This window comes from Kordiimonas pumila (genome assembly GCF_015240255.1).
Classification (GTDB): domain Bacteria; phylum Pseudomonadota; class Alphaproteobacteria; order Sphingomonadales; family Kordiimonadaceae; genus Kordiimonas; species Kordiimonas pumila.
The window spans coordinates 3,998,207-4,041,658 of the sequence record NZ_CP061205.1 but is presented as its reverse complement, the minus strand read 5'-3'; the positions used below and the strand labels follow the sequence as shown (position 1 = coordinate 4,041,658).

The window sequence follows — 43,452 nt, the reverse complement described above, 5'->3', positions numbered from 1 at the left end:
GCTCCCTCTTTCCCCCATTGTATTCAATTCCTACTCACGTTTCCATCACCGGTTTAGGTGTCAGCATTTTATATCAATCAAAGTATCAGCAAAAAGGCTGCACTTATTTTGTTGCCACGCAATATAGGGCGATTTGCCAGTATCATGCGCTCCCTACAGCACAAAAGACCAGCGGCACGCTGTAATAGCGCCTGCGGCATTGTTTTTTTCAAAGGCAATGGTGTAGTTCAGAATTAGTTTTCTGAATTACGGCCGAACAGCTCCCACAGAGGGGATGGCTGGTTGTCCGGAACACCCCGTTACCACTGTCTGAAAGATACATCCGGGGCTGATGGGCGGCAACTGAATCTATTGCTTGACAGTAAATTAGATGATTCGCCTATGGGTTAAAACTTGGTCGTCTACAATATCTTGATTCAGGGAAAAATTGATGAATTTACTGTCCCTGCTTTGTTCTTTTGTTAGGCATCAAAAATAAAAAAAGCCGCACGAATCTGTGCAGCTTTAGATAGTCACTCTTCTTTAAAAGCGAATCGGTAGTTAGATCAGCTCTTAAGCGAGGGCTTTAACCCGACCAGCTAGACGCGAAACTTTGCGTGAAGCAGTTTTTTTGTGGAGAACACCTTTGCTAACGCCGCGCATGATTTCTGGCTGTGCGTTTTGCAGGGCAGTCGCTGCAGCAGACTGGTCGCCAGTTGCTAGAGCTTCTTCAACTTTACGAATGAATGTACGAATCCGGCTAACGCGTGATTTGTTAATAGCTGCACGACGATCATTGCGGCGGATACGTTTTGTGGCCTGTGGTGAGTTTGCCATATTCTTACTTTACCTTCATCGGGAAGCACTGCAATCGGTTGGACCTTGGTCCTTACTCGGCGCGCTTGCCTGTTTCTGTTTCCTATATTCGCGGCAGCCAAAATGCCTATGCCGCAAAAGTTTCATAATTCGAGGTGCGGTCTATACCGCTCAATGGCGCGAACGTCAAGGGGCAAAAAGGCCGGATTTCCGGCCTTTCATTCAGGCTTAGCTGTTTTTGAACTGCGGTTGCCGTTTTTCTATAAAGGCGTTCATGCCTTCTTTCTGGTCATTCGTGGCAAAAAGTGAGTGGAAAACCCGGCGCTCAAAGATCAAACCTTCAGTTAACGTGGTCTCTAGCGCGCGGTTTGTGGCTTCTTTCGCAAGTATAACAGAAGGGAGTGACAGATGAGCGATGCCCCGTGCAATTTCTGTAACATGCTCAATCAGGTCTTCTGTTGGTACGATTCGGCTTACAAGGCCAGCTCGTTCAGCCTCTGCTGCATCCATCATTCGGCCTGTTAAAATCATGTCCATCGCTTTGGATTTTCCGATGATTCGTGTCAAGCGCTGGCTGCCGCCCATGCCGGGAATAACACCAAGTTTAATCTCGGGCTGACCAAACTTGGCACTTTCAGCAGCAATAATAAAATCACATGCCATTGCAAGCTCACAGCCACCACCAAGTGCATAGCCAGAAACCGCAGCAATAACGGGCTTATGGATTGCAGCAAACACAGCATTTATGGCAGCGAATTTGTCTTCTTTAAGAACCTCAGCAAAGCTTTGCTCTGCCATTTCCTTAATATCTGCCCCAGCGGCGAAAGCTTTTTCACTACCAGTTATGACAATTGCGCCAACGTCATCATCTTTATCGAGAGATAAAAGCGCTTCCCCAACTTCGCTCAAAAGCGCAGCGTTGAGCGCATTCAGAGCCTCTGGCCGGTTCAGGGTGATAAAAGCAACCCCTTCTTGCTTGTCGAGCAGGATTGTTTCAAAAGTCATATGTTAGCCTTCTTTTTGGTCCAGTCGTTCGATGGACTCCTACTGGGCATTTTGGTTTTTGCAAAGACTTTTTATAATGGTGCTGGGTGCAGGCCCTATATCTGGTTATTCTACTGGCTCTAGTCGCAAGATCATGATGCCCTCGGAGGCATCTGGGTCATCGTCTAGAAAAACCAGCCGGTCATTTTCCCGTTCACATGTCAGGCTTAGGGGGCCGCGTGCACAGTCCCAGCCAAAAGTAACCAGTTCTTTTGAATAGGTATTTAGCACTTGTTTTGCTGGTATTTTCGCCCGAATCACTGTTTCTGCTACAGTGCCACTTGGGGTGTCGAATATTACCCTATCATCTGCTTGCTCGCTTAGGCCGTCAAGAAGGGGCACATCTGGGAATCCCTCTAAAAAGACCTGATCTGCCGACCAAGCAGAGGTGGTGATAAAGAAAAGTGCCAATAATAGGTTCCGCATAGTATTCCTTATGTCAGGGCGTCCGTTATTCAGGTTTAGTGCTGACAGGTTGGGCAATAAAAGGTTGACCTGTTAGACTGTATAATACGCATGATAGTACCGCCACATCCTTCTTTATAGCACTTTGTGCCTTCGCGGTCATAGGCCTGAAATGAATGCTGGAAATATCCTAGCTCACCGTTTGCCTGTGTATAATCCTTGAGGGATGATCCACCTGCTTCGATTGCTTTGGTTAAAACATCTCTGATAATAGGCACTAAGGCCTCTATTTCAGCGCTGGTTAGGTGCCCGGCTTGTTTTTCTGGGTGAATGCCAGCTCGCCACAGCGCTTCACAGACATAAATATTTCCAAGCCCGGCTACACTGCGTTGATCAAGCAAGGCGGCCTTTATTGGCGATTTTTTGCCCGAGAAGGCAGTTTTTAGTACATTAGAATTGAAGCTGTTCCCAAGCGGTTCTGGGCCAATATTGATTAAAAGCGGATGTGTTTCGACTGCATCCGCTGTGGTAAAGGTCCATAATCCGAATCGGCGGGGGTCAGTATAGAGGATATGATCGCCGTTTTCAGTAATAAGGCTGATATGATCGTGTTTGCCGATGGTATCTGGCTCCGTACCTTTATATATGGTCACGCGACCAGACATGCCAAGGTGTACAATAACAACAAGCCTATCTTCGCAGTCGATCAAAATATACTTTGAACGCCGCCGCAAGCCAGTAATACGGTTGCCCTCAAGCCTTTTTGTGAAGTCATTTGGGATCGGGAACCGCAGGTTTGCACGTCGGGCGACAGCCGTACGGATCGTGGCACCTTCAAGGACAGGCAGTAGTCCTCGCCTAACGGTTTCAACTTCGGGAAGTTCGGGCATAGTGTCGCGATTACTTTCTTGTTATTAAACATACTGGCATGCTGATGGCTGGTCGGCTATGGTCCGGCCATGGTAGCAAGTGAGATGACAAGGTAACAGGCATTAATGTCAAGCATGAATGAAGAAAACCAAGCCGATACAGCAACAACCCATTTCGGGTTTAAGACTGTAAAGGAAAGTGACAAAGCCACCATGGTGCGGGGTGTGTTTAACTCTGTGGCTGACCGGTATGACCTCATGAACGATGTGATGAGCGCGGGGGTTCATAGGCTTTGGAAAGATTCGTTTATTGATGAACTGAATCCGCGTGCCCAGATGCATTTGCTAGATGTTGCAGGTGGTACAGGCGATATTGCTTTTCGGTTTCTGGATACAGCAAAACAAGGCACTGTCACGGTTTGCGATATTAACGCTGAAATGCTGCGTGTGGGTAAGGCGCGCGCTTTAACTCAGGGGTATGCAGATAGGGCAGAGTTTGTGTGCGGCGATGCCATGAAGCTGCCGGTAAGCGACCGGTCAGTTGATGCTTATACAATTGCATTTGGCATTAGGAATGTAACCCGTTTTGAAGAGGCTTTATCAGAAGCTTACCGCGTGCTGAAACCAGGTGGCCGTTTCCAGTGTCTTGAGTTCAGCCCTGAAGTGGTGCCTTTACTGCAAAAAGCCTATGATAGTTATAGCTTTACTATAATTCCCAAAATGGGCGGGTGGATTACAAAAGATTATGACAGCTATCAGTATTTGGTGGAGTCGATTCGTAAATTTCCGCCGCCAGCAAAATTTAAAGCCATGATTGACGCTGCCGGTTTTGAAAGAACGGGCTTTAGAACCATGAGTGCAGGTGTTGTTGCTGTGCATTATGGTACACGAATTTAGGATTGCAGTGTGCGGGTTCTTTATTATCTTTTAAAACTATATGCGCTTGCTGTGTGCCTTAGGCGGTACGGTGCTATTCGGGCATTGGCATCCATTGACGGTATGCCTGATTGGCCGCCGCGTGCGCTTCGTATTTTTACTTTTTATATCCCGCGCCGGCGCGGCTTGCCTGTTGCTGAAGGGGAACGCCTTGCTCTTGCCCTTGCAGCTATGGGGCCAGCCTATATAAAACTTGGCCAAACGCTCGCAACGCGGCCAGACCTTGTGGGCAGGCCAATTGCTGAAGGTTTGACGACGCTGCAAGATCGTTTGCCACCGTTTTCTTTTAAAAAAGTGAAGGCAACAATAGAGCAGGATCTGGGCGGCAAACTGCAAGACCATTTTAGTGCCTTTGACGAAACTGCGGTAGCGGCGGCTTCTATTGCACAGGTGCACAAGGCTGTTACCGTTTGTGGTCAAGATGTAGCTGTAAAGGTGCTGCGCCCTGATGTGAAAGCACGGTTTAAGCGCGATCTCGCGCTTTTTGAATGGCTGGCACAGATGGCTGTGCAACACAGTGTTGAGGCTCGTCGCCTTAGGCTGGTGCAGGTTGTCGCAAAAATACGCGAGACTGTTTTGCGGGAAATGGACCTGCGGCTTGAGGCGGCATCCGCCGCAGAACTGGCTGCCAACATGGCTGGCGAAAGCGGGTACAGGCTGCCTGCTATACACTGGGACCAAACATCAGAGCGGGTTTTAACCCTTGAATGGGTAACGGGTATCCGCCTTTCAGACAGGGAGGCCCTTGTCGCCGCCGGGCATAACCTGCCAGCGCTCGGTGAAAAGATAGTACAGGTTTTTTTGAAGCAAGCGCTTCATGATGGTTATTTCCATGCTGATCTGCATCAAGGAAACCTAATAATAGAGGCAAACGGCACTATTGCCGCCATAGATTACGGTATTATGGGCCGTCTGTCTAAGCGCGAGCGCCGCTTTTTGGCTGAAATTCTATACGGCTTTATCAAGCGGGATTACAGGCGCGTTGCAGAGGTGCACTTTGATGCGGGGTACGTGCCCGAGGGGGAAAGCCTTGAAGAATTTACGCAAGCCATGCGCTCGATTGCAGACCCAATCCTAGATTTGCCAATTGAGCAGATATCAGCAGGTAAACTTTTAGCCCAGCTCTTTGCGACAACAGAACGCTTTAACATGCAAACACAGCCGCAGTTGCTGGTTCTACAGCGGTCAATGGTGATGGCAGAGGGCATGGCCCTGCATCTTAATGCGCAGGCTAATATGTGGGCTATAAGCGAACCGGTGCTTGAGCTTTGGATTCGTGAAAACCTGTCACCAGAAGTGCGGCTGGCAGAATTTATTACTAATATTCCTCGTTATATGGAACGCTTGCCCTTGCTTGTTGAGCGCTTTTTGCAGGACAGAGAACCGAGAAACGCTGAACATAACCCTGTTGTACTTGTGCCGCGCGCAGCAAGGCTTTGGCCGTTTGCATTAGGTCTTATAACGGGGGTAGCCATCATCAAAATACTGATGCTGTAACGTCAAAAAAAATTGATCATGACAGTATGATTGCAGCAAGCCTCAAAGCACCCTATATGAAGGGGGTAAGGTGAAAGGCGTTTTATGCTGACAGGTAAACGTATATTACTGATTATAGGTGGTGGGATTGCGGCTTATAAGTCGCTTGATTTGGCACGGCGCCTAATGGAGCGCGGTGCAACTGTGCGCGGTGTGCTAACGGCTGGCGGGCAGGAATTTATAACGCCGCTTAGTGTGGCAAGCTTAACCGGCGATCAATGTTACACAGACCTTTTTTCCCTGAAAGATGAAGCCGAGATGGGCCATATTCGCCTGTCACGCGAGGCTGATCTTATTTTGATCGCGCCAGCAACAGCAGACCTTATGGCAAAAATGGTGGCCGGGCTTGCCAACGACTTGGCAACCACAATTTTACTGGCGTCAGACAAGCCGGTGATGGTGGCGCCTGCTATGAATGCGCAGATGTGGGCGCACCCCGCAACAAAACGCAACATGGCCACGCTCAAGAAAGACGGTGTTAGCTTTATTGAACCGGGTAGCGGCATGCTTGCATGCGGTGAGGTTGGCCCAGGCAGGCTTGCTGAGGTGCCAGATATGGTTGAGGCTGTGATAGATTTTTTCCATGCTGATATCCAGCCACTAACCGGCAAGCATATTGTGGTAACGGCAGGCCCAACCCATGAACCGATTGACCCGGTGCGCTATATTGCTAACAGATCAAGCGGCACGCAGGGTTTTGCAATTGCCGGGGCGCTTGCCTCGCTCGGTGCAAAGGTTACACTTGTAGCGGGGCCTGTTGCCCTTGAAACGCCTGTGGGTGTGAACCGCATTGATGTGGAAACTGCCCTAGAAATGCAGGGTGCTGTAGAGGCAGCACTACCCGCTGATGTCGCGGTGTGCGTTGCAGCTGTTGCAGATTGGCGCGCTGATTGTGATCACGGCCAAAAACTAAAGAAATCAAAAGGTGGCTTGCCTGACCTGAAATTAACAGAGAACCCAGATATTTTGGCCGGGCTTTCAAAGCATATTGAAAAGCGCCCAACTCTTGTTGTTGGATTTGCAGCAGAAACTGAAAATGTGATCGACTATGCTGCGGCCAAACGCGAGCGCAAAGGCTGCGATATTATTGTGGCAAATGATGTGTCTCACGCTACAGGTATTATGGGCGGCCATGAAAACGAAGTGCATATTATATCTGATAAGGGCGTGGAAAGCTGGCCCAAGTTGAGCAAAACAGAAGTGGCTGTAAAGCTTGCCCTTAAAATTGCTGAATATTTAGGAAAATAAATTTATGACAAATACCGTTACCATTGAAGTGAAACGCCTGCCGCACGGCGAAGGCTTGCCCCTGCCAAAGTACGAAACATCTGATAGCGCAGGGATGGACCTGTACGCAGCACTTGCAGACGGTGAAAGGGTAACACTTGGCCCGCTTCAGCGCGCGATGATCCCCACAGGCCTTGCAATGGCTTTGCCGCACCGGCATGAAGCGCAGATCAGGCCGCGTTCCGGCCTTGCTGCCAAAAACGGTATTACCTGCCTTAATACACCCGGTACGATTGATGCGGACTATAGGGGAGAAGTGAAAGTAATTCTGGTGAACCTTTCGAATGACCCCTTCACCATTGAGCGCGGCATGCGGATTGCCCAAATGGTAATTGCGCCAGTAACGCAGGGCACGTGGGCAGAAGTTTCCGAATTGGGTGCGACCGAGCGCGGTGAAGGCGGTTTTGGTTCAACGGGTACCCGTTGATGAATGCTGCTGCTATATGGTCATGTATAAAATGGCTCTTTATAGCGGCTGTAGCTAATATGTTGATCTTGCCGTGTGTTATGTTGTTGGGACAGTTAATAGGTTACTATGACATTGTAACTGTTGTTGGTATGTTAATTTCTGCCCCTATAGCAATGGTTTTGGTTTATACGCAAAACGCCATATCTGGATGGGCGTCATTGGTCATTAATCTACCATTTAATTTTTTCTATACACTGTATTTAGTATGCGCCATTTATCAGCGATGTTTATAGGATAACAAATTGGAATTTACTGACGAACAGCTAGAACGCTATGCCCGCCACATTATACTGAAGGAAGTAGGGGGCGAGGGGCAAAAGGCGCTGCTTGATGCCCGTGTGCTGGTTGTGGGCGCTGGGGGCCTTGGTTCACCGTTACTGCTTTATCTGGCGGCCGCTGGCGTTGGTAATCTTGGTATTATTGATAATGATACGGTGGAGCTTTCAAACCTGCAGCGGCAGGTGATTCACACTACACCAGATGTTGGTAAAGCAAAGGTCCGCAGCGCGGCAGAGAAAATCACAGCACTAAACCCAGATGTAAAACTAGACCTTTATGAAGAACGCTTAACGTCAGAGAATGCTGCCAAGATAATTGGCGCATATGACATTGTGGCGGATGGCACTGATAATTTCAAAACCCGGCATCTTGTTTCTGACACCTGTGTTGCCTTAAATAAAACCCTGGTTTCAGCAGCGCTTGGGCCTTACGAGGGCCAACTGGCTACTTTTAAGCCGCATGCAAGCATGGGCTTGCCGTGTTATCGCTGTTTCCTGCCTGTGGAGCCTGATCCAGACGAACAGCGCACTTGTTCTGATTTTGGCATCCTTGGCGCGGTGGCGGGGGTTATGGGTAGCTTGCAGGCACTTGAGATTTTAAAGGAAATTACCGGTGTGGGCGAAGGCCTTGCCGGCAAAATGTTGATGGTGGATGCTTTCACCATGACAATGCGGAAAATTGGTCTGCCAAAAGATCAGGGCTGCCCGTCATGTGGAGGTTCGCATGGCTAAAGCCGTACCGAAGCACCCGATGACATTGCTGGTGATCAGCCCGCTTGCAGACCGCATACATATGGCGCTGATGATGGGAGCAACGGCGGCAGCTGTTGGGCGACCGGTTACTTTCTTTTTCTCTAAAGGCGCGATCAGGTTTTTGGTGCAAGATGGCTGGGCAGGCCTTGTTACAACTGAAGGCACCCCAGCACCAGACGTGGATGCCGTGCAGGAAGCAAAGGGCATTGCTGATTCGTCTCTCTTGATGGAGGCACTGCCATCCCTGAATGTGCGCTTTGTTGCCTGTGAAACAGCGCTACGTGAGCACGATATAGATGTCGCTAGCCTAATTACCCGGCCTGCTGTTGAAATCAGCGGACTTGCAGATGTTCTGGAAAAGGGTTCAGGCGGCGACTGGCTTACATTTTAAAGCCAGTCGTAGGCATTTAGCCGCGTTGGCGCTCTTGCTCGTATGTACCTAGAATATTGACATGCTTGGTATGAAAGCGCAGTTCTTCCATCGCGCGGGCGACATTTTCCATGCTTTCATGACCAACAATGTCAGCATAAAACTCTGTCGCAGTGAAACTATCTGATTCGTAATAGCTTTCCAGCTTGGTCATGTTCACCATGTTGGTTGCGAAACCACCTAGGGCCTTATAAAGCGCTGCGGGTACGTTCTTCACTTCAAAAGTGAAGCTGGTCATGAGTGGGCCTTTTAAAGTAGCAACATCTACTGGCTCACGGGAAAGCACAACAAATCGGGTGGTGTTGTTGCCTTCATCCTGAAAATCTTCCTGAATAATTTTCAGGTCGTAAACCTCTGCCGCAAGTTTGCTGGCGAGCGCTGCAAGAGAGGTATCGCCTTTTTCTGCAACATAGTGAGCAGCACCGGCTGTGTCGGCAAATGTTTCACGTGCGAACCCAGCAGCGCGGATATTATGACGACACTGATCTAGCGCTTGTATGTGGCTGGTCACTGTTTTTATAGTGTCGAGGCTTGATTGCTCTGTGCCCATTAGGCAGTGTCGCACTGATTCGAAGTGCTCACCGATGATATAAAGGCCACTACCGGGTAATAAAATGTGGATATCAGCCACGCGGCCTGCTGTTGAGTTTTCAATCGGAATCATAGCTAGTCGGGCGTTACCATCTTGTACAGCAGCAAGGGCATCTTCAAAGCTTTGGCAGGGTAAAACCTCCATATTTGGGAACTTTGCAATGGCTGCCATATGGGAATAGGCGCCCGGTTCCCCCTGAAAAGCTATTATATTATCTGTATTTTTTGCAGTTGCTGTCATTATGGGTCCAATCGTTCATCGTTACCGCAAACTTGTGCCTATTTGGTGCATTCAAGTCAACGCGGGATAGGTCATAATATGGACTGCGCCAATGTGTCACGGTAAAAAAGTGTGCTTTTTTAGCTAAAGATGTGAAAAAGCTGTAAAACACAGCTTGAAAAATGGGCGCATCAGCGGCTATTGTCGCGCCGAACTGGCTTGCCTGTCTGGTCACGTCTGTCAGGATATCGGCAGATAGGTAGCTGAATGGTATATTGGCGCTCGCCTACCAAGGAGAAGAGCCTGTGGATTCCTTCGAGTGGAATAAAGTTTTCGCAGCGGTTATTGCTTCTGCGTTACTAATTATGGTGATTACAACAATTTCTGAAAATCTTTTTCATGAAGAAGAAGGTGTTAAGCCTGCTTTTACTATTGAAGTAGCAGAGGCAGGCGGAGAGGCGGAAGCCACCCCTGAAGAAGCTGGACCAAGCCTTGCTGAATTGTTGGCAACGGCTGATGTTGCCAAAGGTGAGAGGCAGTTTGCGAAATGCAAATCTTGTCACACCGTTGAAAAAGGCGGTGCAAATGGTACAGGGCCAAACCTTTACGGTGTTATTGGCCGTGCTGTTGCAAGCCATGAAGGCGCAAAATATTCATCTGCCTTGCAAGAGGTTGGTGGCTCATGGACATATGAACTTATCGATCACTGGCTAGCTAATCCTAAATCCGTTGCCAAAGGCACAACAATGGGCTTTGCGGGCATTAGGAAAGATGATCAGCGCGCAGACCTGATTGCGTACCTAGCGTCGATGGCTGATACACATGTACCTTTCCCTGCTGTTGAGGCATCTGCCGCACCAGAAGCGGAAGCACCAGCAGATGATGCAAGCTCTGGCCGCTAAGTCGTAAGAAATTTAATATTGATAAGACGGCGGGGTAATACCCGCCGTTTTTCATTCTGATAGGCGTTTGTAGCCTGAGAAGGGGGGCTTGTCGGTTTGGGCGGCAACCCACGATGTAACATCAGCTACTGTGTCGATGGTAACAGCCATGTGGGTTGCGTTGGCATGAAGCAGGTGGATACCGTCTATCATCCAGCCTACATGCCCGGGGAAAAAAGCGAGATCGCCGCGCGCAGGGGCTTCGTCCTTACTCAAAGGGCGGCCAAGGCTTCTAAATTGAGGGCCGCTATCTCGGTGGATACGCTTGCCGCTGGCTGCGAGTGCGATTTGCACAAGGCCGGAACAATCAATTCCCATATAGCTACGACCACCCCAAAGGTACGGTGTTGCAATAAAACTTTCTGCTGCGGCAAGCGGATCAATGGCTTCTGTACCGATAGGGTACAGGTGTTTTGCGAAAACCCAGCCGCCCCCCAGAAGGGGCATAAAACCATTCTCGGGTTGCCCGGCTACTGTTACAAAGGCTCCCATAGGTAAAATATTTAGGGGCTGTGATTTTAGGTGTGCCAAAGTATAAATATGTGAAAGCGGTACTATGATTCGGTGCGTCGGTGCTGTTGGTGCTGTATTTACAAAAGCTGTATCTATCCAGCCGCTATATCCATCTATTATGGAGACAACCTTCTGCCAAGAACCCTTTGTTTCCGTGCAGTATAAAGGCTCGCCTAACAATACATAGGTGAGGGCCTGCGAATCAGTGTCGGGCGTTTCATGCAAGGGGGCGGTGGGCACTGAAACCTGTGCGGTAATAACCTGAGCATCCATGAGGTTATTTTGCTGTGCAATTTCGCTCTGCGGGTCATAGAGCGGTGGCAGACCAAAGTCTTTTTCATTCATGGCCTATGTCCATTGTGGCTACACGCTTTGTGGTACATCGGTTTCGTCCGGTGGAATGCTTTTATCAGCTGTCACTATTCGGTCTGAAAGCTCGCTCAGATAAACAGCGCCTTTCACCGTTCGCTGGACTAAAACACTGCGTTTGTCGGCATCATCGCGTTTTCGCTTTGTCAGGCCCATGCCGCCCAAAGTATCAAGAGCGCGGGTTATAACGGGCTTTGCCACATTCAGGCTAGCGGCTAAGCCGCGCACGGTGTGCGGCGGGTCAGTCATGTAAACAGAAAGAAGCACAGACATTTGCCTGCTGGTAAGGTCAGGGTCATGGGATCGTACACACTGCAAATGTGCCTCGCGCCACACTTTTAGCATGCGGGGGTTGGTTTTTTCCGCCATGTATCTGCTCCTTCACCCAAAACCTACTCATCGTTTAGCGGTAAAAGTGGCTTATTGAATGGTCAGGCGTCAAGAGACAAGAATTTTATTATTGCTTCAAAGCTTGCACGAATAGCTTGGACGGCGGCACCTTGTGGTCTGCCGGGCTGGTTTTCCAGTGTCCAGGCATACAGGTCAAAGTGTGCCCAAGGGGTGTCTGCTTCAATGAAACGCTGTAAATAGAGCGCTGCTGTTATTGAACCAGCCATGCCACCTTCGGAAATGTTCGACAGGTCAGCAACCGGGCTATTCAGTTTTTTATCATAAGGTGCCCAAAGTGGCATGCGCCATAAAGGATCGCCCTTCTCTGCAGCGGCAGCTTCAAGTGCTGCCCAAAATGGGTCGGTATTGGTATAGGTTGCGGGCAAATCTGCACCTAGGGCAACACGTGCGGCGCCGGTAAGTGTCGCAAAATCAAGCAAGAGGTCTGGTTTTTCTTCACAGGCAAAGGCGAGTGCATCACAAAGGATGATCCGGCCTTCAGCATCTGTGTTGCCAACTTCAACAAATAGGCCTTTACGCGTCGAAATAATATCCCCAGGGCGATAACTATTTGATGAGACAGCATTTTCAACAGCAGGAATAATAACGCGTAGGTCAACTTTAAGCCCGGCTTGCATGATCATGCGGGCAAGGCCAATAGCGTGTGCCGCGCCGCCCATGTCTTTTTTCATGAGCCGCATTCCAGAACCGGGCTTGAGATCCAATCCGCCGGTATCATAACAAACACCTTTGCCGACAAGGGTTAGCTTTGGTCCACCCTCAGTGCCCCAGCGCAGGTCTATCAGGCGTGGTTCGCGGCCAGTAGCTGCCGCGCGGCCAACGGCATGAACAGCTGGGAAATTTTCGTCGATAAGGTCGTCACCAACAAATGTGCCGCATGTGCCACCAAACTCTTCAGCAAGAGCTTCAACTGCATCTTGCAGATCGGCAGGGCCCATATCTTCGGTTGGTGTGTTAACAAGGTCGCGCACCAAGGCATATGTGTGGGCTTCTGCTTGAATGGCAGATGTATCTACCGACAGGGGCAGGGTAAGCTGTCGCTGCTTTACAACAGAGGCACTCGTAAAATAGCGATCAAATTTATAATGCACCATGCACCAGCCAAAAGCACCAGCGGCCAGAATGTCGTCTGTATATGTGTTGGTAATTTTATAGCTGCCAGCAGGTAATTTTTCGCATACAGCCGCCGCCCACCAAGGGTTGTTGGCAGTTGGCACAAGTGTGCCAAGCCCGGCGAGCATACGCCCTGTTTTCTGGTCGCCTGTGGGAAGCGGGCATATGGTACCCGCTTCGGCGGTGAAACCTGCAATCTTCACCCATTCCTGTTCAGTTTGCGAAAGCGACTGTAAGTCTGCTTCAGTTACAAACTCTAACGGAACAGCTACTGATGAATCGGTCTCAGAAACCAGTAGCGTGGTGAAGTCTGTCAAAATGTTTCTCCGTTTCAGGGGCGCAGAGTATTAAGCTTCAGGCGCGATTGTCACTTTCATGCCGCCCATGCTGTCATCAACTTCGATCTGGCATGAAAGACGTGATGTGCCAGCATGATAGTTTTCACTATCTTCAAGCAGATATTGCTCGTCTTCATCCATCTCGGTTAGCTTTTCATAGCTTTCTTCGTCAACAAATACATGACAGGTGCAGCAGCTACAGCAGCCACCACAGATTGCTGCCAGATCGTCAAAATCGTTATTGCGAATGTTTTCCATAAGCGACAGACCAACTTCTGCTTCAATTTCGCTGGTTTGGCCCGCAAGGTTTGTCACTGAAATCTTTACCATGTCTTATTCCGTCTTGTTGGTGGCTTTAAATGTGTTTGATAAGTGATAGCTTCATTGACCAAACACAAGAGAATGGCAAGAAAAAAGCGGTGATAATGGTGGATACGCAATATAATTTCACAATATGTGGCCTGTTTTCGTGCAATAAAGCTGCGGGGCGGCGAGGAGAAAAAAAGGCCGGATCAAATGATCCGGCCCTTGAGTACATCTGCTTATTAGGCAGATGTGAGGGACAAACTTTTACGCAGCAGTTTTGAACGGTGAAGCCGCTGTAGGCTAGCTCATAACTGCGGGAGATAAATTTCGTCAACAGCAACAGCACCAAAGTAGCCTGTCTTTGATGCTGGCTTTGCTATTTTATAAATTCGTATGCAGGCGTTGTTAGAAACTCAGTGAGTTCTTCCGCGAAGGCTAGTTCAAGAAACAGCTTCCCTGCTTCTGCAAGCCTACTGTTATCAAAAGTACTCTGGCCTAAGGATTCCTTCAATTTCACCATTTCATCATTGTAGAGAGTGCGGATCATATCTTCTGTAACAGTGCGGCCATCAGCAAGCTTTGCACCGTGCTTAAGCTGTTGCCAAATCTGTGTGCGGCTAATCTCTGCGGTGGCTGCATCTTCCATCAGGTTATAAAGCGGTACAGCACCACGGCCTTCAAGCCATGCCGCAGTATACTGAATGCCAACACGAATGTTTTCGCGTACGCCGTCTTCTGTTGCTTGGCCAGCGTGTGGTTTTAAGAGGTCTTCCTGCGTGATTGTCAGGTCTTCGCGCTTGCGGTGAATCTGATTGGCACTACTCATGACATTGTTGAAGGCTTCTTTGGCAATTTCTACCATACCCGGGTGTGCAACCCATGTACCGTCATGGCCATTTGATGCTTCACGGTCTTTATCAGCACGCACTTTATCATATGCGGCTTTGTTGGCGGCATCATCATTTTTAACCGGAATTTGAGCAGCCATACCACCCATGGCGTGTGCGCCGCGCTTATGGCATGTTTGAATAAGGAGCAAGGAGTAAGCTTTCAGAAAAGCTTCGCCCATGCCAACTTGTGCCCTGTCAGGCAGCAGATATTCAGCATGTTTGCCAATGCGCTTGATATAGCTGAAAATATAGTCCCAGCGGCCACAGTTTAGGCCAACGATATGGTCCTTAAGGGCAAAAAGAATTTCATCCATTTCAAAGGCAGCAGGCAGTGTTTCGATCAATACTGTTGTTTTGATTGTGCCGTGTGTAAGGCCTAGTGTTTTTTCTGTGTAAGTGAAAACATCATCCCACAGCTTTGCTTCTTCCATGCTTTCCATTTTAGGTAAGTAAAAGTAAGGGCCAGTACCTTTAGCAATGAGGGCCTTGGCATTATGGAAAATATACAGGCCAAAATCAAACAAGCCAGCTGATATGGGCTTGCCGCCGAGAAGAGCATGAGCCTCTGTCATGTGCCAGCCACGGGGGCGCACTTTTAGAACAGCTATTTTTGCATTCAGGCTATATTCTTTACCGCTTTTAGGGTCGGTATAGTCTAGTGTGCCTGCGGCATAGTCCATGCAGTTAATTTGGCCGTTTACCATGTTTGACCATGTCGGCGATGAAGCGTCTTCAAAGTCTGCCATAAATACGTTGGCGCCAGAGTTGAAAGCGTTAATCATCATTTTGCGGTCAACGGGGCCAGTAATTTCAACGCGGCGGTCCTGAAGATCATCTGGCGTACCCAGAATTGTCCAGTCGCTTTCGCGGATGTCTTTGGTGTCAGCACGGAAGTCAGGCAGTTCATTACCGTCGAGGCGCGCCTGACGGTCACTGCGGGCTTTGATTAGCGCCCGGCGGCGGTCACCAAACCGTTCTTCGAGATCAGCAACAAAAGCGATCGCGGCAGGCGTTAGAACCCGGTCAAACCCGGTCTCTATTGTGCCTGTTAGTTTGAGTGCGGCATGCGCTTTTTCTGTAAGTGCTGATGCGGACATTATGATGATCCTTTTTAAACTATCTATGCGGTTGGCCTTAAAGGGTAGCTGGCGCCTAGAAACGTACAACAATCCGTAATGTTTATGCAGGGTGTATTTCACAGAACCGGCCATTATAAAATAACTATTGATACAAAAAGTGTCTGATTGTATGCTTTTGTAAATGTCATAATGTTAATATGTAAATTTTGTAAATATTAGGAAAATGACCGTGGCAGACATGGTGGCAAAGAAAATATTTGCTGGCCCTCGCATAAGAAGGTTGCGTCGGGAGTGGGGCCTTTCACAGTCTCAAATGGCAGCGGAACTCGGCTTTTCGACAAGCTATTTAAATTTGGTTGAACGCAATCAACGCCCTGTTTCTGCACAGTTTTTACTGCGTCTTGCTGAAGTGTATGATGTTGAGCTGACGGCGTTTGCAGGAACAGATGAAGCACGTGCCTTTGCGGACTTATCTGAGATACTTGCAGACCCCATGTTCAAAGGTATTGGCCTGTCTCGGGCTGAAATGCAAGATATGGCAGATGCAGCGCCGCGTGCTGTTGAAGCCTTTTCATTGGTTTACAAATCATTACAACAGGCACGGCAAAGCGCCACTGAACTATCAACGCAGGTGGCGCAGCGTGAGGGGGGTGAATCCGATTCGTCCTTCCCGGTTGATGAGGTTCGTGATTTTATTCACGATCGTAAAAACTATTTCCCTGAACTTGATGAGGCTGCGGAATCCTTACATGAAGAGTTGGGCCTGCAGCGGGATGATGCCTTTATGGTGCTTTCCGGCAGGCTGGATGAAGAGCATGGTATTCGAGTGCGTATTATGCCGCATGAGGTTATGCCTGAAACGCTCAGGCACTTTGATTTACACAGGCGACAGCTTCTTGTGAATGAAATGCTCGATAATGGCACCCGAATATTTCAGTTGGCTTTACAAATCGCCCTTCTTGAGTTCAAGCCGATGATCCAGCGGGTTGGGGATGCGCATACATGGCAAACCGAAGAAGCTAGCCGTTTGGTTAGAATGAGTCTTGCCAATTATTTTGCAGGCGCTTTGCTGATGCCTTACCGGCGGTTTCTGTCTGACGCTAAAGCCTTGAAGTACGATATTGAGCACTTGGGGCGCAGATATGGCACAAGTTTTGAGCAAGTGTGCCACAGGCTTACTACCTTGCAGCGCCCTGGTGAGCGAGGGGTGTCTTTTTTCTTTATACGCATTGATAAAGCGGGCAATGTGTCAAAGCGGTTTTCTGCTGGCCGGTTTCATTTTTCACGTTTTGGCGGCACATGCCCTTTATGGCGAGTGCACGATACATTCTCGACACCGGGTAGAATTGACACACAGATTATTCAAATGCCGGATGATACACGTTATTTTTCTGTGGCGCGCACAGTGCGGCGTGTGGGTGCCCGTTACGGCCAGCCCGACCAGCAGCTTGCCATTGGTCTTGGGTGCGACATTGCTTATGCGCGGGAGCTTGTTTATTCAAAAGGTCATGACCTTGAAAATATTGACGCCACACCTGTTGGGCCGAATTGTAGGCTATGCGAGCGGCCATCCTGCCCACAGCGTGCAAACCCGCCCATAAATCGCAGCTTGATCTTAGATGATCGGTCACGTGGTGTTTCTGCATACAGGTTTAGTCTGGAATAGGATTTGCGCGCGCTTTCCTATGTGAGGGCATCACTTTGTACAGGCAGAGTATTTTGTCGATGCGGTTTTCACGTACTCGGCGGTCTTTATTCCTGATTTCATCGTATATTGTGGTTGATCTTATTTCAGATCAGCCATAGCGTGCGGCTCCAGCTAAACTAAACATACATAGGGCCAAAACCATGAGTACCAGCGTTCTTGATCTTTTTAATATCGGCATAGGGCCATCCAGTTCCCATACTGTTGGGCCACTGAAGGCCGCCCGCGAGTTTTTGGAAAAACTAAACAGTGCGGGTAATCTTGAAAAGATTGATCGGGTTGTTGCTAAACTCTATGGATCTCTTGGTGCTACAGGCCGTGGTCACGGGTCTGATACCGCTATTCTTTTGGGCTTTATGGGGACATGTCCGCGTACTGTTGATGTAGAAAAAATACCGGACATGATTAAGGAAATTCGTGCGGCTAAAGAGGTTATGTTGCTAGGTCGTCGCAAAGTAGCCTTCAATGAAGACGAAGATTTACAATTGTTGCCAAGAGAAAGGCTAAAGTTTCACCCAAACGGGATGGAGTTTTGGGCGTATGACAAAGAGGGCGTTGAACTATCGCGGGCTATTTATTTTTCTATAGGCGGCGGGTTTATTGTAAGCGAATCTGAAGCAAAAGCAGATCACTTCAAAACCGAGAAGGTTAAATTTAAATATCCTTTTAAAAGTGCAGAAGAGTTATTGGTTCAGTGTCGGGAAACAGGGTTGCCAATAAGCTCGATTATGCTGGCAAACGAAGCCTCTTACAGAGATGAAGCAGAGACAAGGGCCGGCTTGCTGGAAATTTGGGATGTGATGCAGCAGTGTGTTAAGCGTGGTTGCTCAAAAGGCGGTGTGATGCCTGGCCTTAATGTAAAGCGCCGTGCAGCACAGCTTTATGAGCAATTGTCATCACGCCCTGAAAAAGCATTATCAGACCCGTTAACAATTATGGACTGGGTTAATCTATATGCCCTTGCAGTAAATGAAGAAAACGCAGCAGGCGGCCGTGTTGTAACGGCGCCGACAAACGGCGCCGCAGGCATAGTGCCTTCTGTGCTGCATTATTATAGCCGCTTTGCGCCGGGTGCTACAGACGAAGGTGTTGTACGGTTTTTGCTTACGGCAGGTGCCGTGGGGCGACTTTTTAAAGAAAACGCCTCCATATCGGGTGCTGAAGTAGGGTGCCAAGGGGAAGTGGGCAGTGCTTGTTCGATGGCAGCCGCAGGCCTTACGGAAGTTCTGGGGGGTACACCAGAGCAAGTAGAAAATGCGGCCGAGATTGCGATGGAGCATAATCTTGGTTTAACATGTGACCCGATCGGTGGCTTAGTGCAAGTGCCGTGTATCGAACGAAATGCAATGGCGGCAGTGAAGGCCATTAACGCTTCCCGCCTTGCCCTGCGGGGGGACGGTAAACATTTTGTTAGCCTAGATAAAGTGATCAGAACCATGCGGATAACAGGGCGCGATATGCAATCTAAATACAAAGAAACGGCAAGAGGTGGCCTTGCTGTTACTGTCCCAATCCCGGCAACTGTGGTGGATTGTTGATGCAGCATGGTTGTTTCAAATAAGATTTGAATATGACAGGGAAGAACTTTCAGGCCGTTTATGATCTTGTTCGCCAAATCCCTTCAGGGCAGGTTGCGAGTTACGGCATGATTGCCAGCCTGCTGTCTGGCGTAACGCCGCGCATTGTTGGTTTTGCCATGGCAGCGACCCCTGAAGGAAAAAATATTCCTTGGCACCGTGTCATTAATTCAGCAGGTAAGGTCAGCGATAGGCCCGGTAGTAATCGGCAACGTGAACTTTTAGAAGAAGAGGGTGTGCTTTTCTCGGCTTTTGGAAAAGTGACATGGTCTTTGGTCCGTTGGCAAGGGCCAACTGAAGATTGGCTTTTGCGTGCAGGTTTTGATTTTATTGAGTATATGGAATGCCAAGCCAAATGGCCATCCTGAACGATGAAGTTAAACAGGCCGCCTTAGCCTTGGTTTGCTTTTTCTATCGAAGCACCGTATAGTTTTTGAAAGGCGAAGATCGATCTTCGCCTTTTTCTTATAATAATAAGTCTTTCTAAGGATTATGTTTCTGTGTCTTTTTGGCGCAAAATAATAGGTAAAAAAGAAAAGCCATCTGTGCCGGTTCGCCGTGTACCAGAGGGTGTTTTGGTTTATGCAATCGGCGATGTGCATGGCCGCGTTGATTTATTGCAAACACTGCTCAAAAAAATCATGGCTGATATGGCTGAAAGAAAAGACTTTAATTCGGTTAAAATTATTTTTTTAGGTGATTATGTTGATCGTGGCTTTCATAGCCGCGAAGTTATTGATTTGCTGCTTAAGCTCGATGTGAGGGGTGTGGGGTTTAAATTTTTAGCCGGTAATCATGAAGATATGATGCTTGGCTTTATGGATGACCCTGCCGAAAACACGGCGTGGCTGAATGTGGGGGGTATAGCAACGCTTGCCAGTTATGGTGTGTTGCTCCCTGATAATCCAGATATTGAGGTGCTGGGAAAAGCATCGAGCGATCTGGTTAAGGCTATGCCTGACAGCCATCAGCGGTTTTTGAAGGGCTTGCTGGAGCATTATGAGCTTGGCGATTATGTTTTTGTGCATGCAGGCCTAAGGCCAGGCTTACCTTTTGGTGCGCAAAGGCGCAGCGATAAACTTGGTATTCGGCGCGAGTTTACGGAAACAGAGTTTGATTTTGGCAGAACAGTAGTGCATGGGCACACGGGTGTTTCATCCCCCAAAATATACAATAACCGCATTGCTGTAGATACGGGTGCTTTTGCAACCGGTCACTTAACTGCGGCTATTTTACAAAATGATACAGTGAATTTTATATCAACTTAAGTAAAAGTGTAATTGTGTCACTATGATGTAACAGTTTTGCAACACAATAAAAAACCTAGACTTTTTCAAAAGACTATCGTATCGAAAGGCCTAGATTTATGAGTTATATTTTGTGTATTTAGTAAATGCTTGTTAAATATTTGCCGTACGTATCCGGCTAAATTTAGATCAATTGGGGTATTTAAGATGAAACATTCGGTTATCAAAGGCGCTGTGGCTGCGCTGCTTGGCACAACAATTCTAGTACCTGCAGCGGTCGCACAAGACGATGACGGCGCTAAGGTGACATCTGTTTATGAGCGCGCGCGCCCTGATTTTGATGCGCCGGGCGTTCGTTCTGGCAGCTTTCTTTTCTACCCAAAGGTAGTGGTTGATGCCAAATATGATTCCAATATTTATGCAACAGACGGCTCTGAAGTTGATGATTACATCGCGATTGTAAAACCATCCTTCAGGTTTGCATCTGACTGGAATAACAACTTTTTCTCTTTCTTTGCAGACGCTAAGCTTGGTCGGTATGCAGACAACGGCGCTGAAGACTACGAAGATTTTAAAGTTGGCACCTCTGGTCGTGTTGATATTTCTCGCGGTTCTAGTGTGACGATGGACCTTTCGTATGCTGATGAGCACGAAGATCGTGGTTCACCAGATAACAACGGTGCTGCTGCTGAATATACTAAATATTCACTGCTAAAAGCGGCAGCTGGTTACAAGCGCGATGAAGGCCTGATTTCTTTCGCGGCTGATGGCAGATACGAAAAGCGTGATTTTGACGATGCTAGCCTTATTGGCGGTGGCATTTTAAATAATGATGACCGTGACCGCGAACAATATTGGGGTTCCGTTCGTGTTGGTTACCACATGAACGAAGATTATGAAGCCTTTGTTAAATTCACTACAACTGCAGTTGAATATGTTGATAGCCGTGAAGACGGTGGCCCACTCCGCGATTCAGACGGCTGGGATGTTGTTGGTGGTGCGGCCTTTAAAGTTGGCGGTAAAACAGAAGGCGAAGTATACGTTGGTTATGTGAAACGTGACTTTGACGCTGATATTCTGGAAGATGTTAGTGACTTTAAGTTTGGTGCCTCTCTCTTGTGGAATGCAACAGGCCTTACATCTGTACGTGTAGGTGTTGACAGGACAGTGACAGAAACGACGTTAAGTGCTGATAATGGATTAGGTGTTACTGTTCCTGCGGCAGGCATTTTATCCACGCTTTACTCAGTTAGTGTTGAGCACGAGCTTCAAAGAAACCTGCTTTTGAGAGCCTCTGCCTCATATAACAAAATGGATTTTGTTAATACGGTGCGTGACGATGAAGTTACCAAGCTTGGTTTAGGCGCTAAGTATTTGATGAACCGTAATTTGGCACTTGGTCTTAACTATTCCTTTGATAATCGTAATACAACTGCGCTTGCTCAGGATTATGATCGTCACGCTGTTATTGCTAGCCTGACTGCACAGTGGTAACATATTCGTAAGTTGGGGCAAATGGGCTTCAACTTACGTTATAATGGAATACCTCTGACAATGATTAAGTGCTTTTTTATTACCATTTTAGCAGCGATCGGCATTTCGGTCGCTGTTTTTGCTCAGTCAATTGATAGCCTTGAGTACCAATTAGGTGCCGGAGATCAGATCCGTGTAACCGTTTACGGTGAGGAAGATCTCTCTGGTGAGTTTGAAATTGATGGAAGTGGCAAAATCTCTCTTCCTCTTATTGGCAATGTTATTGTTGGTGGCAAAAATGTTACCAATGCCGAAGCTATGATTGCTGATTTGCTGTCTCCTGAGTATCTTATTAATCCGCGTGTGAACCTTGAGGTGCTTAATTACCGGCCCTTTTATATTCTCGGTGAGGTTGATAAGCCAGGGAGTTATCCTTATGTAAACGATATGACCGTTCTTAATGCCGTTGCTCTTGCTTCAGGCTTTACATATCGCGCTAATAAGAAAAAAATAGAAATCACCAGAAAAGTTGATGGTAGTGAGCAAAAAATTACCGTTGATATCACTGCAAAGGTATTGCCGGGTGATATTATTCGTGTAGATGAGCGTTTCTTTTAGTCATTATTCAGGCATTTTCACATGTATGATAACCAACCAGGACAAGATAGTTCTCAAAATATTAATACGCCTATAGCCGATGACGATATCCTTGATATCCGCGCTTTGTTGATGGTGCTGTGGCGGCGTAAATGGGTTATTGTCAATACAACGGTATTTTGTGTTGTTCTGGCGCTCATCATTGTAGTGCAACTTACACCGCGCTACACAGCAACAAGTTTGCTGGCTATTGAAACACGAAAGAGCAGTGTTGTTGATCTTGAGGCTGTTATGTCCGGTCTTGGAACTGACGTTGCGGCAATCAAGACAGAGATCGATGTACTGAAGTCACGCAGGCTTCTGGGTAAAATGGTTGATAAATTAAACCTTGTGAAAGACCCAGAGTTTAATGCGGCCCTTAATACAAAAAAAGGCTTTCTTAGCTATTTAAACCCATTTTCATACCTTCCTGATGCGTGGGTAGATGCGATCCTTGGCCGGCAAAAAGATACTAGATCTGATGAAGAAATTGAAACAGCCATCAGGGCTAAAGTGATAGACAGTGTTTCAGGCAGCCTTACTATCATTAACCCTGCGCGATCGTATAGTATTGAAGTCGCATTTGAGACCATTGATCCTAAAAAATCTGCAAAACTTGCTAACACACTCTCCGATCTTTATCTTACAGATCAATTAGAGGTAAAGTTTGAAGCAACACAGCGCGCTAACGAGTGGCTTAATGAGCGTGTTTTTCAGCTTCGTGAAAAAGTGCGAGAGAGCGAACAGGCTGCGCAGCAATTTCGGGAAAAGAACCAGCTTATCCAGACCAAAAATGCGGGTCTTGTGAATGAGCAGCAGTTGGCACAGTTAAACTCACAGTTGGTTGACGCCCGCACGGAGCTGGCCCGCTCTGAAGCACGTCAGCAGCGTATTGAACAGAATGCGCGGGACGGGAAGTTGGCTGAATCAGGCCTTTTAGAGGTTTTGCAGTCGCCGCTTATTCAGCGTTTGAAAGAACAGGAATCTGAGGTTCAGCGTAAGCGCGCAGAATTAGGCACAAAATACGGGCCAAAACACCCACGTATGATTAATGTGCAGGCAGAAGCCGCTGATATTCAGAATAAAATTAATAGTGAAATCGAGAAAATTGTTGCAAGCATCAGGGCTGAAGCTGAGGTGGCTGCAATACGTGTTCGCAGCCTTGAGCAAAACATGGCAACTCTGAAAAGCGAAAGCTTTTCCGTGAGCCGCTCTCAGGTTCAGATGCGTGAGTTAGACCGCGAGGCAGAGGCTAACAGGCTCCTTCTGGAGACATTCCTGACACGGTTTAAGGAAACATCATCGCAGGACGGGATGCAACAGGCAGACACACGTATTATTTCAGAGGCAGATGTTCCAACTCTTGCTTCTTTTCCGAAAAAGAAACTAATACTATTACTGGTATTGTTTGCAGGTGGTGTCGTGGGAATTGGGTTGGCCTTCCTGCTTGAGGCACTTGACAATGGATATAGGAACTTTGATCAATTAAGGCATGATCTTGGCTTGCGCGGCCTTGGCATGATCCCGCTAATTGGCAGAAGTGTACTAAAAAATCAGGGGCCTGAGGGCTATCTGCTTGCCAAACCCACATCCTCCTTTTCAGAGGCACACCGTAATATCCACGCATCTTTAATGTTTTCCAGTGCTAGCGGCACGATACCAAAGCTGATGGCTATTACGTCATCTGTGCCTGGCGAGGGTAAGTCAACAGCAGGGATATGTCTTGCACATACGCTGGGTCGTTCGGGGATGAAGGTTTTGCTCGTGGAAGCTGATATGCGGCGCCCAGTCATGCGTAAACGTATGGATATTGATCGGCAATTTGCGTGTCTTAACGATGTGCTCGGCAGGTCTGCAACAAGTGGTGATTTGAAAATATTCAAGGATGCTGTTTCTAACATCCATGTGTTGTGGGCAGATAAGGAAGATGATCCGCAGAGATTGTTCAATTCAAAAGAGTTTGAGCTTTTTCTAAAAGAAGCTCGGCTGCAATATGACCTTGTGATTGTTGATACCCCCCCTGTACTTGCGGTATCTGATGTGATGGTTATTTCCAAGCATGTTGATGCTATGGTTTTTGCTGTACAGTGGGAAAAAACCACAAAAGGCACAGTAAAGAATGCTGTGAAACAGTTACACCAAACGGGCGGTTATTTGGCAGGGGCAATCCTCACGCAAGTAGATGTTAAACGGCATCAAGGTTATGGCTATGGGGACCAAGGGTATTATTACGGCACCAAGAGCGGTTATTATACAAATTAGGCCAGTGTTATGGCACTGAAAAAGCTAAATATACTGACGATCTTTTTGCTCGGGGCATCACTGTTGATGCTCTATATGGCCTTTCCGCGTTTTCTAGCAGAACTTATGCTCGTGCCGGGCACCCCGATTGTTGAACGGCTTAATTCGGGTGGTGATGTTTCAGTAGAAGACTTAGATATTGCGCAGAATTCTCGTGAGCAGGCAGTTTCCTTTGTTGATCACCCAAAAGCTTACTCTGACCTCGCCACAGTGTTTCTCGCACGTGCTACCGTGGAGCAGGATCGCGCACTAAAAACGCAGTATACGGAAAAAGCGATTGAAAGCCTTGAGAAAACACTTTCTCTTGCACCCTTAAATACGTTTGCATGGCTGCGCCTTAGTTTTGCACGCTTAAGGACCGGCGGAGATGATGGGGTGCGCTTAAAAGCCCTTGAGGCGTGGCACATGTCAGTTACCACGGCTCCCTTCGAGCCTTATATTCTTCTGTCGAGATTACACTTAGGTATTGTTTTGTATGATGAAATGACTGAAGAAGATATTAGTTTACTGCAAGCACAAGCTCAGGCCACCTATAAGTGGAATAGAGGCTTGCTGCGTCAATATGTTCGGGAAAAAAATCTCGCAGAATGGTGTGCTTTTTTGCTGGAAGCTAACCCGGAAGCTGCTAAATTCATCGCTGCATAATTCGCATGCCGCCTATAAACTTCCCTCCATAATTGTAAGGTTTTATCGATCTCATGATAGAGGGTTAACAACTATGAAACGGACTAAGCTTTTATGTTTCGGCCCACAAGCGCCAGAGGTTTGAGGCTGTTTTTGCAATTGTATCAAATTGTGCAGTTTTACCGCTAGCCTGAAAAATATCGCGTTTAACAGATTCAAGATCAAAGATAATTTGTCGTTTTTCCGAGCTTCTAATATGGCTTTGTATCCAGCCAACAGCAACAAGGCGTTCTCCTAATGTTACTGTCTCAACACGGTGTAACATAGTGCTAGGGTATAAAATTACAGATCCAGCCGGTAGCTTGTAAGGCTGCTCTCCTGAAAAGTCTTCCAGCACAAGTTCGCCGCCCTCATAATCAGCAGGGTCAGACAGGAATAAGGTGAAGGAAATATCACTTCGCATTTTTTCACCTTCACCCATTAAGGCGTTATCCACATGTGTTCCATATCCCATACCTTTTGAATAGCGGCTGATTAAAAGCGGGCTGACTTTTTGGGGCATCGCAGCTAATGTAAAAACCTCATGGCTTAGCAAGGCTGCTAGCAGCATCTGTTGTATATCTGCGTAGGTAGTAGCTTTCTTTGAAAGCTGTTCGTTCCTTTTAATGTTTTTAACAGCCCAACCAGCAGTGTCTTTGCCATCAAGGAAAGATTGCTTTGCAAGCTTCTTTTTAAGGAGAGCCAGTTGAGGTTCTTTCAAAATACTACCAATACATAAAAGCACTAAAGCCTCCTTAGGGGTGGAAAGCAGAAAATCATTCTGCTTTCCTGTGGAATGATTAGTCGAGCACTTTACCGTCGAGCAGTTTCATGCCCTTGCCCTCAATATCACCATCTGTTTTAAAGAGTGCTATATCATCAAGTAAAACTGTTACGTACCAGCAGGAGTCAACGGAACCGCCCTTCCATTTGGCATCGATACAGAGCTGGTTGTTATCAACTTTCCATGACCCTTTGAGGGGCAGGGTATTATTATACCAGCATGTATCAGCTGCTTTTTCATAGAAATATAAGTCTTCAACTTCAGGGACCGGACATTCTTTAGTGTCACGTTTTTCCCATGCGGCATACCAGCCTTCAACACTGCCTTTTTTCGAAAAATAGTATGCAACATGTGCCGGTGTAACCAGTGTCCTGCCGGTCATAGCTTGTTTAACCTGATCGCCTGTCATGGCGGGTGCAATAACAGAAGGCCACATTTTACTCAGCCCGGCACCGTGCTCACCGCCTTCACCACCAAACATTTTTTCAAGAGCATCATCAAGGTCGCCGTAAAAGCCGACAGCAGGAGCAGACCCTCCTGCTTCACCGCCCTCACCGCCTTCATCTGTTGCAGCTTTTTCTCCTCCTTCGCCGCCTTCACCCCCCTCAAGGTAACTGGCGGCATAAATCGCAGGTGTAAGTGTTGTAAGATCAATATGGTCTAACAGGGCATCTGTTGCAGGAATAACTGTAGCAACTCCTAGGCCCATCCATAATTTAACTGTGCGCATTTTATCTCCCTCCATGCTGTTTAAAGTAATCTGCTTTCCAGGTTATCTCCTAAATATGGATAAGCAGGCTCTTAACTGTGTATAAAGGAGGGCTTGCGGTGCAAGGCTTTTGCACCGATATGCATATAGCTTACCCATATTAGTAAATTTTTACCCGGAGCGCTTTCGGAGCAGATACTGATACCTCGCTTCAGGCGTAATTCTTCAATATTATGGAGTGACAAGGGAACGCGAACTGGCGATACCGTTACATGCGATAAAATGGGTGTACGGTTCATAGGATGGTGGTAAAAGCTAGCGCATGAGGCAAGCTAGTTTCACAAGGTTGTAACTACATGGTTTGCGAATAAATGGAGGAGCCGGAGGGATTCGAACCCTCGAGGGCGTTGCCACCCAACACGCTTTCCAGGCGTGCGCCTTAAACCGCTCGGCCACGACTCCTTGTTCCTGCGCGCGCACTATAGCTATCTGGCACCCATTGACAAGCTAAAATAAGTTTTGGGGTCTATATCTAGAAAATCCATGCAGGAATACAAGGAGAGTATATTAAAATGGATTTTTAAACATTAAAGATTGTTATTAACATTATAAGTGTATTTACATAATAATGTTTGAAAGCCGCTAAAGGGGTGGTTAGGATTACGCGCAGGTGTTGGGGACATTTATTACGCATGAATTAAAATTTTAATTCATGTTAACTATATTCTTTATCAGTGTTTTTACCCTCGGCATTTACGATTTGATTATGGTTGGATTCGAACGGGAGACTATAATGCGGACAATTCTCTTAAATGGGAGAAAAACACGATTGTTAGCAATCCTTGGTGGGGGGATGCTTTCTGCGATGGTGTTCTTATCTGCGCAAGCAAGTGCAGATGATCTGGGTGATTGGCGGAAGAATGTTGTAAAATCTATTATCCAAAATCACATTTATCCAAGATCAGCAATTTCACGTGAAATTGAAGGCAAGGCAAAAGTGAAGGTATCGATCGATCGTTCTGGCGCTATTTTAAATTTTGAGATTGTTGAAGAGTCTGGAGAATCTGTTCTGGATGGCGCTATTCCGAAAATGATGGAAAAACTAAATCCTTTGCCTGCTCCACCAGCAGCACTGGATGATGATAATTTGACATTCGTTATTCCGATTACTTGGCGGCTTCAGTAAGCTTGCTGAAACAGTAAAAAAAGCCCTGATTGTGGGGCTTTTTTTATACCTTGTGTGCATATATTGCTACCAACCGTTCATAAAAAAAGGCCCCGTAGGGCCTTTTGAATAGACGACACGCTTTTTTATTCGCGGATGGTTTTGAGGAAATTTTCCACTTGCCCGCGTAGGTCCTCGGATTGCTGTGTCAGCAGTTGGGCTGCAGATAGCACATCTGTAGCAGCTTTTCCGGTCGAGGTTGCCCCTTCATTCACTGCATGAATATTGGAGGTAACTTCCTCTGTGCCAGTTGATACTTCCGCCACATTCCGAGCAATTTCCTGAGTGGAGGCATCTTGTTCTTCTACAGCTGAGGCAATAGATACTGAAGTGGATTCAATCTCGCCAATAATGCTTTTAATCTGGTCCATAGCCCGCACAGCCGTATTGGTTGCTTGCTGCATGCCATCGACTTGATCGCTGATCTCCTGCGTTGCCTTGGCTGTTTGGTTCGCGAGTGATTTCACTTCACTTGCAACCACGGCAAAGCCTTTGCCTGCGTCCCCAGCTCTGGCAGCTTCAATAGTGGCATTCAGGGCTAGCAGGTTGGTTTGTTCGGCAATATCGTTAATGAGTTTAACAACATCGCCAATTTTCTGTGCGGCATCAACCAGTTCTGCAATGTCTTTCCCGGCATTCTCTGTGCGGGATACGGCATCTCTTGCGGAAGCACTGGACTGTGTTGTCTGGCCTGTGATTTCACGTACAGAGGCAGACAGCTCTTCGGCGGCACTTGCCACCATTTGTGCATTGCTGCTTGCTTGCTGCGCCGCATTCGCCACAACATTGGCTTTCTGTGATGTATCATCAGCAGTAGACGCCATGCCACTTGCAGCAGTTTCCATGTCACGTGCAGATTTGGAAACGCTTTCCACCACGGCCATTACGCTTGCTTCAAATTTATCGGCAAGCTCAAGCATTGAGGCACGGCGTTCAGCGCGAGCCTGCTGTGCCTGTTCTTCTTCCAGCTTACGGCGTTCTTCTGCTTCAAGACGCTGGCGCTCTTCCGATGCTTCTTGCGATCTGCGGGTTTCTTCTTCTTGCTCTCGCTGACGCGCTTCCATTTCTTGGCGTTCAATAGCATTGTCTTTAAAGACCTGAACGGACCTTGCCATATCGCCAATTTCATCAGCGCGTTCGGCATTTGGAATGTCAATTTCCAGATTGCCATCAGCCAGAACCATCATGGTGTCGGAGAGAGCATTAACCGGTTTCACAACACGCCAGATCACAATATAAAGTGCACCAACACCGATTAAAAATACGACAATGAGTAGTATAACGGACCAGAAAACACTGCTTTCGGCGCTACTAACAGCTTCTTCATTAAGCGCTTTTGAGAGGGTGCTTGCATATGTGTTCATGCTCATCACAGGGGCTTTGGCATCATTTACTTTATTGACCCACTCTATCGCGGTGACACCTTGCCATTCATCTGTCGTTACATCGTAAGGAACTATATAATCGCCTTCATCATTAGGCTCTGCATAATCAGATACATCATAAAGGCTTAATAGGGTGATAGAGAATTTATCAATGAAAACGCTATTGATGTTATTGAGAAGCTTATCCAGTTCGCCTTCCGTAGTATCTTCTTTTGCAATAGTGATAGAGTTTGCAATAGTACGCACTCGGTCCCAAGCGGCGGCACCGTATCCATTGTAGCGGGCACCGATTGTTTTCTGGAAACGGCCCACTTTGCTTTTTTGAGCAACATTTTCACCGACTGTAGCAGATTCGCGGGTTGCATATTCCACCATTGTCCAAAGGGAATGTTTCAGTGACATAACCCGGGTGATGCGGTCATCACCAAAATCATAGTTCTCTTCCAGAAAAGTACGAAGTGTTGCAGCTGCCTCAATTAGGTTTGTAAGGGGGCGAACAGCACGACCACCGGATTCTGATTTTTCGCCACTACCATATAAATCAGCATCAATCTTGATAATCGCATCTTCATACTCTTTGTAGGCATCATTATAAGCGGTTTTGGCAGTTGCGAATTTCCCCTGAACAACATTAAAGATTTCAGGGTTAAAATCTTCACCTTCAAAGACCGGTATTTCTGGCAGGCTGGCTTTTATTTGGTTGTGTGTTTGAGTAATAGTGCGCTTGTTGGCATTTATAATCTGGTCAAAATCAGACCCAGGGGCACTATTTAAGCCGTACGCTGTGTTGACCGCTGTTCGAAGGTCACCAAGAGCCATTTTTAACTGTACAATGTCGTCAATAACATCATTGACATGCATAGCCCGTCTGGCTTGATCTTCTTTTTGAAGCGCTGTGTCCATCAACATATAAGTCAGAATAAAAACAAATGCGACCATCACCCCTGTTACCGCGAGGAGAAGGTTACGAATAGATAAAATATTCACTTTTGATTCAATATTAGACGCGGCCATTGTTTTAAATGCCCCCTGTTATTTAAAATTGCCTAAAAGAGCTCTCACCCTAAGTCCGTCATTCATTGCATATGGCAGTTAACGAATTATAAATATTCATAAATAACACCTAGGTATTATTAATTAGCTGATCCCAAAGTGTGATACTAACGGGTTTATTTGAGTGTGCAACAATACTCTTTGCATATAGTGCCTATATTAAGGGCAAAATTTTAAACAGGTGCACGTTTCAGTTTATGGAAAATCTCGATGTTATTATTATGGGTGCAGGTGCAGCAGGTTTGATGTGTGCCCTTACTGCGGGTGCAAAGGGCAAAAAAGTTCTTGTGCTTGAGCATACTGAAAAGCCTGGAGCCAAGATTTTAATTTCAGGTGGCGGACGCTGTAATTTTACGAATCTCGAAGTGGCAGCCCATAATTATATTAGCAAGAACCCTCATTTTGCCAAATCAGCGCTTAGCCGGTATAGCCCTTATGACTTTATGGATCTTTTAGCGCAAGGTGGTGCCACCTGGCATGAGAAAACCCTAGGCCAACTTTTCTGTAACGAAGGGGCACGGAAAGTACTGAATATCCTGCTGGAAGCGTGTGCGAAAGTTGGGGTTGTGCTGAAGGTGGGTGTTGAAGTGGCAGATGTCGCCTCCGTAAGCGCAGGCTATAGGGTTGAAACATCTTGCGGGACATTTACGGCGACTAACCTTGTAATAGCAACTGGAGGTATGTCGATTCCTAAAATGGGAGCCACTGATTTTGGCTATAGAATAGCACGACAGTTTGGCCTTGATATTATCGAACCCGTACCCGCCCTTGTGCCTTTTGTTTTTGATGAAGCAACGGTTGCTGCCACCAAAGAACTAGCTGGAGTGTCAACCTTATGTACGGCTTCGTGCGGCACGGCATCATTCCGTGAAAACCTGCTTTTTACACATAGAGGTTTATCTGGGCCTGCCATATTGCAAATCTCATCATATTGGCAACACGGTGATACAGTTGTGATTAATCTTCTGCCTAGCATTGCCGATGTTTTTTCTTGGTTAAAAGATAAAAAAAAGGCGAGGCCACGAGCAAGTGTGAAAAGTATTTTAGTAGATGTGCTGCCAGAACGGCTTGCAGTTTATATGGTCGGTCACGATAGTGGTAATATGGCCGATTATTCGCATGAGAAACTACATGCCCTTGCTGCGCGACTATCTGCATGGACGGTCAAGCCAACAGGGACAGAAGGGTTTAAAAAAGCAGAGGTAACGCGCGGCGGTGTTTCCACTGATTGTCTCAGTTCTAGAACGATGGAAGCAAAAACACAGCCGGGCCTGTATTTTATTGGTGAATGTGTGGATGTTACAGGCTGGCTAGGCGGCTATAATTTTCAGTGGGCGTGGGCATCGGGTGCCGCAGCAGCTGATGCCCTTTAATTTTGAGTACCTAGAATATAATTGCCGCATAAGGAGTGTTTCTGAATCGTGCTCGCCATTCTCTTCCATTATGCTACATGGTTGGCTCCTAGCACTTAGCCATGCTTTATAAGCAGTTTAAAGAGGTATAAATGGATTGCAAGCTCAGGGCCTCTGCACTGTTGCCACTATTCTGCGACATATTGATGACCTAAGGCCAGATAGGTTTGACGCTCAACCACCAAATGTTTTTGGTCAAACGCCCAAAAATCAGAAAAGCCAACTTTGCGAGGATCGCCAGCTGCTCCTACTCCTTTAAAAGTGCCTGTGCATATGACTCTATGATCAAAGGACCAAATAGAATCGAGAATGTGATCTCCTCTTATTTTCCGCCCATCTGTGAAGAATTTATGTATTTGATTTCGCCCACAATATGCTGAATCAGCTCTGTGATATATGGCATTTTCAGCAAATAGTTTTATGACCCATTCGATATCACAGCTATCGATACGTGAATAATATTCTGAAATGATATTTCCTAGAAGCATGTTTAACCCTTAGCTTTATGGAGGCGCTCATGAACAATCTCGTCTGAGATCTGTAACGTCGTTTTACCGGCCGCTTTTGATCTTAGAATGATGTCTTCAAGGGTGTTACCTAGGCTCATAAGGTGCGCATTCAGTTCTTTGCGGGAAGCAATTGGTCGTTGATAATGTAAATCAATAATACCACCTGCATTAGCTAGATAATCAGGGCAGTATAATATTCCGGCATCTTGCAACCCATCGGCATGACGGGCCTCTAAAAGTTGATTATTGGCACCTCCTGCAACAATGCTGGCTTGAATTTGAGGGATACTGTCATCTGTAATCACTCCACCTAAGGCGCAAGGAGCATATACATCAACATCTAGGGTATGAATGCGGTCTGGGCTTTCAATGGTAGCTCCTGTTTTGGCGGCTATAGCTTCTGCCTTTCGCATGTCAACGTCAGCAATTGTAACAATGGCTTGGGCTTTGCTTAGCATCACGGCAAGGCGCGCACCGACATTACCCGCACCTTGAATTGCAACACGTACTCCCTTCAAGTCAGTAGCCTTTAATTGGAGGCGAACCGCAGCAGAGATACAAAAATAGACACCTTTTGCTGTAGATGCCGAGGCATTTCCAGCACCTTCCTGAATGCCACCTACATAAGGGGTGCGCTGCCCTATAGTTCGAACATCATCTAATGTTGTGCCTGCATCAAAAGATGTAATATATTTCCCCGTGAAATCATTTACGAAGTCACCCATAGTATGCAGTAATAATTGAGATTTATCTTTATGAGGGTCTCCAATGATGACTGCTTTATCAGCGAGTGATATTGCTGATCATCTAGGTATGACGCCTCCGCCTTGTTGGCGCAGAATTAAACGATTACGTGATGATGGCATTTTAGATAGGCAGGTGTGGCTGGCGAACCCCGAACTGCTTGGTTTTGGGGTGACGATGTATGCTACAGTTAAGTTGGCAACCCATGACGCAGATGCAACTACAGCTTTTCGGCAAGCAGTCCAAACTTATCCAGAAGTGCAGGAATGTTATATTTTACTTGGGGCTATTGATGTTTTGCTTAAAGTTGTAGCTAAGGATATCCAAGCATATGAAGCATTTTTCTATAATCATCTGTCTCAACTTCCTGGCGTAAGGGAGGTTACCTCAAGCGTCATAATGACCGAAGTAAAGAAAACCACTGCCCTTCCAGTGAATGTTTAGGTGTTTCGGTTGTCGTAAGATAGCGGCTTTGTATAAAAGAAATAGTATTTATAGCTGTAGGGTTGTTCCCCGTCAGCGCACATAGGACTAAAAACTCAGCTTCAGATCGGTTGGTCAAAGATGTGACGCTGTTGATTGATAAAAATTGTTTGAGTCAGGCCATTTACTCATGTGGCTATCTCTATAGATAGTATGGGAAGTCTATGCCGAGGTTTTATGAGGAAAGGTGGGAACAGCACTCTGCTGATTTACACAGCTCTTAGAGCCAAATGTGCTCGGAAGGCCACTTTAACCTAGAGCCAATTGATACGACGATGGTATGCTTTAATCTTATCGCTCTATTCAAGGTAATCCTGATACAAAGCGTATCGTTGGTGTTATTGCTCGATAAGGTACGGTGATATGCGTCTCTTTTTCAAACTTTTCAAATCGTGTTCGTAACCCATAGGCCGATAGAGGGCTGAGGCGCCCTAAAAGAGCTTCAGCATCCCAGGTAATCGTTGCGGCTTTATCTTGCTCGCCTGTCAATAGCAGTAGGCGACTAACGCCGGCTGAAATATTGCCTTTGATCAGTTGTTCGCTGAAGGCACGCTCTTCCAATAGGATTTCCTGATCATTCCACCACTGAGATGGGCTGGCGGCGATAATGGCCTCAAAGGCATTAGGCCTTGAGTACAAGATATGCAATGCGAACAGACCGCCTAGTGAATGGCCAAACAGTGATTGTCGGTCAGGAGCAACGGGATAACGTTTTATGATTTCGGTGCGTAGTTGTCCAAGGAGAAATTGGGCGAAATTTTCGTTTCCTCCGGCTTTCAGGTCCTGCATACTAATTTGGTTTGCAGGCATTTCCACGGGCCAAGCTGGTGTGAAATCATAGAGTCTGCGTAACATATCATAGGGTTGATCAGTTGGATAACCGACACCAACTATTATAACAGAACCACCAGCTTGCTTGCCGAATTCTTCAAGCCGTCGTTCTCCTGCAAATCCTGCGAAGAATGCATTGCCGTCTAATACATAGAGCACTGGAAACCCACCATTTGGTGCCGGTTGTTCTGGCTTTGAAACGAAAATACGGTAGGCTTCCCCACTATTATCAGCTGTCATGGTAAATACTTCAGTACCGGGTATTTGGTAGCTGACAGAGTTTGTAGGGGGCTCTTGCGCCAAGCTGGGAGCGGCCTCAAAGAGGTTGAGCGCAAAGGCGATAAGGCAGGGTGCTATTGGTACAAGCCTAAACATTTATTACCACTCCTGTGTTTGCGCCGACATCTCAGTGCCGATCAAATTCTTATGAATAATGCCATCCTTTATGATGAGCAGCATATTTTTCTCGTAATCCTCAATCAAGTGTAGGTTATCCAAGGGATTACCGCGGATCAGGAGTAGGTCTGCCCAAGCGCCTTCCTTCACTACCCCAATAGGGGCCGCGCGATAGGGGTTGCGCTTACCGCTTTGGGCAAAAAGGTCGCAATTGCCTGAGGTTGCAATGCGTAAAACCTCTGCATTCGAAAATATTTCACCAAGCCGCGGTAGGGCCGCATTTTCTGTTCGTGATGTAGCGGTTCGCGCAAAAAGATCAGTGCCAAAAGCAACCTTAACCCCATGTTTTTTTGCGAGTTTTACACTTGTCTGCCAACCTGTGTGGCCTAATGATTCGCGAGCTTTCTTGAGTTGCGCCTCGGTTAGAATGTTGTCACCATCTTCGAATGGTTGTGTCGAGAGCCAAGCACCTTTTTCAGCCATAAGTTCGGCTGTTGCGTCATCAATTAGGTGGCCATGTTCGATGGATAACACGCCAGCATCAAGACATCGCCGAACGCCGTGCGCAGTGTAAGCATGGGCGCAGGCATAGGTACCCCAATCTGATGCTGCTTGAACGATTGCTTGCAGTTCCTTAGGTGTAAACTGAAGTGTGTCGATGGGGTCGTAATCCGAAGTGACACCTCCTCCAGCCATAATTTTAACCTGTGTGGCACCGCGTTTGAGTTGGTGTCGGGCCGCCGCAAGAACCTCGGGTACGCCGTTTGCCACGGCTGTCATACCCAAGCGTCGGTAATGCGAAGGTGCGCCGCCGAGGCTAACTGGTAATTCATCCACTGGGTCAAAGTCGCCGTGCCCTGACGTTTGTGAAATTGCGGCACCGCTGGGAAAGCATCTGGGACCAGGCACAATCCCCCGATCAATCGCATCTCTGACATCTAGGATAGAGCCTGCCGTATCTCGCACCGTTGTAAAGCCGCGCATCAGTTGCCGCTTGGCATCTTCAAAAATTAGAGCAATTGAAACGGCATCTTCTGGCCCCATCCAACTAACTCCTTTAACTGCAGCCATGTGCCAATGTGCGTCAGTGAGGCCCGGCATAAGAGTTTGGCCTGCAGCGTCAATGACAGTTGACCCTGCGGGTATGGGAATATCTCCTGAGGAAATAGCATCAATGTGCTTACCTGTTATCCGAACATTGCAGGGCCTGCGTACGCTGTTAATCCCGTCGAAGAGGTATGTGTTACGAATTAATATTGTAGATAAAACTGGTGCAGGGGCTGCAGCTGCAAGTAAGGGGGTCACTAGCAGGCCGTTTAGCACGGCTCGGCGGTTCAACCTCAATGTCATTCCCATCTCCAGTAATTCATTTGAGCCTCGCCGTATGCGTAATATACAGCATTGCCGCTTTTGGTTTTCGTATAATTGTAGCCCGCAAGAACATTGGCCGAGAAATCACCGCTTTCCCATTGTCCATTCAATTGGTTGTCGATCGAGTAGATTTTCATCTCGTCGTGTGTTCTTCCTTTAGACATGACCCCTTTTAAGAGCGTCTGTCATTACACGTTATAATATTGTAAAAAATATTGAGAGAGACGCTTTGGGGGAAAATAACAAAATAGTACCTGTTAAAATTAGGGTACAGTTTTAAGGATACTGAATGGAAAAGGAACTGATTCCCTATGCCTCTTGCTGCGGTAAAAGCTAGTGTATGATTTTCTCTTCACGGTCCTCCTTTTGCTAACCTTATTGGGAATGCGAGGGCTTTTTTGTTTTGTTGGCGCCGCGCGCAATGAAATTAGCAAGCCCGGCCTTTGCATCGTCACAGGTGAAGGCTTTTTGACCGAGGATAGCTTCTTTTTTAAAGGCTTCTTCGAGAGGCTCAGAGTGGAGCGTTAAAGCTGCTTCTTTGATTGTTTGGATAGCAACTGGTCCGAGTGCAGCAATGCCTTGCGCTATTTCATGGGCTCGGGGCAGTACTCGATCAGATGGTAACACCTCATTGACCACACCCATTCGGTATAAATCTGCGGCAGTCAGGCGTTCGGCCATAAGCATAATCTGCATAGCATGGGCGTATGAGATTTGGCGTACTAATCTTACTAGGGTTCCGCCTGCAGGAACAAAACCGTGCTGTGGCTCAGGTAGTTGAAAAATAGCGTCATCCGCGACCACCCGAATATCTGTAGAAAGCATGAATTCAAAACCACCGCCCATACACAAACCATGTACAGCACAGATCACAGGTTTGTACATGCGGATACCTTTCATATGGGCAGCGTCCCATTCACTTATATCGAAACGGTCTTCCGCCAATGCAGGAATTGATTCTGTAAGGTCTGCACCAACGCAAAAGGCCCGGTCCCCTTTTCCTGCTAGCACCACTGCGCGCACATCATTATCATCTCGTGCCTCACAATAAGCTTCACCAAGGGCGTCGTACATACGAAGTGACATGGCGTTGAGCTTTTCTGGGCGATTAAATGTAATAGTCGCAACGTGGCCGTTCTTTTCGTAATCAATAGCCATTTTTAAAGAGTCCCTTCGGCACGAAGATGCTCTATATCTTCTGAGCTAAAGCCAAGTAAGCTGGAATAAATTTCGGCATTATCGGCACCAACATTGGGGGCTTGATCCATTTTCGGGCTTCCCATGTTTGAGAGGTGTATAGGATTCCCAATCATTCTGACCATCTGGGTGTCAACCGGTACATCTACTATCATTTTCCGGGCGATAACGTGTGGATCCTCCACTACTTCCGCGATGGTCTTAATTGCGCTTAGTGGAATTTTGTCGCCTGCAATCTCTTCCAGTTCAGCTTTGGTGTAACGGCTAAACCAGTTATTTAGTATTGGTTCGATACGGCGTTTGTATGTGTCCTCATTGAAACGTTTTTCCATTGTGTCAATCTCTGGATCATTTACCAGTTCGGCATTGCCGAATAATTGACATGATATTTTCCAGAATTTATCGGTATAGCCTCCAAAAAACACGTAACCGTCTTTGCAGGGATATTGACCGTAAGGGCGTACAAAGGGATGGTTATTACCAATGGGTGATGCAACATCATTTTCAAGCGTGTAACGGATCACTGCGTTTTCCGTCAAGCTAAGCACAGAATCCTGCTGCGATACATCAACAACTTGTCCAATGCCGCTGCGTTCAGCTTCACGCAGGGCGGCAACTGTACCCACCGCTGCATAAAGCGAAGCAGATAGATCGCCTATTATGGTGCCAACACGTACTGGTGGGCGGTCCTCGTAACCGTTCATGGACCATAGCCCCCCTACGGCTTGCCCCGTGTTATCAAAGGCCGGACGGGAAGAGTTTGGGCCAGTTCGCCCAAACCCGCTTATCGCTGTATAAATGAGAGCCGGGTTTTCTTTTGCTAACACTTCATACCCAAGACCTAGCTTGTCCATCGTGCCAGGCCGGAAGTTTTCAATAAGGATATTGGCTTTTTTTACAAGTGCCTTGAGTATTGTTTTACCCTCTTCCGATTTGAGGTTGAGGGTTATAGCTTTTTTGTTTCGGTTATACTGAGAAAAGAAAGCACTGAACTGTGCATCGCCTGCAAAGGGAGGGAATGTACGGGCATAATCTGGGTCAGCTGGATTTTCCACTTTTATAACCGTGGCGCCCATATCTGCAAGCATCATGGAGCAGTAAGGGCCTGCGACAACTCGTGTTATATCCAGCACGACTACGCCAGAAAGGGGCCCCGTGCGGCCCATACTATTATTTGCGGTCACATGCTCTGAGCTTACACTATCCATTAGCTACTTCCTCCGTACTTACTATGCCAGATACTATAATATTTATATGTCCAGCGTAATACAGGTACAGTGTGTGGAAATTTATAATAAGTGTACTATTAAAAAAAGCATACACTATAGACCTTCCTTATGAGCCCACATATGTCTATCAGACCCCACTGCTTTTGAATGGCAGGAGAAGTCTTGCGTTACGATAGTTAACCTAAAGGATTCAAGATATAGACGATGCGACCTCATTTTTAAGAAATTGATAGAATCTCATATTATCTGCGCGGGTTATATTAATGCGAAAAGCGGGCACCCGGCTCTTCTCGTCCACAAAAAAGAACTTTCCCGGTGCCAAAAATATACCTTTTGACAGGGCACGTCGCGCGATTTGTGTCTCGTCCATGTTTGCAGGTAACATGAGGAAACTATAAAACCCACCTCCGTTAGGGTCTAAAACCTCTAGGCCTATTTTTTCAATGTGTTTATTAAAGTTTGCTCGAAGTTCGGCAAGCTGTGCTGATATTTTCTTTAAATGACGCTGGTAACGCCTGTTCGTTATCATTTCACAGGTCAGCATTTCGGTGAAGCGTGAACTATTGATCGTTGTTATCAGTTTTAGCTCGGCAATTTCTTTAGTAATTTGCGGTGAAGCGATTAAGTATCCAACACGAAAGCTTGCCGACAACAGTTTCGAATAGCTAGAGATGGCGATTACATTTTCGAATTGATCCAAGAGTGCGAGAGGTACACCAGTTTGATCAGGCAAATCAAAAAACGGGTCATTGTCTACAATGCGCATGCCGTACATGGTCCCTATTTGTAAGACCGAATGCGCAGTAGGTAGGTCCATGCTGGAGCCTGTAGGGTTCTGGTATCTTGACTGCGTGAAAAAAAACTTTGGCCGGTACTGCTTTGCCAGTAGGCGTAGTTTGTGCGTGTCAGGCCCTTGAGGCGTTCTGGGTACACCTATGAAATTTATTTTCGACAATTTGAGTTTTGCAAACAAAGGATAGTAGCCGGGTTCATCGACAAGTACTGTGTCGCCAGGCTCCAGAAAGCGACGAATAATGAGATCAAGTGCATGATTGGCACCAAATGTAGTTACGACTTGCTCTGCAGCGGTTTGCATACCGTTTATGCGATACTTTTTTGCAATAACTTCACGCAGTGACATGTTGCCATTGGCGCTTCCATAGGCGGTTTGATCGCCTTCAAATCGGCGGAGAAAGTTACCTGAAAGTTTTTCAGGTAGGGCATCTTGCATCCATGATAGGGGTGGGCGCCCGTCGCCAACTCTAACATGCATTTCCTGATTCAACTGGGCATTTAATAATGAAATGCGATCAAATGCCTCCAGAATATGTTGTGGCTGGGTAACTTGAAGGTCCATGTCCGTCAGGTCTGAAACATAAAAGCCAGATCCGTGAACGGCATGTACAAGCCCTTGTGCGGTAAGTTTGTCATAAGCATCAATAACGGTGTTCTTTGAAACTTTGAAATCTTCAGCGGTCTTCCGGATTGAGGGAAGCTTTTGCTTGGGAAGTATAGCGCCGGTATGAATATCCGACGTAATACTGTCTACAATTTTGTCGGCTTTATTCATGTGCCAGAGCCTTTCACTATAACTGTTACTAACATTTTTAGGGTACAAAGAAAAAATGTAAACAAGAAGTGTACCTTTTGCGATGGAAGGTGATCCAATAATATAATTTTCATATTATTACACCTCTAAATAAAAGGACTTGAGGATGGATTCACTGCCAACTAATAAACCTGTACGCTCTCATATCATTAATATGCGTCATATGGAGCCGGCAGAGAGGTTGGCGGCGGTTTGCACTGCGGCCCATTTGGGTCAACAAGAAGGTGCCTTTTTTTCAGGAGAAGGCGTTCTGCCACTCCATATCGCTAATGGCATGATAGAAAATGTTATTGGTAAGTTTGAACTACCTCTCGGCATTGCAACTAATTTTATTGTGAACGGTAAAGAGTACCTTGTACCAATGGTTGTGGAAGAACCTTCGGTTGTTGCTGCTGCTTCCTATATGGCTAAACTCGCTGCTCAGGGCGGCGGCTTTTCGGCCCGTGCCGAGCAGCCTATTATGCGTGCGCAAATTCAGGTTTTGGGGGTAACGGACCCTTTTGGTGCCAAGCAACGGCTTTTGGAGCATAAAGAAAGCCTGATTGAGAAAGCCAATTCCCGCGATAAGGTACTGATAGACCTAGGTGGTGGCTGTAAAGATGTTGAAGTTCATATCTTTGAAAACAGCCCTGTTGGCCCAATGGTGGTTATGCATATTCTTGTAGATGTGCGTGACGCTATGGGGGCCAATACTGTGAATACTATGGCTGAGATGCTTGCGCCTGATGTTGAGCGGATTACGGGTGGCAAGGTCAGGCTTAGGATACTGTCAAATCTCGCTGATCTGCGCATTGTGCGAGCCAAGGTCGAGCTTGAGCCGTCTGTGATGGATACAAAAATGTATAGCGGGGCCGATGTTTGTAGGGGTATGGTTGAGGCTTGCGCTCTGGCAATTGTTGACCCTTACAGGGCTGCCACGCACAATAAAGGGATCATGAATGGGATTGACCCGGTTGTGGTTGCGACAGGGAACGACTGGCGAGCTATTGAAGCGGGTGCTCATGCTTATGCAGCGCGCAACGGACACTATACATCATTAACCCGCTGGGAAATGGCCGCAAATGGTAAAATGGTAGGTACAATAGAACTGCCTATGGCTTTGGGGCTGGTAGGGGGGGCAACAAAAACCCATCCTGCTGCCCAAGCAGCATTACGGCTATTAAAGGTCTCGAGTGCCAGTGAGCTTTCTGAAGTTGTGGCAACAGTTGGTTTGGCTCAAAACATGGCGGCAATCCGGGCGCTTGCAACCGAAGGTATCCAGCGTGGCCACATGACATTACATGCGCGAAATATAGCAATTACGGCTGGTGCAAGCGGTCCTGACATTGACCGAATTGCCAAAGCATTGGCGGACAGTGGGGATGTGAGTGTTACGCACGCTAAAAGGTTGATAGGCAAGGACTAAGTCTGTCATTTGTTTGATTAAGCTTTGCGCTTCAATAAAAGATACACATCGAGACATGAATTAATATGGGGAAAAATAATGTTGGATAGGCGGACATTTATAGCGGGAATGGGAGCAACACTTGCTGTTTCAGCGGCGCTTCGTGCAGGCACTGTGCACCTTGATGTGGCCTATGTAAATGGCCAGGTTTGGGTAAGCGCTGGTGTGCCTCTTGCCTCTGCAATAGGCACTGTCAATAATCATATTGCCGCTGTAGGTGGTAGTGCCGTTAAGGCCATGATAGGCCCTAAAACTCAGGTAATAGACCTTGAGGGTGCTTTTGTAACGCCGGGCATTATTGAGCCACATGTGCATTTGTTTATGGCGGCGGAAGCACTTGTCAGTATTAATTTGCGTAGCGCCGGTACACCCGCTGATTTTGCCGCTATTTTAGGTGATTATGCTGCAAAAGTGCAACCCGGTAAGTGGATTGAAGGGGGCAGTTGGGATGAACAGCTTTGGGGTGGTCAGCTTCCTACCCGCCACTGGATTGATGATGTAACTCCTAATAACCCTGTAGCCGTAGCCCGGCTTGATCTTCACATGCTGCTGCTTAATTCACTAGCACTTAAGCTGGCCGGCATTGATCGCAACACACCAGACCCTGAGGGTGGTATAATTGTACGCGACGAGCAAGGCGAGCCTACCGGGATATTGAAAGACAAAGCGAAAGACTTGGTTCAAAGGGTTATCCCTTCTATGACGGAGGCTGAAAAGGAAGCCCGCTTGCGGGTTTGTACTCAGCATGCACTTAGCCTTGGTGTTACCCAAATTCACACCAAAGCACTTGATTGGGTAAGTCATGATGCGCTGAGGTCTTTACGGGCAAAAGGTGAAACAGATGTTCGGTTCAAGTCTTTTGTGCCGCTCGCAGACTGGCAGCGATTGCAAAGCTTGATCGCCGAGGAGGGACGTGGGGATGACTGGGTCCGGTGGGGCGGCCTAAAGGGTTTAGCTGATGGCTCACTGGGTTCAGGGACCGCCCTGTTTTATGATGAGTATACGGATGAACCGGGTAATAAAGGCATATCTTTTGTGCCACTTGCTGACCTGCGCGAACAGATTATTGCAGCTGACGGGGCCGGATTGCATTTAGCCGTTCATGCTATTGGGGACCGCGCCAATGATGAAGTTCTTGGTATGTTTGCGGAAGCTATTCAAAAAAACGGACCAAGAGACAGACGCTTTATCATTGAGCATGCGCAGCATATCAGGCCGCAGAGCTTTTCTAGGTTTGCAGATCTTGGTGTTATTGCTTCCATGCAACCTTATCATGCCATTGATGATGGCCGCTGGGCTGAAAAACGTATTGGTGAAAAACGCCTTCATGGCACTTATGCCTTTAACTCTCTTTTGAAAGCAGGAGTGCAGGTGGGCTTTGGGTCTGATTGGCCTGTTGCTCCTTTGGATCCTCGGCTTGGTATTCAGGCAGCTGTATTAAGGCAAACACTGGACGGCGCGAACCCTGAGGGGTGGTTGCCATACGAAAAGGTCTCGGCTGAAACAGCCCTAAAGGCTTACACAGAAACCAATGCTTATGTTGGCTATCAGGAAAACAAGCTAGGCAGGCTTATTCCTGGTTATTTGGCGGATTTTGTCATTTGGGGCGGTAATCTCCTAACTCATGCACCTGAAAAATTGCATGAAGTGCCTGTTTTGAAAACAGTGGTAGATGGCAAAGTACGGTTTGTGGGGTAAGCCCAGTAGTTTAAACTTTGGAAGTTGAACCCATGATCCACGCACCAGTACATCAAATTCCGCAGAAGTATATTTCGGGTAGGGAAATTGCGGCAGATGCCTGTAATGGTATAGACCTCCAGAGTAGTGGTTCAGTATATTTGGTATGCCCGCAAGACGGTGTGTTTTCAGCCGTTACTCGTCAGGGAAATTTCATCC

Annotated in this window: 42 protein-coding genes and 1 tRNA gene (1 of these 43 running past the window's edge); 21 read left to right on the top strand and 22 right to left on the bottom strand. The window is 47.1% G+C overall.

The window, feature by feature from the left end; translation table 11 throughout:
* Positions 1 to 552: 552 nt before the first annotated feature.
* The 4 genes from rpsT to mutM all read right to left on the bottom strand — a co-directional run bounded on the left by rpsT (position 553) and on the right by mutM (position 3,134).
* Complete coding sequence (gene rpsT / locus ICL80_RS18055) at positions 553 to 816, bottom strand: 30S ribosomal protein S20 (RefSeq protein WP_194214103.1); 264 nt, start codon at positions 814 to 816, stop codon at positions 553 to 555.
* Positions 817 to 1,023: 207 nt separating this feature from the next.
* Complete coding sequence (locus tag ICL80_RS18050; protein WP_194214102.1) at positions 1,024 to 1,800, bottom strand: enoyl-CoA hydratase; 777 nt, start codon at positions 1,798 to 1,800, stop codon at positions 1,024 to 1,026.
* Positions 1,801 to 1,905: 105 nt separating this feature from the next.
* Positions 1,906 to 2,265: a hypothetical protein gene (locus tag ICL80_RS18045; protein ID WP_194214101.1), complete on the bottom strand. Its 360-nt coding sequence runs from the start codon at positions 2,263 to 2,265 to the stop codon at positions 1,906 to 1,908.
* Positions 2,266 to 2,300: 35 nt separating this feature from the next.
* Positions 2,301 to 3,134: a bifunctional DNA-formamidopyrimidine glycosylase/DNA-(apurinic or apyrimidinic site) lyase gene (gene mutM / locus ICL80_RS18040; RefSeq protein ID WP_194214100.1), complete on the bottom strand. Its 834-nt coding sequence runs from the start codon at positions 3,132 to 3,134 to the stop codon at positions 2,301 to 2,303.
* 105 nt (positions 3,135 to 3,239) lie between these two features.
* On the opposite strand from mutM, the gene ubiE reads away from it, so the two are divergent.
* The 6 genes from ubiE to ICL80_RS18010 all read left to right on the top strand — a co-directional run bounded on the left by ubiE (position 3,240) and on the right by ICL80_RS18010 (position 8,763).
* Positions 3,240 to 4,010, top strand: coding sequence for a bifunctional demethylmenaquinone methyltransferase/2-methoxy-6-polyprenyl-1,4-benzoquinol methylase UbiE (gene ubiE / locus ICL80_RS18035; protein WP_228073677.1), 771 nt, complete (start codon positions 3,240 to 3,242; stop codon positions 4,008 to 4,010).
* A gap of 9 nt (positions 4,011 to 4,019) precedes the next feature.
* Positions 4,020 to 5,546, top strand: a complete 1,527-nt coding sequence (ubiB, locus tag ICL80_RS18030; protein WP_194214099.1) for a 2-polyprenylphenol 6-hydroxylase — start codon at positions 4,020 to 4,022, stop codon at positions 5,544 to 5,546.
* Between the two features lie 84 nt (positions 5,547 to 5,630).
* Positions 5,631 to 6,833 carry a bifunctional phosphopantothenoylcysteine decarboxylase/phosphopantothenate--cysteine ligase CoaBC gene (coaBC, locus tag ICL80_RS18025; protein WP_194214098.1) on the top strand — a complete coding sequence of 401 codons (1,203 nt, stop codon included), beginning with the start codon at positions 5,631 to 5,633 and terminating at the stop codon, positions 6,831 to 6,833.
* 4 nt (positions 6,834 to 6,837) lie between these two features.
* Positions 6,838 to 7,299, top strand: coding sequence for a dUTP diphosphatase (dut, locus tag ICL80_RS18020; RefSeq protein ID WP_194214097.1), 462 nt, complete (start codon positions 6,838 to 6,840; stop codon positions 7,297 to 7,299).
* Positions 7,300 to 7,583: 284 nt separating this feature from the next.
* Complete coding sequence (locus ICL80_RS18015; protein ID WP_194214096.1) at positions 7,584 to 8,351, top strand: HesA/MoeB/ThiF family protein; 768 nt, start codon at positions 7,584 to 7,586, stop codon at positions 8,349 to 8,351.
* A complete protein-coding gene (locus tag ICL80_RS18010) occupies positions 8,344 to 8,763 on the top strand; it encodes a DsrE family protein (RefSeq protein ID WP_194214095.1) in 420 nt (139 codons plus the stop codon). Before ICL80_RS18015 ends, ICL80_RS18010 begins: the two co-directional genes overlap by 8 nt.
* Before the next feature lie 16 nt (positions 8,764 to 8,779).
* Here the strand turns inward: ICL80_RS18010 and ICL80_RS18005 are convergent, their stop codons facing one another.
* Positions 8,780 to 9,634: a prephenate dehydratase gene (locus ICL80_RS18005; protein WP_194214094.1), complete on the bottom strand. Its 855-nt coding sequence runs from the start codon at positions 9,632 to 9,634 to the stop codon at positions 8,780 to 8,782.
* A gap of 284 nt (positions 9,635 to 9,918) precedes the next feature.
* On the opposite strand from ICL80_RS18005, the gene ICL80_RS18000 reads away from it, so the two are divergent.
* Entirely contained in the window at positions 9,919 to 10,515 is a 597-nt protein-coding gene (locus ICL80_RS18000; RefSeq protein WP_194214093.1) for a c-type cytochrome, read from the top strand.
* A 51-nt stretch (positions 10,516 to 10,566) separates the two neighbouring features.
* Here ICL80_RS18000 and ICL80_RS17995 read toward each other — a convergent pair whose 3' ends face one another.
* The 5 genes from ICL80_RS17995 to aceB all read right to left on the bottom strand — a co-directional run bounded on the left by ICL80_RS17995 (position 10,567) and on the right by aceB (position 15,591).
* Positions 10,567 to 11,412, bottom strand: a complete 846-nt coding sequence (locus ICL80_RS17995) for an NlpC/P60 family protein (protein ID WP_194214092.1) — start codon at positions 11,410 to 11,412, stop codon at positions 10,567 to 10,569.
* An 18-nt stretch (positions 11,413 to 11,430) separates the two neighbouring features.
* Positions 11,431 to 11,805 carry a MarR family transcriptional regulator gene (locus ICL80_RS17990; RefSeq protein WP_228073676.1) on the bottom strand — a complete coding sequence of 125 codons (375 nt, stop codon included), beginning with the start codon at positions 11,803 to 11,805 and terminating at the stop codon, positions 11,431 to 11,433.
* Between the two features lie 62 nt (positions 11,806 to 11,867).
* Positions 11,868 to 13,277, bottom strand: coding sequence for a leucyl aminopeptidase family protein (locus tag ICL80_RS17985; RefSeq protein WP_228073675.1), 1,410 nt, complete (start codon positions 13,275 to 13,277; stop codon positions 11,868 to 11,870).
* Between the two features lie 30 nt (positions 13,278 to 13,307).
* The gene (locus ICL80_RS17980; protein ID WP_194214091.1) at positions 13,308 to 13,628 is read right to left on the bottom strand and encodes a 2Fe-2S iron-sulfur cluster-binding protein; all 321 of its coding nucleotides are present in this window, start codon (positions 13,626 to 13,628) and stop codon (positions 13,308 to 13,310) included.
* Positions 13,629 to 13,980: 352 nt separating this feature from the next.
* Complete coding sequence (gene aceB / locus ICL80_RS17975) at positions 13,981 to 15,591, bottom strand: malate synthase A (RefSeq protein ID WP_194214090.1); 1,611 nt, start codon at positions 15,589 to 15,591, stop codon at positions 13,981 to 13,983.
* Positions 15,592 to 15,802: 211 nt separating this feature from the next.
* Between aceB and ICL80_RS17970 the strand changes: the two genes are divergently transcribed.
* From ICL80_RS17970 to ICL80_RS17935, 8 genes are all read left to right on the top strand, one after another.
* A complete protein-coding gene (locus tag ICL80_RS17970; RefSeq protein ID WP_380082851.1) occupies positions 15,803 to 17,239 on the top strand; it encodes a helix-turn-helix domain-containing protein in 1,437 nt (478 codons plus the stop codon).
* 182 nt (positions 17,240 to 17,421) lie between these two features.
* The gene (locus tag ICL80_RS17965) at positions 17,422 to 18,816 is read left to right on the top strand and encodes an L-serine ammonia-lyase (protein WP_194214089.1); all 1,395 of its coding nucleotides are present in this window, start codon (positions 17,422 to 17,424) and stop codon (positions 18,814 to 18,816) included.
* A 32-nt stretch (positions 18,817 to 18,848) separates the two neighbouring features.
* The gene (locus tag ICL80_RS17960) at positions 18,849 to 19,223 is read left to right on the top strand and encodes an MGMT family protein (protein ID WP_194214088.1); all 375 of its coding nucleotides are present in this window, start codon (positions 18,849 to 18,851) and stop codon (positions 19,221 to 19,223) included.
* A gap of 132 nt (positions 19,224 to 19,355) precedes the next feature.
* Positions 19,356 to 20,123: a metallophosphoesterase gene (locus tag ICL80_RS17955; RefSeq protein WP_228073674.1), complete on the top strand. Its 768-nt coding sequence runs from the start codon at positions 19,356 to 19,358 to the stop codon at positions 20,121 to 20,123.
* A gap of 186 nt (positions 20,124 to 20,309) precedes the next feature.
* On the top strand, positions 20,310 to 21,596 hold the full coding sequence (locus tag ICL80_RS17950; protein WP_194214087.1) for an outer membrane beta-barrel protein: 1,287 nt from the start codon (positions 20,310 to 20,312) through the stop codon (positions 21,594 to 21,596).
* A gap of 60 nt (positions 21,597 to 21,656) precedes the next feature.
* Positions 21,657 to 22,193 carry a polysaccharide biosynthesis/export family protein gene (locus ICL80_RS17945; RefSeq protein WP_194214086.1) on the top strand — a complete coding sequence of 179 codons (537 nt, stop codon included), beginning with the start codon at positions 21,657 to 21,659 and terminating at the stop codon, positions 22,191 to 22,193.
* A 21-nt stretch (positions 22,194 to 22,214) separates the two neighbouring features.
* Positions 22,215 to 24,473 carry a GumC family protein gene (locus ICL80_RS17940; protein WP_194214085.1) on the top strand — a complete coding sequence of 753 codons (2,259 nt, stop codon included), beginning with the start codon at positions 22,215 to 22,217 and terminating at the stop codon, positions 24,471 to 24,473.
* Between the two features lie 9 nt (positions 24,474 to 24,482).
* Entirely contained in the window at positions 24,483 to 25,157 is a 675-nt protein-coding gene (locus tag ICL80_RS17935) for a hypothetical protein (RefSeq protein ID WP_194214084.1), read from the top strand.
* Positions 25,158 to 25,248: 91 nt separating this feature from the next.
* Here the strand turns inward: ICL80_RS17935 and ICL80_RS17930 are convergent, their stop codons facing one another.
* The 3 genes from ICL80_RS17930 to ICL80_RS17920 all read right to left on the bottom strand — a co-directional run bounded on the left by ICL80_RS17930 (position 25,249) and on the right by ICL80_RS17920 (position 27,130).
* Positions 25,249 to 25,920, bottom strand: coding sequence for a Fe2+-dependent dioxygenase (locus ICL80_RS17930; protein ID WP_194214083.1), 672 nt, complete (start codon positions 25,918 to 25,920; stop codon positions 25,249 to 25,251).
* A 55-nt stretch (positions 25,921 to 25,975) separates the two neighbouring features.
* Entirely contained in the window at positions 25,976 to 26,689 is a 714-nt protein-coding gene (locus ICL80_RS17925) for a hypothetical protein (RefSeq protein WP_194214082.1), read from the bottom strand.
* A 351-nt stretch (positions 26,690 to 27,040) separates the two neighbouring features.
* Positions 27,041 to 27,130, bottom strand: a tRNA-Ser gene (locus ICL80_RS17920).
* Positions 27,131 to 27,461: 331 nt separating this feature from the next.
* Here ICL80_RS17920 and ICL80_RS17915 point away from each other — a divergent pair.
* Complete coding sequence (locus ICL80_RS17915) at positions 27,462 to 27,854, top strand: energy transducer TonB (protein ID WP_194214081.1); 393 nt, start codon at positions 27,462 to 27,464, stop codon at positions 27,852 to 27,854.
* A 125-nt stretch (positions 27,855 to 27,979) separates the two neighbouring features.
* Here the strand turns inward: ICL80_RS17915 and ICL80_RS17910 are convergent, their stop codons facing one another.
* Positions 27,980 to 30,292 (bottom strand): methyl-accepting chemotaxis protein, encoded by a 2,313-nt coding sequence (locus tag ICL80_RS17910; protein ID WP_194214080.1) that lies wholly within the window; start codon positions 30,290 to 30,292, stop codon positions 27,980 to 27,982.
* Between the two features lie 236 nt (positions 30,293 to 30,528).
* Between ICL80_RS17910 and ICL80_RS17905 the strand changes: the two genes are divergently transcribed.
* Positions 30,529 to 31,704: a BaiN/RdsA family NAD(P)/FAD-dependent oxidoreductase gene (locus tag ICL80_RS17905; protein WP_194214079.1), complete on the top strand. Its 1,176-nt coding sequence runs from the start codon at positions 30,529 to 30,531 to the stop codon at positions 31,702 to 31,704.
* Between the two features lie 167 nt (positions 31,705 to 31,871).
* On the opposite strand, the gene ICL80_RS17900 is transcribed toward ICL80_RS17905, so the two are convergent.
* Positions 31,872 to 32,231, bottom strand: coding sequence for a nuclear transport factor 2 family protein (locus tag ICL80_RS17900; RefSeq protein ID WP_194214078.1), 360 nt, complete (start codon positions 32,229 to 32,231; stop codon positions 31,872 to 31,874).
* A gap of 2 nt (positions 32,232 to 32,233) precedes the next feature.
* Complete coding sequence (locus ICL80_RS17895) at positions 32,234 to 32,977, bottom strand: 2-dehydropantoate 2-reductase N-terminal domain-containing protein (protein ID WP_194214077.1); 744 nt, start codon at positions 32,975 to 32,977, stop codon at positions 32,234 to 32,236.
* Positions 32,978 to 33,020: 43 nt separating this feature from the next.
* On the opposite strand from ICL80_RS17895, the gene ICL80_RS17890 reads away from it, so the two are divergent.
* Entirely contained in the window at positions 33,021 to 33,440 is a 420-nt protein-coding gene (locus ICL80_RS17890; RefSeq protein ID WP_194214076.1) for an Lrp/AsnC family transcriptional regulator, read from the top strand.
* A 342-nt stretch (positions 33,441 to 33,782) separates the two neighbouring features.
* On the opposite strand, the gene ICL80_RS17885 is transcribed toward ICL80_RS17890, so the two are convergent.
* The 6 genes from ICL80_RS17885 to ICL80_RS17860 form a co-directional block, all read right to left on the bottom strand.
* Positions 33,783 to 34,685 (bottom strand): alpha/beta hydrolase, encoded by a 903-nt coding sequence (locus ICL80_RS17885; protein WP_194214075.1) that lies wholly within the window; start codon positions 34,683 to 34,685, stop codon positions 33,783 to 33,785.
* Between the two features lie 3 nt (positions 34,686 to 34,688).
* Positions 34,689 to 36,056, bottom strand: coding sequence for a metal-dependent hydrolase family protein (locus ICL80_RS17880; RefSeq protein WP_194214074.1), 1,368 nt, complete (start codon positions 36,054 to 36,056; stop codon positions 34,689 to 34,691).
* Positions 36,053 to 36,241 (bottom strand): hypothetical protein, encoded by a 189-nt coding sequence (locus ICL80_RS17875; RefSeq protein WP_194214073.1) that lies wholly within the window; start codon positions 36,239 to 36,241, stop codon positions 36,053 to 36,055. Before ICL80_RS17875 ends, ICL80_RS17880 begins: the two co-directional genes overlap by 4 nt.
* A 211-nt stretch (positions 36,242 to 36,452) precedes the next feature.
* Positions 36,453 to 37,235, bottom strand: a complete 783-nt coding sequence (locus tag ICL80_RS17870; protein ID WP_194214072.1) for an enoyl-CoA hydratase/isomerase family protein — start codon at positions 37,233 to 37,235, stop codon at positions 36,453 to 36,455.
* A 2-nt stretch (positions 37,236 to 37,237) separates the two neighbouring features.
* Positions 37,238 to 38,482 carry a CaiB/BaiF CoA transferase family protein gene (locus ICL80_RS17865; protein WP_194214071.1) on the bottom strand — a complete coding sequence of 415 codons (1,245 nt, stop codon included), beginning with the start codon at positions 38,480 to 38,482 and terminating at the stop codon, positions 37,238 to 37,240.
* 211 nt (positions 38,483 to 38,693) lie between these two features.
* The gene (locus ICL80_RS17860) at positions 38,694 to 40,073 is read right to left on the bottom strand and encodes an aminotransferase-like domain-containing protein (RefSeq protein ID WP_194214070.1); all 1,380 of its coding nucleotides are present in this window, start codon (positions 40,071 to 40,073) and stop codon (positions 38,694 to 38,696) included.
* A 145-nt stretch (positions 40,074 to 40,218) separates the two neighbouring features.
* Between ICL80_RS17860 and ICL80_RS17855 the strand changes: the two genes are divergently transcribed.
* The 3 genes from ICL80_RS17855 to ICL80_RS17845 all read left to right on the top strand — a co-directional run.
* Complete coding sequence (locus ICL80_RS17855) at positions 40,219 to 41,517, top strand: hydroxymethylglutaryl-CoA reductase, degradative (RefSeq protein WP_194214069.1); 1,299 nt, start codon at positions 40,219 to 40,221, stop codon at positions 41,515 to 41,517.
* A gap of 78 nt (positions 41,518 to 41,595) precedes the next feature.
* Positions 41,596 to 43,254 carry an amidohydrolase gene (locus ICL80_RS17850; protein WP_194214068.1) on the top strand — a complete coding sequence of 553 codons (1,659 nt, stop codon included), beginning with the start codon at positions 41,596 to 41,598 and terminating at the stop codon, positions 43,252 to 43,254.
* 32 nt (positions 43,255 to 43,286) lie between these two features.
* Positions 43,287 to 43,452 carry the start of a helix-turn-helix domain-containing protein gene (locus ICL80_RS17845; RefSeq protein ID WP_194214067.1) on the top strand. 665 nt of this gene lie beyond the right edge of the window, so the window shows 166 of its 831 coding nt (coding positions 1–166); the start codon lies at positions 43,287 to 43,289; its stop codon lies beyond the right edge, outside the window.

Bases quoted from the DNA above. Each gene is read 5' to 3' on its own strand.
- rpsT (WP_194214103.1), bottom strand. From the start codon at position 816: ATGGCAAACTCACCACAGGCCACAAAACGTATCCGCCGCAATGATCGT.
- ICL80_RS18050 (WP_194214102.1), bottom strand. From the start codon at position 1,800: ATGACTTTTGAAACAATCCTGCTCGACAAGCAAGAAGGGGTTGCTTTT.
- ICL80_RS18045 (WP_194214101.1), bottom strand. From the start codon at position 2,265: ATGCGGAACCTATTATTGGCACTTTTCTTTATCACCACCTCTGCTTGG.
- mutM (WP_194214100.1), bottom strand. From the start codon at position 3,134: ATGCCCGAACTTCCCGAAGTTGAAACCGTTAGGCGAGGACTACTGCCT.
- ubiE (WP_228073677.1), top strand. From the start codon at position 3,240: ATGTCAAGCATGAATGAAGAAAACCAAGCCGATACAGCAACAACCCAT.
- coaBC (WP_194214098.1), top strand. From the start codon at position 5,631: ATGCTGACAGGTAAACGTATATTACTGATTATAGGTGGTGGGATTGCG.
- dut (WP_194214097.1), top strand. From the start codon at position 6,838: ATGACAAATACCGTTACCATTGAAGTGAAACGCCTGCCGCACGGCGAA.
- ICL80_RS18010 (WP_194214095.1), top strand. From the start codon at position 8,344: ATGGCTAAAGCCGTACCGAAGCACCCGATGACATTGCTGGTGATCAGC.
- ICL80_RS18005 (WP_194214094.1), bottom strand. From the start codon at position 9,634: ATGACAGCAACTGCAAAAAATACAGATAATATAATAGCTTTTCAGGGG.
- ICL80_RS17995 (WP_194214092.1), bottom strand. From the start codon at position 11,412: ATGAATGAAAAAGACTTTGGTCTGCCACCGCTCTATGACCCGCAGAGC.
- ICL80_RS17990 (WP_228073676.1), bottom strand. From the start codon at position 11,805: ATGGCGGAAAAAACCAACCCCCGCATGCTAAAAGTGTGGCGCGAGGCA.
- ICL80_RS17980 (WP_194214091.1), bottom strand. From the start codon at position 13,628: ATGGTAAAGATTTCAGTGACAAACCTTGCGGGCCAAACCAGCGAAATT.
- aceB (WP_194214090.1), bottom strand. From the start codon at position 15,591: ATGTCCGCATCAGCACTTACAGAAAAAGCGCATGCCGCACTCAAACTA.
- ICL80_RS17965 (WP_194214089.1), top strand. From the start codon at position 17,422: ATGAGTACCAGCGTTCTTGATCTTTTTAATATCGGCATAGGGCCATCC.
- ICL80_RS17960 (WP_194214088.1), top strand. From the start codon at position 18,849: ATGACAGGGAAGAACTTTCAGGCCGTTTATGATCTTGTTCGCCAAATC.
- ICL80_RS17950 (WP_194214087.1), top strand. From the start codon at position 20,310: ATGAAACATTCGGTTATCAAAGGCGCTGTGGCTGCGCTGCTTGGCACA.
- ICL80_RS17945 (WP_194214086.1), top strand. From the start codon at position 21,657: ATGATTAAGTGCTTTTTTATTACCATTTTAGCAGCGATCGGCATTTCG.
- ICL80_RS17940 (WP_194214085.1), top strand. From the start codon at position 22,215: ATGTATGATAACCAACCAGGACAAGATAGTTCTCAAAATATTAATACG.
- ICL80_RS17935 (WP_194214084.1), top strand. From the start codon at position 24,483: ATGGCACTGAAAAAGCTAAATATACTGACGATCTTTTTGCTCGGGGCA.
- ICL80_RS17925 (WP_194214082.1), bottom strand. From the start codon at position 26,689: ATGCGCACAGTTAAATTATGGATGGGCCTAGGAGTTGCTACAGTTATT.
- ICL80_RS17915 (WP_194214081.1), top strand. From the start codon at position 27,462: ATGCGGACAATTCTCTTAAATGGGAGAAAAACACGATTGTTAGCAATC.
- ICL80_RS17910 (WP_194214080.1), bottom strand. From the start codon at position 30,292: ATGGCCGCGTCTAATATTGAATCAAAAGTGAATATTTTATCTATTCGT.
- ICL80_RS17905 (WP_194214079.1), top strand. From the start codon at position 30,529: ATGGAAAATCTCGATGTTATTATTATGGGTGCAGGTGCAGCAGGTTTG.
- ICL80_RS17900 (WP_194214078.1), bottom strand. From the start codon at position 32,231: ATGCTTCTAGGAAATATCATTTCAGAATATTATTCACGTATCGATAGC.
- ICL80_RS17895 (WP_194214077.1), bottom strand. From the start codon at position 32,977: ATGGGTGACTTCGTAAATGATTTCACGGGGAAATATATTACATCTTTT.
- ICL80_RS17890 (WP_194214076.1), top strand. From the start codon at position 33,021: ATGATGACTGCTTTATCAGCGAGTGATATTGCTGATCATCTAGGTATG.
- ICL80_RS17885 (WP_194214075.1), bottom strand. From the start codon at position 34,685: ATGTTTAGGCTTGTACCAATAGCACCCTGCCTTATCGCCTTTGCGCTC.
- ICL80_RS17880 (WP_194214074.1), bottom strand. From the start codon at position 36,056: ATGACATTGAGGTTGAACCGCCGAGCCGTGCTAAACGGCCTGCTAGTG.
- ICL80_RS17875 (WP_194214073.1), bottom strand. From the start codon at position 36,241: ATGTCTAAAGGAAGAACACACGACGAGATGAAAATCTACTCGATCGAC.
- ICL80_RS17870 (WP_194214072.1), bottom strand. From the start codon at position 37,235: ATGGCTATTGATTACGAAAAGAACGGCCACGTTGCGACTATTACATTT.
- ICL80_RS17865 (WP_194214071.1), bottom strand. From the start codon at position 38,482: ATGGATAGTGTAAGCTCAGAGCATGTGACCGCAAATAATAGTATGGGC.
- ICL80_RS17860 (WP_194214070.1), bottom strand. From the start codon at position 40,073: ATGAATAAAGCCGACAAAATTGTAGACAGTATTACGTCGGATATTCAT.
- ICL80_RS17855 (WP_194214069.1), top strand. From the start codon at position 40,219: ATGGATTCACTGCCAACTAATAAACCTGTACGCTCTCATATCATTAAT.
- ICL80_RS17850 (WP_194214068.1), top strand. From the start codon at position 41,596: ATGTTGGATAGGCGGACATTTATAGCGGGAATGGGAGCAACACTTGCT.